Genomic DNA, 57,671 nt, shown 5'->3' with positions numbered 1-57,671 from the left:
GAAAACACAGGAACTGGCTTGTGCACAAGCAAAGCTGTACTGGGAGCAGACCAACGCCAGCTGTCAGCGGCTTTCCAAGGAATTGGAAGTCCACGTGGATTCTGCGGTGGACTGTGCCAATCTGGAACATGCCATCGAAAAGGACACCCAGCGGCAGCAGAGCGTCCGGCAGCTGCAAAAGCAGATGACGGAACAGCAGAAAGTACAGAAAGAACTGGAACGCCGGAGCCAGCGTGCCCAGCAGGCGGAAACATGGTATTTCAGCGAGGAAAAGCCGGCATACGACCGGACAGAACGGCAGTTTTTCCAGAGCATGGCGGGCAATCTGGCACGGAAGCTGAAGGAGAATGAGCCCTGTCCGGTGTGCGGTTCACGGGAACACTCGCGTCCGGCTCTGTACACGGAGGACACCGTCACAGAAGAACAATTCCAAAAGGCAAAAGAACGGCAGCAGAACGCCTTACAGCAAATGGAAGAGCATAAGAAATCTTTCACCCAGCAGGAGGAACGCTGTAAGATGCTGGAACAGCAGGTGCAGCAGCAGCTGGTGCACTGCGGACTGAACGAAACCGCCGGCTCCGCAGCGGTTCAGCAGCTTGAGGCAGATTTGCAGGCAGCGATCACCCAGAACAACCGGCTTTTGAAAGAACGGAAAGAGCAGCTGTCGGCACAGCAGCAGAAGCAGCAGCAGCTGGCAAAGCAGCAGGCAGAATTGCCCCGGTTACAGGCGGCTTATGAGAGCAGCCACGCCCAGCTGGAACAGCTGACACAGGAACTGGCAGTGAAAACCGCAGAACGGGAACAGTGTCAGGCGGGACTGCCCTATGCATCGCTGTCGTTGGCAAAGAAACAGCTGGAGCAGAAGCAGAGCACCATTCGGCAGCTGGAACAGGCACAGCAGCAGGCAGCACAGAAATGGCAGCAGCAGAAAGAACAGGTTTCTTCGCAGCAGAAACTGGTGCAGCACCTGCGGGAAACAGTCAAGGACAAGCCGGCGTATGATCTGCAAACCGCAGAACAGACGCTGGAACAGAAACGCAGCGAAAAAGAACGCACTGAAAAACGCTGCCGGCAGTCCAGTCAGCAGGCACAGCAGTGCAAGACCATTGCCGGAGAGGTACAGAAACGGTATCGCTCTTGGGAAAGCGAAGCCAGACAGGGGAATACCTTGGAAAAGCTGTACCAGATGATGACCGGTACGCTGAAAAAAGGCGAACGCATTTCGTTTGAACGCTATGTGCAGACCTATTATTTCAATCGGGTGCTGCAGTTCGCCAACCAGAAGCTCTACCAGCTTTCCAACGGCAGATACCAGTTCCGGCGGCGGCAGGAAGAAACGGCACACAACATTTCTTCGGGGCTGAATCTGGACGTGCTGGATCAATACACCGGCAAGTCCAGAAGTGTGGAAACGCTTTCCGGCGGCGAAACGTTTCTGGCATCGCTGGCACTGGCACTGGGACTTTCTGACACCGTGCAGCAGCAAAGCGGCGGCATTCAGCTGAACGCCATGTTCATTGACGAGGGCTTCGGCTCCCTGGACAGCACTGCACTGGACAATGCGGTGCAGGTATTGCAGCAGCTGTCAGACCACCAGCGGACGATCGGCATCATTTCCCATGTGTCGGAACTGGCAGAACGGTTCGAGGCACAGCTTCAGGTGGAAAAAAGCGAAAACGGCAGCCATGTGATCTGCCATTACGAATAAAGGCAATACCGTACAACGCCCTTTGCAGACGAGTTCCCCTGTCCGCAGAGGGCGTTTTGCCGTTTTTGCACAATTTTTTGACAAAAATGTTCTGCAAAATTGTTTGTGGCATTTTCATTTCCTGAAAATGCCGCCTTGACAATTTCCGCCAGCTATGGTATACTATTCTAAGTTAGAAAAAGCTAACCATCGGGAAGCACCACATGTGATCCCATGCAGTGCTTCCCGATAATCGTACACGTAGGTTAGCGAAAACTAATTTCCAAACAAAGTTTTTTCAAAAAGAGGACGGTGTGACATGTTTTTAGAGATTCAACAAATCAAGAAACATTTCGGAGAGGGTGAAAGCCGTGTCGATGTGCTCAGGGGCATTGACATCAGCATTGAAAAAGGCGAGATTTGTGTATTGCTGGGGCCTTCCGGTTCCGGAAAATCCACGCTGCTGAACATCATCGGCGGCATTGAAACGCCGGACAGCGGCAAGATCACCATTCACGGGGAAACCATTGGGGAAATGAACGAAAAGAATCTGACGCTGTACCGCCGGAAGCATCTGGGGTATATTTTCCAGATGTACAATCTGATCCCGAACCTGAATATCAAGGAGAATGTGGAAGTCGGTGCGTACCTGAGCGACAATCCGCTGGACGTAGACGACCTGCTGAAAACGCTGGGGCTGTATGAGCACCGCCACAAGCTGCCGAATCAGCTTTCCGGCGGACAGCAGCAGCGGACGGCGATCGGCAGAGCCGTTGTCAAGAATCCGGACATTCTGCTGTGCGACGAGCCGACCGGTGCACTGGACTACCACACTTCCAAGGAGATTCTGAAGCTGCTGGAAGATGTCAGCCGCAAGTACGGCAATACAGTTGTCATGGTTACCCATAACGACGCTCTGCAAAATATGGCAGACCGCGTGGTGAAGCTGCGTGACGGAAAGATCCGTAAGAATTTTGTCAACGAAACCAAAATTCCGGCAGCAGAATTGGAGTGGTGACCGATGACGAAAAAGATGAAAAATCCATTGAACCGACGGCTGCCACGGGAACTGAAAAGCGAATTCGGAAAGTATCTGGTGATCTTTCTGTTTTTTATCATGGTGATTTCTCTGGTTTCCGGTTTTCTGGTAGCAGATACCAGTCTGCATACGGCTTATCTGGACGCTTTCGACAAGTACAATATCGAAGACGGCAACTTTGCGTATGCGGAAGAAGCTTCTGACGATGCCATTGCCGCAATCGAAAAAGACGGCAAGGTCAAGGTCTATGCCAACTTCTACAAAGAAGAAGACACGGACGATTTCGAAAGCACATTCCGTGCGTTCGGAGAACGAAACGACATCGACAAGGTGTGTCTGCTGGACGGCGATATGCCCAAGGCGGACACTGACGTGGCAATTGACCGGCTCTATGCCAAGAACCATGATCTGGAAATTGGCGACAAGTTCGGTGTTGCCGGAAAAGACCTGACCATTTCCGGCATTGTGGCTCTCTCGGATTATTCCACACTGTACCAGAACGCCTCGGATATGATGTTCGATAACGACAAGTTCGGTGTCGGCGTCATGACAGATGCAGGGTTTGCAGCCCTGCGGGAAAACCACCTGCACTATAACTACAGCTGGAGTTATGACACCGCACCGGAGGACGATGCCGAAGCCAAGGACATGGCGGAAGATCTGATGCCGATTCTGGCAGAGAACGGCATGCTGACCAATTTCCTGCCGGAGTATCTCAATCAGGCGATTATTTTTGCCGGCGATGATATGGGCGGCGATATGTCTATGATTCTGGCATTCCTGTATATCGTCATTGTGATTCTGGCATTCGTGTTTTCCATTACCATTTCCAACAACATCACCAAGGAAGCGAATGTCATTGGTACGCTTCGTGCTTCCGGTTATTCCCGCGGAGAAATGGTGCGGCATTATCTGATCATGCCGATGCTGGTGCTGCTGGTTGCCGCAGTTGTGGGAAATGTGCTGGGGTACACATGGCTGGAACAGATATTCGCCAACCAGTACCTCGCAAGCTACGGCTTGACCACTTACGAAGTTCTGCTCAATCCGCAGGCATTTGTGCTGACGACAGTGATCCCGCTGATCCTGCTGTTCATCATCAATTTTGTGATGCTGACTGTCAAGATGCAAATCTCGCCGCTGCAATTCATTCGCCGCGACCTGTCCAAGCGGAAGAAGAAAAAGGCATTCCGCCTGAATACCAAAATTCCGATCATGCGTCGCTTTCAGATGCGTGTGATTTTCCAGAACTTTCCGAACCATGTCATGATCTTTTTCGGCGTATTCTTTGCCAACTTCATCCTCATGTTCGGAATGATCCTACAGCCGATGCTGGTACATTATCAGAATACCATTACCGACAATGTGCTTTCTGCATATCAGTATATTCTGAAAACACCGGCAGAAACAGAAACCGACGGGGCAGAAAAATTCTGCTTCGGCAGTCTGGACACCTTGCCGGAGAAACGCAGCAGTGAAAGCGTTTCCCTGTACGGCGTAAAGCCGGACAGCGACTATGTCAAGCTGCACTCTTCCGGAAAAAAAGTAGATATTTCCACTGCCTATGCAGAAAAGTACGGTGTGGAAAAGGGTGACACCATAACCCTGAAAGACCCCTATGGCAGCGACAAGTACAAGTTTGAGGTCGGCGGCATCTACGATTATCCGTCCACCATTGCCGTCTTTATGGAACAGGATCTGTTCCGTCAGACGTTCGATTACGACAGCGATTACTTTAACGCCTACTTCTCTGACCAGAAGATCAAGGACATTGACGATGCTCTGATTTCCACAGAGATCACAGTAGACGATTTGACAAAGACTTCCCGTCAACTGATTCGCTCTATGGGCAGCATGATGAATCTGTTCTTGGTATTCGGGGCACTGATGTTCGTGCTGATCCTCTATCTGCTGTCGAAGATCATCATCGAAAAGAATGCCCAGTCGATCTCTATGGTCAAAATTCTGGGGTACAACAATCGGGAGATCAACCGCATCTATCTGCACTCCACGACGATCGTGGTAATACTGTGTATTCTCATTACCATACCGATTTCCAGTCTGGTGATGAAAGAAGTCGTAGAAGTGGTATTCTTTGAATACTCCGGCTGGATCACCTATTATATGCCGGCAGTCACTTATGTGGAAGTTGCTGCATCAGGTATTATCTGCTATGCAATCGTTGCGTTCCTGCTGAATCGGAAGGTGAAAAAGATTCCGATGAGTGATGCACTGAAAAATGTGGAATAAACTAGGGCAATACCGCACAAAGAGCGTCTGGCGACTTTGCACGCCATCTGCTTGCAAATTTCCCGTCATATTTCACAAAAATGCTCGTGAATACATCAAGTATTCACTCCGCTTTTTGTTTCATCTGACGAAAAATTTGACGACGCATCTGTCGCACAATCTTTGTGCGGTATTGCCCTAGGAGGAATCTGAAACAAAAAGAAAAAATTTCAGCAGAATCCCTCCACCAGCTTCGCTGGTCCCCCTCCCTTTTCAAGGAAGGCTTATTCCTCACCAACCAAAAAAGCAATACCGCAAGGGAAAATTTCTCCTGCGGTATTGCTTTTTCTTGTGTAGGAAACGCTGAATAAAGCTTGTGCGTAAGATGCGTAGTCAGATTTTTCGGCAGATTGCACAGAAATTCCGCAGGCAGACTTGGTGTCTGGCAAGGGATTTCTGGGCAATATGACGGAAAATCTGCAAGCAGATTGCGTGCAAAGCCGTCAGGCGGGCTTTATTCAGTGCTTCCTGTATTGGAGATCGGAAATCACCGCCGCTGCTGTTTCCGCATGCGGTAGTCAGACGGTGTACAGCCGATTGCTTTGCGGAATGTTTCTGTGAAATAGCTGGAGCCGCTGAACCCGCACTGCATGGCGATTTCCGTCACGCTCAGATCCGGATTGGACAGCAGTTCGATGCTCTTGGAAATGCGGTATTCCGTCAGATAAGCATTGGGTGTCTGGTTCAGGTATTCCTTGAAAATGGAGCAGCAGCTGCTGCGGCAGACGTACCCTGCGGCGGCGATGTCCTGTAATGCGATTTTGCTGCCGTACTTCTGCTGGATAAAGCCTACCATTTTGTGCATGGCTTCCAGCCGCTTGCTGTCGTTGGGTTCCCAGGGTTCGGTGTTGTTCTGTGTCAGATTCCACAGGGCGTGACAGATGCGGTAGATGCAGCTGAACAGCAGCAGCGTGTATCCCTCCTGCTGAACAGATGCACACTGAAACAGTTCGCAGACATCGGTGATAATCGCCTTTTCCGCGGCGATTTCAGGGTGCAGGATCAGATATGGCGGAGCATGGTGGATCACCGCGTCCAGCAGGTCTTTGGTAACGGGATTCGTTGCAAGCGTCGGCGGGAACAGGACACAGTCGTAAACCCAGTTGCTGGATTTTTCCCAGTATCCATAGTGCATCTGTCCGGAATTTACAAAGATCATCTGCCCCGGCAGCAGCCTGCACTGTTCGCCATTGACGCTGTACCACATGGGAGCGTTTTTGACGTAGATGAACTCAAATTCGGTGTGCCAGTGATTGACAATGGAGAGTGAGGGATAGTCCTCCTGTGAAAAATGGGAAGCTTTGATCGGCAGATTCGGAACATTGTATTGGATAATTTCCGATTTGTTGTCTGTCAGTTCCAGTGCACTGTACATGTGGAAGGCTCCTTTCATCTCTTTGCTAAGGAAACACTGAATAAAGCCGTCAGGCGGGCTTTGTGCGGTATTGCCCTAATTCTTCACGCGGCTGCCTGTGCCAGGGCTTCCGGCTCTGCCGCCGGTTCCTGTCGTGTCAGATTCTTTACCCAGTTGTGCTTGCGGTAGTTCTTGAGCACTGCCGGAAGCTTGATGATCTCGTCTACGTTGATCAGAATATAAACGGTCAGTACCGGCAGTTTCAGAACGAACGCCGCAATCAGACCAATGGGAACGGTGACACACCACATGGTGATGCCGTCACAGATAAAGCCGAATTTGGAATCGCCGCCGGCTGCAAAGATGCCGGAGATCACCGTCATGTTGATAGACTTTCCGATGACATAGTAGGAGCAGACCACCAGCATCACACGGAGATAGCCCTTGGCGGTATCTGTCAGAGTGGAGAACAGCGGCGTAAAGGGGATCACACCCAGAATAATCACACCGGCGATCACACCAGCAAAAATAGAAGTCTTGGAAAGCTTTCTGCCGTATTCCTTTGCCTTTTCCAGTTCGCCCTGTCCCAGCAGGCTTCCCACCATAATGCCACTTGCGGTGGCAATGCCAGTGCAGAAGCAGATGACCAGATTCTTGACGATGTTGGCAATGGAGTTTGCGGCTGCGGCATCGCTGCCCATGTGTCCCATAATGACGGAGTACATGGTGAAGCCCAGTCCCCACATCAGTTCGTCACCGAGGATCGGGGCAGTGTATTTCCAGAAGTCCCGCAGCAGCACCTTGTCCGGACGAATCGCCCAGCCCAGCCGGATCTTTACGCTGTCCTTCTTCATCATGACCAGCAGTGCCCATGCCAGTTCAATGACCTTGGCGATAACTGTTGCAATGGCGGCACCGGCGATACCCATTTTCGGGAAAAAGCCGATACCGAAAATAAAGGCTGCATTCAGAATGATATTGATGACCACGGAAACAGAACTGATGACTGCACTCAGAACGGCGTTGCCGCAGTTCTTCAGAATGCACAGGTAGATCTGCGAAACGCTGAGCAGCAGATAGGAAACGCCCACTACCCGCAGATATTCCGCACCGTCTGCGATCAGCACAGGGTCTGATGCAAATGCCCGCATCAGCTGTTCCGGAAAGAACGTTGCACCAATGGTGAACGGCAGGGACAGCAGAACGGAGAATGCCAGTCCAATGCCCAGTGTCTTTTCCACGGCACGCTTGTTGCGGATCCCCCAGTACTGTGCGGCGAAAATGGAAACGCCGGCAGTAATGGCAAACAAGAACAGGGAATATACGAACTGGATCTGTCCGGCGAGGGATACTGCCGAGAGAGCGTCCTGACTGACAAACCCCAGCATAAATGCGTCTGAGGCATTGACCAGTGCCATCATCAGCTGCTGGAGAGAGATCGGGATCATCAGATGCAGCAGTTTTTTCCGGAATTCTGCACGATTGCTTTGTGTCATAATGTCATTCTCCTTTTCTGTAATTTTTTTCAAACAAATCCTGGGCAATACCGTACAAAGTCGCCAGATGCTCTTTGTGCGGTATTGCCTCAGGTGTATTTCCGGAGCAGAGCAACACGTCTTGTTCCGGATTCGTTTGATATTATAAGACAAAGAAAATTCGATTTCTATAACATTCCGCCGAATTATTATAACAATCGTACAAATTCAAGGGATTTGAAAAACGTTTTGCAGAATATGTGGTATCGATTTCAAAATCGTGCATAAATTATACGATTTTGATGTTGCTCCGATCATATCATAAAAATATCTGCTTGTCAAGCTGCCGGAGAAAAAAGAAAAGAATTTTTTACAAGACCAGTATGGCACTTGAACAACGCCAACAGATATGATATAATAAAGGTAATACCGCACAAAGAGCGTCTGGGGACTTTGCACGCCATCTGCTTGCAAATTTCCCGTCATATTTCACAAAAATGCTCGTGAATACATCCAGTATTCACTCCGCTTTTTGTTTCATCTGACGAAAAATTTGACGACGCATCTGTCGCACAATCTTTGTGCGGTATTGCCTAAAAGTATAGGCAATACTGCGAAAGGAGCATTTGCACATGCAGAGAACGATTCCACGGCTGCTGATCAGTGCAGTCGGCAGCGGCACCGGAAAAACTACAGTTACCGCAGCACTGCTGTCTGCCCTCTGTGCCCGCGGCATGCGTGTGCAGAGCCTGAAGTGCGGACCGGACTATATCGACCCCATGTTTCATAGTCATATTACCGGAAGACCGGCATACCATGCCGATCCTTTTTTTCTGTCCCGTTTTGCCATGCGGGAACTGGTTTCCCGTGTTAGTGCAGATGCGGACTGCACGATCTTCGAGGGGGCAATGGGCTATTATGACGGCATCGGCGGCACGGAGCAGGCCAGTGCCTACACCGTTTCGGACTGGCTGGAACTCCCCACGCTGCTGGTGGTAAATCCCCAAGGCATGGGCTGTTCCATAGCGGCAGTGTGCCGCGGATTCCAGACGTTCCGGACACCGAACCCGATCTGCGGCATTTTGCTGAACGGGGTTCGCCGCGGCATGGCTGCCTATTATCGGGAGATTCTGGAACGGGAAACCGGCTTGCCGGTGCTGGGCTGTCTGCCGCAGCTTTCGGAGGTGCAGCTGGAAAGCCGCCACCTTGGGCTGATGACAGCGGGAGAGGTGTCCCGACTGGACGAAAAAGTCCGGCTTCTGGGAAAGACTGCGGAAGAAACCATGCAGCTGGATCAGATTCTGGAACTCGCACGCAAGGCACCGCCGCTGCCGGAAGTGCCGCTGCTGTCAAAGCCGCAGCCGTCATTTCGGCTGGGTATCGCACAGGATCGGGCATTCTGCTTTTACTATGCAGAAAATCTGGAACTGCTGGAGCATTATGGTGCAGAATTGGTGCCGTTTTCGCCGCTGGAAGATGCAGCCCTTCCGGAAAATCTAGACGGCTTGTATTTTGGCGGCGGTTATCCGGAATTGTACCTGCCCCAGCTTAGCGGCAACACGTTGTTTCTGGAATCCCTGCGGCAGGCAGCCGAAACTGGTATCCCGATCTGGGGAGAATGCGGCGGCTTTCTGTACTTGCAGCAGTCTATGGCTGGAAAAGACGGCATACGCTATCCCATGGCGGGACTGCTGTCCGGAGATGCGGCACTGGGAGAACGCCTTTGCCGGTTCGGGTATGTCACGCTGACAGCTCGGCAGGACACCGTGTTCGGAAGGGCAGGAGCATCGATTCCGGCTCACGAGTTCCACTATGCCGACAGCACGGCGAACGGCAACGCATTTCTGGTGCAGCGTCCCAATGGGAAAACGTGGGAGGCAATGCAGTGTCGGGGAAACATCATTGGCGGATTCCCGCACTTGTATTTTCCCGCCAATCCGGAATTTCCCATGCAGTTTGCCGCGGCTTGTCGGGCGTATCGGAAGAAAAGAGGTGGCATATGCTGATTCTGGTAACAGGCGGTGCCGGCAGCGGAAAGTCCCTGCTGGCGGAGCGTATCAGCATGCAGCTGAAACGCATGCCGTTCTGGTATGTGGCAACGATGCAGGTATGGGATCAGGAGTGCCGCGACCGCATCGACCGCCACCGGCGGCAGCGTGCCGGAAAGGGCTTTCAGACAGTGGAAGCCCCTGTGCATCTGGCAGAAGCGGCAGCAGCACTGCCGCCGGACGGAACAGCACTGCTGGAATGTTTGAGTAATCTGGTGGCAAATGAGCAGTTCGGCGGAGATACCGGAGCACCGGTGCAGGCGGTTCTGGACGGGGTGCATGCTCTGTACCGGAATGTGCGGCATCTGGTAATTGTGACCAATGAGGTGTTTTCTGACGGCACGCCGGCTGACCCTGCCATGCAGGCATACCTGCAAAATCTGGGAAACATCAACTGTGCCCTCGGGGCGGAGGCAGACGTTGTGGCAGAATGCTGTGCCGGTCTGCCGGTGATCTGGAAAGGAGAATCGTTATATCATGAAATCATGGCTGGAATCTTTGCTGATCGCACTTTCCATGTATAGTGCGATTCCGGTAAAGTGTTTGAACTGGACTGAGAAAAATCTGCGGAATGCAATGGTGTTTTTCCCGTTGGTGGGGCTGCTCTGCGGGGTAGGGCTGTGGCTGGTCTGGCTGGTCTGCGGCTTGCTGCATGTCAGCAGTGTGCTGTTTGGCGTGCTGGCAGTGGCAAGTGGTGTGCTGATCACCGGCGGCATTCATCTGGACGGCTTCTGTGATACGGCAGATGCTCTCTATTCCCGCCGTCCGCAGGAGGAAAAACTGCGGATTCTGAAAGACCCCAACTGTGGACCTTTTGCGGTGTTCAGCGTAATACTGGTGCTGTTGGTCAGCTTCGGTTCGTATGTGCAGCTGTATCAGACACAGGGGCGGAATGTGGTCTGGCTGCTGGCAGGCGGATTTTTGCTGACACGCTGTCTGAGCGGGATTGCCGTTACGACGCTGCCCGTTGCCCCGACCAGTTCGCTGGTGAAAACATTCGGGGAAAATGCCGGCAAATATGTTCGTGTGCTGCTGCTTATCGAGTACGGCATTACCGGTCTGCTGCTGGTGTGGTTCTGGGGCTGGCTGGCAGTGGTGCTGGTCTGGCTGGGACTGTTCGTCTTTTGGGGCTGTTCTCACATGGCGAAGAAGCAGTTCGGCGGTATCACCGGCGATCTGGCAGGCTTTTTCCTGGTGCTGAGTGAAACCGTGTACCTGTTGGGAGCTGCTCTGCTGGGAGGTGTTCTGGCGTGAAACTGATTCTCGGCGGCTATGCCAACGGCAGAACTGCCTACGCCATGCAGAACTATCAGCTGACGGAATCGGACTGTTTTGATGCGGCGGCAGAACCGCTTGCCCGGTGGAACGGGCAGCGGCTGATCCTGCATGCGGAGCAGCTGGTGAATCCGTGGCTGGAACAGGGAAAGGAACCGTGTACGGAAATTTTGCCATGGCTGGAACGGTGGCAGAATGCAGTGCTCATCACGCAGGAAGTGGGCTGCGGTCTGGTGCCTGTCACCCCGCAGCAGCGGCAGCTGCGGGAAGCCGTGGGACATTTCAACAGATTGTTGGCTGAATGTGCAGAAACGGTGGAACGTGTCTGCTGTGGTCTGGGCATGCAGCTGAAATAGGAGCAGAACCATGTGGATATTGTTGAGTGTTGCGTTGGGATTTTTGCTGGATCTCTGCTTCGGGGATCCGGTCTGGCTGCCGCACCCTGTGGTGCTGATCGGGAAAAGTATTTCGTGGCTGGAAAAATTTCTCCGGCAAAAGTTCCCGCAAACGCCGGCAGGGGAAACAAAGGCAGGCGTGATTCTGGCGGTCTGCATTCCCCTGTGCAGCCTGCTGCTGTCCGGCGGAATCCTGCTGCTGGCGTATCATATTTCGTTCTGGCTCTGGTTTGTGCTGCACACGTTCTGGTCGTATCAGATTCTGGCAGCACGTTGTCTGGAGCAGGAGAGCCGGAAGGTGTACCGGTTTCTGGCGGCTGGCGATTTGTCCGGTGCCAGAACACAGCTTTCCTATCTGGTAGGACGGGAAACGTCACAGCTTTCTGCTGAAGAAGTGACGAAAGCCTGTGTGGAAACGGTTGCGGAAAATACCTCTGACGGCGTGACTGCACCGCTGTTTTACTTGCTGCTGGGCGGCGTGCCGCTGGGGTTTTGCTATAAGGCGATCAATACGCTGGATTCCATGGTGGGCTACCGCAATGCAAAGTACCTCTTTTTCGGCAGGGCATCGGCAAAAACAGACGATGCGGCAAACTGGCTGCCTGCCCGTATCTGCGGTGTGCTGCTGACTGTTTCCGCGTTTCTTCTGGAACTGGACGGAAAGGGAGCATGGCGGATTTTTCGCCGCGACCGAAACAACCACCTTTCCCCGAACTCTGCACAGACAGAGTCCGCGGCGGCGGGGGCACTGGGCATTCAGCTGGGCGGCACCCACGTCTATTTCGGGGAAGTGGTGGAAAAGCCAACGATCGGAAATGTAGACAGACCGGCAGAACCGGAGGACATTCCCCGTACCAATGGCATGATGCTGGCGGCATCGGGGCTGTCACTGCTAGGATTTGGTCTGCTGCGGCTGGTTGTAGTTTTGCTGCTGCGGTAAGTGAAAACCGAGTTTGCCATGTATGCCATCCATGAAAAAGGGTGGAGAGGTTCTCCTGTGAAGTGTACCTTCTAGTGCAGCCGTGTTGAAACCGTCCGGCGAAATTCGCTCGTTCCTCGCTGTCCGCCTGTGGCTTGCCAACGTCGGTTGTTGCCTTTGCCTGTATTGGCAGTGTTGATATTCGGGTGTTTTCTGGTGCAGGCGGTCAACTTTATTAAATACGGCGTTTGCAAGCTTGTATATAGCCTCCCCTATGAAGTGTACTTTCTAGGGCAGCCGTGTCAAAACCGTCCGGCGGAATTCGCTCGTTCCTCGCTGTCCGCCTGTGGCTTGCCAACGCCGGTTGTTGCCCTTGCCTGTATCGGTAATGTTGATATTCAGGTGTTTTCTGGTGCAGGCGGTCAACTTTATTTGATACGGCGTTTGCAAGTTTATCTGTTTATCGTCTTTCATGTACAACCGATTTCACAAAGAGTTACGCTTCTTTTTTTCTTTACTGAAAAGAAAAAAAGAAGCAAAAAAAGAAAAGAGTTCGCGTTTTACTTGTACTGTAAGATTCCAATATCACCCGAAGATCATACAAGAGATTCTCACCAACAAAAATCCCCCGGCGGGGTTGTAGGCGGCTTGTCCGCCGTAACACTACCCTTTTTACAGTTGAAATTGGGGCGTAGGGTCAGCGGCGACTCGCCGCACGCAGGAGGTGTGTTTATGCCGAAACATGGCGGAAATATCTATCAAAATCCGGAATGTTCCGCCGAATGGCTGGACTTTTCGGCAAATATCAACCCGTTCGGCGTGCCGGAAACAGTGCAGCATGCCATTCAGCGTGCTGTCGCTGCGTTGGTGCACTATCCCGATCCCGCCCAGCAGAAACTGCGGCAGGCACTGGCGGAATTCCATGGCAGACTGCCGGCGGAAATCGTCTGCGGTAATGGCGGTGCTGATGTGATCTTTCGCATCGCCCATGCTCTGAAACCGCAGCACGCCCTGCTGCCGGTTCCTGCATTTTCAGAGTACGAAGCGGCACTCCGCGAAGCTGGCTGCCACGTGACACACTGGAATATGCCGTTTCCGTATCAGATCACGCCTGCCCTGCTGGACGAACTGCGGCAGGGAAATTATGACTTTCTGGTGCTGTGTAATCCCAATAACCCCACAGGAACCGGAATCCCGCCGGCACTGCTGGAACAGCTCCTGCATCTTGCCGCAGAAAAGCATATCTTCGTCCTGCTGGACGAGTGCTTCTGCGATATGGCGGAAACAGAGCCGGACATTGTTTCCATGATTCCGCGGCTGTCGGAGTTTCCACATGTGCTGGTGCTGAAATCCCTGACGAAACTGTACGCCCTTGCCGGTCTTCGGCTGGGTTACGGCATCTGTTCCGATCAGAAGGTGACGGCAAAAATCGCACACACCGGACAGCCGTGGTCGGTCAATCTGCTGGCAGAAGCTGCCGGCATCGCGGCACTGTCGGCGGAGGATTATCGAAAAATGTCGCTGGAATTTCTGCAAAATGAGCGTTGGCGGCTGTTTGACGAACTGGGAAAACTGGGGTTCCGTATGTGGAAACCCAGTGCCAATTACGTGTTCTTTCAGGCGGAACAATGTCCGGATCTGGACAGGCAGCTGCTGCCCTACGGAATCTTGCTGCGGCACTGCGATACCTATGACGGACTGGACGCGACTTATTATCGTGCAGCTGTGCGGCTGCCGGAGGAAAATCAATATCTGCTGCACTGTCTGCGGTGCATTCTGGGCGAGGAGGGCTTGCTATGGCAGCAAAATCACTAATGGTACTGGGGACAATGTCGTCTGCCGGAAAAAGTTTTGTCACGGCAGGGCTTTGCCGGATCTTCCGGCAGGACGGCTACCGGACAGCCCCGTTCAAATCCCAGAACATGGCACTCAATTCCTATATCACCGCAGACGGCATGGAAATGGGACGGGCACAGGTGATGCAGGCGGAAGCGGCAGGTATTGCACCAGACGTTCGCATGAACCCGATTTTGCTGAAGCCCACCAGCGACAGCGGCTCGCAGGTGATCGTCAACGGCGAAATCTATGGCACCATGCGTGCACAGGAATATTACACGAAAAAGCAGGAACTGATTCCCCACATTCTGAAAGCCTATCACGCTCTGGCAGCGGAAAACGACATCATCGTACTGGAGGGTGCCGGCAGTCCGGCAGAGATCAATCTCAAGTCAGTGGACATTGTCAATCTGGGCATGGCGGAACTCTCGGATTCTCCGGCGATTCTGGTGGGGGATATTGACCGCGGCGGCGTGTTTGCGTCACTTTATGGTACGATCATGCTGCTGGACGATGCGGAACGCCGCCGGATTCAGGGTATTGTCATCAACAAATTTCGCGGAGATGTGGAAATCCTGAAGTCGGGGCTGACTATGCTGGAGGAACTGACTGGTATTCCCGTGCTGGGCGTGGTGCCGTATCTGCCGTTGGGACTGGACGATGAGGACAGCCTTTCCGAACGGCTTTCCCGACGGGAAGCAGCGGCGGAATCTCTGCTGGACGTGGCGGTTATCCGGTTTCCCCGCATTTCCAACTTTACGGATTTCGAAGCGTTGGAACAGGTGGAGGGCGTGTCGGTGCGGTATGTTTCCCGACGCGGTGAACTGGGCACACCAGACATGATCCTTCTTGCAGGCACCAAGAGCACAATGGCAGATCTCCGCTGGCTGCGGCAAAGCGGACTGGAGGCGGAACTGCTGAAATGCCACGAAAAAGGCGTGTTCCTCATGGGTATCTGCGGCGGTTTTCAGATGCTGGGAAAACGGCTCTGCGATCCGGAACAGGTGGAAGACGGCGGCGAACTCCGCGGCATGGGGTTGCTCGATGTGGAAACCGTTTTCCGACCGGAAAAGCATCGTGCTCAGACTGCCGGAACGGTTTCCTGTTTGTCCGGACAGCTGGAACCGCTTTCCGGCTGTGCTGTGCGGGGCTACGAAATTCACATGGGCGAAACGGTGTACACGGAAACGGCACAGCCTTTTGCCATGCTGACAGACGGCAGAAAGGACGGCTGTGTTTGTGCAGACGGCACAGTTTGCGGCACATATCTGCACGGCATTTTCGACACGCCGGAACTGACGCAGAAGCTGGTGCAGCTGCTGTTGGAGAAAAAGGGCATTTCCGGAACGACAGTGCCGGCGGTGGACTTTGCGGCGAAAAAGGAACAGGAATACGATAAGCTGGCTGATCTGCTGCGGGAGCATCTGGACATGCCGAAAATCTACGACATTCTGAACAGCTGGGGGAAAACGCCATGAAGCAGCTGCGGGAAGGATACACGACCGGTTCCTGTGCGGCGGCGGCAAGTTTCGCCTCAGTGCTGTGGCAGACTTCCGGCAAGTGTCCGGAGTGGGTCGAACTGGAAGTGCCGGCAGGAAAGCTGCTGCATCTGGAAATACAGGCAGAAGAAGCCTATACCTGCGGTGTGCAGAAAGACGGCGGCGACGATCCGGACGAAACCAACGGCTGTCTGGTGACGGCTTCTGTGGAGATTCTTCCCGCTGCCGGAGCCGTGCAGTTTCGTGCCGGAACTGGTGTGGGGACGATCACCCGAAAAGGGCTGAAACTGCCGGTGGGAGAACCGGCAATCAATCCGGTGCCGCGGCAGATGATCGAAAAGGCAGTGCGGTCTGTCATTGGAGAAAAGGGTGCAGTGGTGACGATCTCCGTGCCCAACGGGGAAGTGATCGCAGAAAAAACATTCAACGGACGGCTGGGCATTACCGGCGGAATCTCCATACTGGGCACCACCGGCATCGTCCGCCCCATGAGCGAAGAAGCCATACGGGAAACCCTGTATCTGGAATTGTCCATGTGCCGGCAGGAGTATGGCACCGCCTGTGCCTTTGTGACGGGCTATGCGGGGGAGTCATTTCTGAAGCGGCAGTATCCGCAGGGAAAAGCCATTGTGCTTTGCAGCAATTATCTGGGCTATCTGCTGGACTGTGCAGAAGAACTGGGCTTTACCCATGTGCTGCTGGCAGGCCGGACGGGAAAGCTGGTGAAGCCGGCAGCGGATATTATGTATCTGCACAGTCACACTGCCGGCGGACAGCGGGAAGTGATCTGCACCCATGCGGCACTTGCCGGAGCGTCCCGTGCACAGGTGCAGCAGCTGTATCAGTGTAACACCACACGGGACATGACGGAACTGCTCTGTACCTATCCCCTTGCGGAGCAGGTCTGGCATACCATTGCAGAGAAGGTCTGCGAAAACTGCATGCGGCGTACCCATGGAAAAATACAGGTGGGACTGCTGCTGCTGGACGAAAATGACAGGATTCTGGCGAAGAGCAGCCAGACGGATTCCATCAGAAAGGCGTGGTTGACATGCGGCACAAACTGATTCTTGCCGGAGGCGGCAGCGGCACGGCGGAGTATCTGCTGCCGGCAGCAAAAAAAGCACTGGAAGAAGTGGAACTGGTCATTGCTTCTCCGCGGTTTCTGGAACTGCTCCACGCCAGAAAGACCATGCCTATGGGGCATATTTCCGAACTGCTGGAATCCCTCCCGGCAATGCTGGAACGGGAGAGCATCGGCATTGTGGTTTCCGGCGACCCGCTGCTGTACAGCCTTTGCCGGACGCTCCGGAACCGGTATCCGGAACTGAAAATGCAGGTGATCCCCGGCGTGGGATCGCTGCAGCTGTTGGGGGCGGCGTTTGGGCTGACGATGGAACAGGCGAAGATTTGCAGCATTCACGGCAGGGCGTATCATGCCGGCACCATTGCCTGCACGGTTTCGGAGCATGCGGAAACTTTTTTCTTTTGTTCCCGCACGCAGGGACCGCGGGAGATCGCGGCGGCATTGCTGGCATACGGGCTGTCGGATACGGAAATTTTCGTGGGGGCAGATCTGACCTATCCCACCCAGAAGCTTTGGCACGGCACACCGGCACAGGCGGCAGAACTGGACGATCCGGAACTGTGCGTGGCGGCGGTGCGGAATCCGGCTCCCAAGCCGGTGACCAGACTGGGACTGCTGCCGGACAGTGCATTTCTGCGGAATCGTTCGCCTATGACCAAGGAGGAAGTCCGTGCGGTGATACTGTCCAAGCTGCGGCTGAAACCGGACGCGGTCGTCTGGGATCTGGGGGCAGGAACAGGCAGCGTTTCCATAGAATGTGCCCGCATGTGTCCGTTCGGGGAGGTCTACGCGGTGGAGTATAAGCCGGAGGCACTGGACATTCTGGAACAGAACAAGACACGGTTTCAGACGAAGAATTTGCAGATCATTGCCGGCAGGGCAGAAGAACAGGTGCAGCATTTGCCGGTGCCGGACTGTGTCTTTTTGGGCGGCAGCAGCGGTGCGGCAAAACAGCTGGTTGCCGGTCTGCGGCAGCTGCGGCAGCCGGTACGGCTGGTCGCCAGTGCGGTGACAATGGAAACGCAGGCGGAACTGTTTCCGCTGTTGCAGGAACTGCCGCAGTTCGAAGTGGTGCAGCTGGCAGTCGGCTGCGGAAAAACGGTGGGAAATTATCACGTGCTGGAGGGCAATCATCCGGTGCTGCTGTTCTCGTGCATGACAAAGGAGTAAACCATGAAACAAGGAATTTTTTATGCGGTAGGCGTTGGGGCAGGTGACCCGATGGACATGACTCTGCGGGCAAAGGCAGTGCTGGAACAGGCAGACATCATCGTCACGCCCATTCCCAAAGCCGGCGGCACATCTGCGGCATATGCCATTGCGGCACAGGCGGCAGACCTCTCCCATGCGGAACGGCTGGACATTCTGTTTCCCATGCAGGCACACAACGACTATCGGGAACGGCTTCGTTCCGGTGTATTGCAGCCGGTCTGTGCAGCCCTGGACAGCGGCAGGCAGGTGGCAATGGTGACGCTGGGTGATGTTTCTGTTTACAGCACAGCTTCCTATGTGCGGCAGCTTCTGGCGGAAAAGGGCTATGCCACACAGGTGATCGCCGGTGTGCCGTCCTTTTGTGCCGGTGCGGCAAAGGCACAGCAGAGCCTTTGCGAGAACAGCGAGTCCCTGCAAATTCTGCCGGCAGTGCATTCCCGTGAAGCGGTCGAAACCGCACTGGAACAGTTCGACAATCTGGTGGTGATGAAAGCCGGACGTGCTATGGCGTGGCTCCTGCCGCTGCTGCGGGAACGGGGACTGCTGGAACATACCACCATGCTTCGCGATGTGGGCATGCCGTCGGAATACATCGGCAAGCCGGAACTGGAGCCGTATTCATATTTTACCACACTGCTCATCAAGGGAGGAGATCTGTAAATGGTATATTTTGTAGGTGCCGGTGCCGGTGATCCGGAACTGCTGACAGTCAAAGGCAAGCGGCTGATCGACAACGCCGATACAATTATTTATGCCGGTTCGCTGGTGAATCCCGCGGTGCTGGCAGACCGCAGGCCGGATTGTCAGGTGTACGACAGTGCTGGCATGACACTGGAAGAAGTCCTTGCTGTGATGCAGGAAACAGAAGCACAGGAGAAAACGACTGTCCGTGTCCATACCGGCGATGCTTCCATTTACGGGGCGATTCGGGAACAGCTGGACGCGTTGGACAAGCTGGGGATTCCTCATACAGTGGTGCCGGGAGTCAGTTCGTTTCTGGCTGCGGCTGCGGCAATGCAAAAGGAATACACCCTGCCGGACGTGACACAGACGGTGATCCTCACCCGCATGGAGGGCAGAACACCGGTTCCGGAACGGGAACGGCTGGAAGAACTGGCGAAGCACCGTGCCACCATGATTATTTTTCTTTCGGTGGGACGTATTGCGGAGCTGGCGGAACGGCTGCGGACTGCTTATCCGGCAGCCACACCGGTGGCAGTGGTGTACAAAGCAAGCTGGCCGGAGGAAAAAATCGTGACCGGAACCCTTCTGGACATTGCCGAGAAAGTGCAGGCAGCAGGCATTACTAAGACTGCACTGGTGACTGTGGGCGAATTTCTGGGGGACACCTATGCCCTGTCGAAGCTGTACGATAAAACATTTACCCACGAATTCCGAAAGGGTATCGAAGCATGAAAACGGCGTATTTCTGGCTGACACCGCAGGGGAAACAGCTGGCAGAACAATTGCAGGCACACTTCGGCGGCACGGTGGAACCAAAGGCAGATTTTGCAGAAGCAGTGCGGCGGGCGTTTGCAGACTGTGATGCACTGGTGTTTGTCATGGCGACAGGTATCGTGGTGCGTACCATTGCTCCGCTGGTGCAGTCCAAGGCATCTGATCCGGCAGTGCTGGTGCTGGATCAGCGGGGAAAACATGTCATCAGTCTGCTGTCCGGTCATCTGGGCGGTGCCAATGCCATGGCAGAGCAGGCGGCGGCGTATCTGGGCGGAGAAGCCGTCATCACCACGGCGACTGACGTGGAACACGTGCCGGCGTTCGATCTGTTTGCCAAGGAAAATCATCTGACTATCGAAAATCTGGAAGAACTGAAATATATCAGCGGGGCATTGGTGGCGGGAGAGCCGGTTTCCCTTTGCACAGCGTTTCCGGTGGAAAAGAACGCGTTTCCGGAAACGGTACAGATACAGCCTTTCTCCGAAACGCCCCGGCATGCCTGTGCTGTGGCAATTGCAGATACCACGGAATCTGTCGCGGCACCCCATGTGCTCTATCTGCGGCCGAAAAGTCTGGTGCTGGGGGTGGGGTGCAAAAAGCAGATCCCGCCGGCACATCTGGAACAGTGCTTCCGGACGTTTTTGCAGGAGTACCATCTCAGTCTTTCAGCAGTGGAAAAGCTGGCGACCATTGGGCTGAAGCGGGAAGAGCCGGCGATTCTGGCACTGTGTGAGAAGTACCGCCTGCCGCTGGAGATCGTGGCAGATGCAGATATTCAGGCTTGTGCGTATCCCTTTGCTGCATCGGCATTTGTGCAGCAGGTCACAGGGCTGCCTTCTGTTTCAGAGGCTTCTGCCTATCTGGCATCGGGCTGCGGGGAAGTGCTGACCGGAAAAGTGAAGTACAGCGGTGTCACGTTTGCCGCCTGTCGGAAAACAATCGAGCCGCTGCATTGGAAGGAGCGAGGGCAATGAAACCGAAAATTTATGTTGTCGGGTTTGGACCCGGAGAACGTCCGTATATGACACAGCAGGCAGTGGATGCTATGACACAGGCAGATCTGGTCGTGGGCTATACCACATACGTTCGCCTGCTGGAAAAGCAGTTCCCCGAACTGCAATATTATGCCACCCCCATGCGGAAAGAAACAGACCGCTGCCGTGCTGCAGTGGAAGCGGCACTGACCGGAAAAACAGTAGCTCTGGTTTCCAGCGGCGACAGCGGTATTTACGGCATGGCTGGGGTGCTGCTGGAAATTGCAGCGGAGATGCAGGCAGATGTGGAAGTAACTGCCGTTGCCGGTGTCACGGCTGCCAGTGCGGCGGCGGCAGTACTGGGAGCACCGCTGATGCACGACTTTGCCGTTATCAGCCTGAGCGACTGCATGACACCGCTGGAACAGATCTACCGGCGGGTCGCACTGGCGGCGGAAGCGGATTTTGTCATCTGCCTGTATAATCCTAAATCCCGTTCCCGCACGGCGTATCTGGCAGAAGCGGCAAAGCTGATACAGCAGCACCGCAAGCCGGAAACACCGGTGGGCATTGTCCGGAATGCGGGACGGGAAGGGGAACGGGCCTGGATCACCACGCTGGAAAAGCTGCCGGAAGAACCGGTGGACATGTTCTGTGTGGTGCTGGTGGGCAATTCCCAGACCTATGTGCAGAACGGCAAAATGATCACGCCCCGCGGCTATTGTGTCAGACGGGAGGAATCACGTTGAAGATCGCTGTCATTGCCGGAACCAGCGAAGCTACGGAACTGATCGCGGCACTGTCGGCGGAAGATACTGTCACCGCTTTTGCCGCTACGGCATACGGGAAAGAAATTCTGGAGGGACAGCACTGCACCGTGCATGTAGGACGGCTGGACACGGAAGGGTTCCGGCAGGCTCTCCGCGGTATGCATGCCGTGGTTGATGCGTCCCACCCCTTTGCACAGGAAGTGACAAAAACCGTGCGGCAGGTCTGCACCGAATTGCAGCTGCCTTATTTTCGGCTGGGACGGCAGAAGATGACGTATGCCTATGACAAGCTGGTGCCGGTGGATTCCAAAGAAGCGGCGGCAGCTTATCTCGCCGGAATTTCCGGAAACATTTTGCTGACCACCGGTGGAAACACCCTTTCATTTTATGCGGAAAATGTGCCGGAATTTGCGGTGCGGGGGTGGGCGAGAATTCTGGACACACCGGATTCCCGCCGCCTGACGGAGCCGTTTCAGGCACATTGTATCTACGCCAAGCCGCCTTTTTCGCAGGCGGACACGGAGAAGCTGCTGCGGGAACATCAGATTGCTGTACTGGTTTCCAAGGACAGCGGCAAACGCGGCGGCGTAGCAGAAAAAATTGCAGCAGCAAAGACCATGCAGATTCCGGTGGTGCTGATCACGGCACCGGAGGAATCCGTTCACACCATTGCAGAGGTCGCAGCACAATTGCAGCAGTACCGGAGGAATTTTTATGGAACCGATCTATCAGAAACCCATGGACATTGAAGCGAGAAGCATGGCGATCATCGAGGAACACCTCACCGGCGTAACACTGCCGGAGCCGGAACGGAGCATTCTCAAGCGGGTGATCCACACGACTGCCGATTTCGATTACACGGAAAATCTGTGCTTTTCGGAAAATGCCGTGTCGTCTGCACTGGAAGCCCTGCAAAGGGGAGCACACATTGTGACGGATACCAACATGGCACTTTCCGGCATCAATAAGCGTTCACTCCACGGGCTGGGGTGCGAAGCGTATTGTTTCATGTCCGATGCAGACGTGGCAGAGGAAGCCAGAGTGCGTGGTGTGACGCGGGCAATGGTTTCCATGGAAAAGGCATGCCGGCTGGACGGGGACTTGATTTTTGCAGTGGGAAATGCCCCGACAGCTCTGATACAACTGGACGAACTGATTCGTGCAGGAAAGCTGCTGCCGAAGCTGATCATCGGCGTGCCGGTGGGGTTTGTCAACGTGGTGGAAGCCAAGGAACTGATCATGGCACAGGAGCAGGTGCCATATATTGTGGCAAAGGGGCGAAAGGGCGGCAGCAATGTGGCGGCGGCGATCTGTAATGCGTTGCTGTATCAGCTGTACCGGTAAAAACAGAATTGGAACCGGAGAAATTTTCAGCACAAACACAAAATATAATATATAAGGCAATACCGCACAAAGAGCGTCTGGCGACTTTGCACGCCATCTGCTTGCAAATTTCCCGTCATATTTCACAAAAATGCTCGTGAATACATCAAGTATTCACTCCGCTTTTTGTTTCATCTGACGAAAAATTTGACGACGCATCTGTCGCACAATCTTTGTGCGGTATTGCCATAAAGGAGATCTCTGATGCATAATCCAATACAAGACCTTACCAAAAAGGAATGGCTCCTCTGGCTGGGATCGCTGTTGATCGTCATTCTTTCCAATCTGGTATCCGGCAGTGTGGACGTTCTGACACTGGTTGCCGTCTGTGTGGGCATTACTTCGCTGATCTTTGCCGCAAAGGGAAACGTCTGGGCACAGATTCTGATGATCGTGTTCAGCATTCTGTACGGTATCATTTCGTGGCGGTTCCGCTACTGGGGTGAGATGATTACTTATCTGGGCATGACCATGCCCATGGCGGTCTGGTCTACGATCACGTGGATCCGGAACCCGTCAAAAAACGGAAACGAAGTGGAGATCCAGAAGCTGAACCGGAAACATATCGCGGGGCTTTCTGTTTTCAGCGTGGCGGTAACTGCGGCGTTCTGCTACATTTTGCACGTGCTGGATACGCCGAATATCGTGTTCAGTACCATTTCCGTTACCACCAGTTTTCTGGCGGCATCGCTGACCATGCTGCGTTCCTCTTATTATGCGTTGGGGTATGCCATGAACGATATTGTGCTGATCGTGCTGTGGGTGCTGGCATCGCTGAAAAATCCGGCGTATATCCCGGTGGCAGTGAACTTTGCGATTTTCTTTCTGAATGACCTGTACGGGTTTGTCAGCTGGAAAAAGCGGGAAGCAGTGCAGGGGTAGTTTCTCTTTCTCATGGAATAATTCTAAAAAAGGCAGCGGGAATTCTTTCCCACTGCCTTTCGTGTTTTTCTATTTTTCATGGTGCTGTTTTTGCAGCTGCAAAAAATCTTCCGCCAGCTGTTGTGCGGCGGCGTAAGAATCCAGGTGGTAGCATCTTGCCCGAAACTGTGCTGCCCCATAGAGTCCGGTCATGTACCACGCCGCATGCTTTCGGGCATCGCGAATGGCGATCTCCGGCGGCTTCTGGGGATTGCATTCCAGAATCAGCCGCACATGCCGGAGCATGGTTTCCATGCGTTCTTCCAGCGTAGGCGGCACTGCCGGTTCGCCGGACATTGCCGCCTGAATCTCCCGAAACAGAAACGGATTCCCATAGGTGCCCCGTCCTGCCATGACCAGATCACAGCCGGTCTGCTCATACAGTGCAAGGCAGTCCGCCGCAGTCTGCACATCGCCGTTGCCGATGACGGGAATGGACACTGCCTGCTTGACTTCCCGAATGGCGTTCCAGTCGGCTTTGCCGCTGTACAGCTGGGATTTGGTTCTGCCGTGTACGGTAATTGCGGCGGCACCGGCAGCTTCCATTGCCTGTGCAAAGGGGACGGCGTTGATGCTGTTCTCGTCCCAGCCCAGCCGGAACTTGACTGTGACCGGTACGCTGCTCTCCCGCACGGCAGCCCGCACGATCTCCTGTGCCAGCGGAATGTTCCGCATCAGGGCACTTCCTGCACCGGTGGCAACTACCTTATGTACCGGACAGCCCATGTTGATGTCGATCCAGTCCGGTTCGTACTGCTGCACCAGTGCGGCGGCTTTTCCTACGAATTCCGGCTCGCTGCCGAACAGCTGCAAGCCCATGGGGCGTTCCGGCTCGGTAATGGTGCAGAGTTCTGCGGAGCCTTTGTCCCCGTAGCACAGCCCCTTGACAGAAACCATTTCGCTGACGGTGGCAGCTGCCCCGAAGCTGCGGCAGAGCAGCCGGTAGGCACGGTCGGCAACGCCTGCCATTGGTGCCAGAATTGCCGTGCGGGGCAGGGCGGTCTTTCCGAGGGTGAATGCGGTTTGTATTGTCTGCATGAGGGTTCTCCTTATGATAATGTTTGATACTTTGTGCGGTGTTGCCCTATATTATAACATAGTTTTGGCGGAATGTAAACGGGGATTTTGAAAATCTCGAAAATGTCTGCACAGTGCCTGAACTGCCGCCGGTAATTCTGTTGGATACCTGCCATATTTTGTCCACGTGTCGAAAACAGATGATTCTGTTTCGTGAACGTATTTTGAAAATTAGTGGCTTTTTGCAGAAACTGCTTGACATGACATGCGAATTTGGGTATAATAAAAGTGTTGGAGAATTTTGCAAGAAGTTCCCCAAAAAAAGCATGCAATGAGATTGCTGCAAATTATCAGGAGGTAGTACCAATGGCATTGACTAACAACAAGAATGTGCTGCAGTGGGTTGACGAAATGGTCGCTCTGACAAAGCCGGCTAAGGTCGTATGGATCGACGGCTCTAAAGAACAGCTGGATGCACTGACAGAAGAAGTAACTTCTCTGCCGGAAGGCAACCATGACAAGATGTACAAGCTGAATCCGGACAAGCTGCCGGGCTGTCTGTATCATCGCACACTCCCGAACGACGTTGCTCGTGTAGAGGATCGTACCTTTATCTGCTCTAAGACAAAGGAAGGTGCAGGTCCGACCAACAACTGGATGGATCCGGAAGAAATGAAGGCAAAGCTCATTCCGCTGTATGACGGCGTAATGAAGGGCAGAACCATGTACGTGATCCCGTATTCTATGGGTCCGATCGGTTCTCCGCTGGCAAAGGTTGGCGTTGAGCTGACTGACTCCATCTATGTTGTTCTGAACATGAACATCATGACTCGTATGGGTGCAGATGCATTTAAGAATCTGGGTGACACCTCCAACGACTTCGTTCGTGGTCTGCACTCCAAGGCAGATGTTGATCCGGAAAAGCGTTATATCGTACAGTTCCCGGAAGAAAACACGATCTGGTCCATCAACTCCGCTTACGGCGGCAACGTTCTGCTGGGCAAGAAGTGCTTCGCTCTGCGTATCGCTTCCTTCCAGGGCAAGAACGAAGGCTGGATGGCTGAACACATGCTGATCCTGGGCGTTCAGAAGCCGAACGGCGAAACCAAGTATATCACTGCTGCTTTCCCGTCTGCTTGCGGTAAGACCAATCTGGCTATGCTGATCCCGCCGGAGGGTTATAAGAAGAATGGCTATAAGGTATTCACAGTCGGCGACGACATCGCCTGGATGAAGCCGGGCAAGGACGGCAGACTGTATGCAATCAATCCGGAGAATGGTTTCTTCGGTGTTGCTCCGGGTACCAATGACCACTCCAACCCGAACGCTCTGGCTTGCACCAAGTCTGACACGATCTTCACCAACGTTGCTCTGAACAATGCAGACAACACTGTTTGGTGGGAAAAGCTGGATAAGAATCCGCCGGTTGACGCAACTGAGTGGACTGGCAAGAAGGTAAATGGTCCGGAATTCATCGCTGAAGGCGGCAAGCTGGCTCACCCGAACTCCAGATTCACCTCTCCGGCAAAGAACTGCCCGTGCCTCTCTCCGGAATTCAACAATCCGGAAGGTGTACCGATCTCCGCAATCATCTTCGGCGGTCGTCGTGCATCTACCACTCCGCTGGTATATCAGTCCTTCGACTGGACACACGGCACCTATATGGGTTCTGCTGTTTCTTCTGAAACAACCGCAGCTGCTACCGGTGCAGTCGGCGTTCTGCGTCACGACCCGATGGCTATGAAGCCGTTCATCGGTTACAACGTAGGTGACTACTGGGCACACTGGCTGGAAATGGGCGAAAAGCTGGGCGACAAGGCTCCGAAGATCTTCAACGTAAACTGGTTCAAGACCGACGATGAAGGCAACTTCCTGTGGCCGGGCTTCGGCGACAACATGCGTGTTCTGGACTGGATCATCAAGCGTTGCGAAGGCACTGTAGACGCTGTTGAAACTCCGATCGGCTATGAGCCGAAGGCTGAGGACATCAACGTTGACGGTCTGGTTTACGAGGGCAAGCAGTTCACTTCCGATGACATCGCAGACCTGCTGAAGCTGGATATGGATAAGTGGGAATCTGAGATCACCGAGATGCGTAGATACTATGATGAAGACATCAAGGCTAAGGGCGGCAACATTCCGGCTGCTCTGTATGAACAGCTGGATAAGCTGGAAGACCGCATCAAGAAGGCTGCAAAGTAAGGAACATTTTTTCTGGCATAAAAAATAATTGCGTGATTGCATAAAAAGAGGACGTTTCCGTTTCGGCGGAAGCGTCCTTTTTGATTTCAGAGCATGTTCTTGTGCGGGTTGACCTGTACGGAAAAGTGCATCTGCCCTGCGGCAGTTTTCCAGTCGCTCTGTTCCATATCCTTGTAGCACTGGCTCCAAAGGCACGGCTCCACATCGAACACGTCTGCGTGGTGCTCGGAAACGGTTTCCCGAAATGCCGCCTGACACAGCTTTGTGATTTCCTGTGATGCCGCTTCAAAATCCCCATCGCCCTCTAGGAAAATGGCGGCGGTGACGTGGAATCCGTCCGGCAGTTTTTCCGCGGAAAGCTGTGTTTTGGCAGACGAAACAGCGTAGCTGCCGCTTTCTGTGGAGAACTGTTCCGGATAGTTGTCCCCGCGGAGCCAGCAGAGTCCGGAAACCGCATCTGGAGAAAGGGCAGCGGAGAGGTTCGTTTTGGTTGCGATGGCGGCGGAAAATCCGTCCTCTGTCATCAGGGGAACCAGTGCCGTGCCGGAAGCTGTGTCCCATTCCCGCAGAATGGTGAACAGATCGGTTTCCGGAAGCTGTCCGGCGTGTTCCGCCTGCCGCAGCTGTTCTACGGTTTTGATGGTGTCCTCCTGTGCAAGGGTGATGCCGTCGGCGGAACATGCCACCTTGCAGGCGGGGGACAGGCGGTACTGCTGCATCAGATCGTCCAGCTGTTCTCCAAATGCGGGATCTTCATAGGCGATCAGTTCCAGATGCCCCAGAAAAAGTGTTTTTCCTACCGGAACGGCGGCGTTGGCAACTGCCTGAGAAACGGAACTGCCCTTGCCGTAGGCAATCGCTTTTGATTCGTGAAAGTCGTGCAGCAGTACCGTCGGCGTGTCAGGAGATCGCAGTTCGATCGCCTGTAGATATGCCCTGTCCCGCACTTGGGTGGCGGCACAGCCGGTGCAGAGCAGCAGGACTGCCGCAGTCAATCCAGCCGGAAATGCAATGGTATATTTCATAGGAAACAGTTCCTCCTTTCGGGCGTTGCCAGCAGCAGAACCGGATCAGAACTCCCAGATACCGGAAACAGAAATTTTTGAAGCTGCCCCCGCAATGCCCAGCATAGACAGCAGACAGAGGGTACTGGTGTAACGCAGCTTCGGAAAGCACAGCCTTAACAGATGTGCCGCCAGCACGGCGAACAGCGTGATTCGCAGCACGCAGAGCATGACGAATACCAAGATATAAAGGGCATCAGCACGCTGGGTGCTCAGGGGCTGGGAAACGGAAACAATGGCGAAAAACGGGTGGCTGGCTTTTGCCATGCGGCTGCCCAGCACTGCCATGCCCAGCACGGAAAGATAGCTGCCCAGCAGGAACTTTCCCACCCATACCGGCACAATGCTGCGGTAGGTTTTCTTCTCGGAAAAGTCCAGCAGCAGAAACAGCAGCGGCAGTTCGTCTGCGGTGGTCATGCTGCGGAAAAAGCCTTTCCAAATGGTATCGTTGGGGGAGAGTGCCAGATTCTGCGGTTCTGCCTGTGGAATGGCACCAATACACATGATCGCCAGCGTAATCAGCAGGATTCCCAGAATCATGGTGCTGCTGCGGGCAATGGTCTGGATCCCCAGCGATACGGTGTACAGACATACCAGTGCAATCAGTGCCGCCGCCAGAAACTTTTCCGAAAAGGGCAGGGAAATTTCCTGTGAGGTCTGCTGTAACTGGACAAAGGAAGTTCCGCCGCGAAACAGCAGATAGACAATAAAGCACAGGGGCAGAATGCGGTGCCTGCGTGCACATTCGCCAAAACAGAACCCTGTCCGATAGAGCAGCAGTATGGGAATACAGAGCAGCAGCTGTACCGCGGTGGCAATGGCAGCCCCGAAAATGCCCTCAATGGTGAACGGCTCGGTGCGGCAGAGCAGGGGAAAGGCGGCACTGCCCAGCAGAACCGCAAAGATCTGGTTGGAACGGAGTTTATTCATGGTATTCCTCCACGGTGAAACTGCCGGACTGCATCTTGCGGAAGCTGACCCGCGTCAGGGTATCCCGAAAGCCCTTTTTGTACAGCGGGGCAATGGGTGCTGTGATCGGGAAGCCGAAGCTTTCGCCGGCACAGAGATTGAACAGCACGGCTGCTCCCAGCAGACTGATGCCGAACAGCCCCCAGAATCCTGCAATCAGCAGAAACGCCAGCCGCAGCAGGGTGATGCTCTGTGCCAGATCAGGCACGACGAAGCCGGCAATGACGGCAATGGCGGTGACGGTGAGCATGGGGGTGCTGATCAGTCCGGAGGCAACTGCCGCGTCCCCGATAATCAGTCCGGCGACAATGCTCACGGCACCGCCTACGGCTTTGGGCAGCCGCAGACCGGCTTCCCGTATGATCTCGTAGACCAGCAGCACACCGATTGCTTCGGCAGTCAGGGAAATGGGGGCGTTTTCCTCGGCATCTGCCAGAATCAGCAGCAGGGTGCGGTTCAGCAGTTCGGGGTGGTGCAGGGCAATCGCCACATACAACGCCGGCAGCAGCACTGCCACCAGAAAGGCGGCGTACTTGATCCAGCGAACCAGCGTGGCATAGGCAGGACGATAGCAGTAGTCGTCCATAGTCTGGAAGCTTTCGCAGAACAGCTTGGGAATCACCAGTGCGAAAGGCGTGCCGTCAATTAGCAGCCCGACGCGTCCCTCCAGCAGCTTGGCACAGAGCACGTCCGGTCGCTGGGTAGTGCCCACAGTGTCGAACAGACAGCCGCGGCGGTTCTCCAGAAAGGGCTGGAGGTAGCCGGAGGAGAGTATGGACTCCAGTTCCATTTCGTCCAGCCGTGCCTTGATCTGTGCGATTAGGGATTGGGGCACGCGGTCTGCCATGTAGCAAAGGCAAAGGTCTGTCTGGCTTTTGGAACCTTTGACAAACAGTTCCAGTTTCAGCTGCGGGGTTTTCATGCGACGGCGAAGCAGGGACATATTCACGCGGACAACTTCAATGAAGCCGTCCTTTGCTCCCATGACGTTGTCCTCGCCGGAGGGCTCGCTGACGGAACGCTTGTCGTAGCCCTGTATCCCGAATACCAGGGCAGAATCGGCTCCGTCCAGCACCAGCACGGCAAAGCCGGAGTTCAGAAACCGGAACAGGTCAGCATAGGTGCTTGCCTCTGCACGGTCGATAGAATACAGCTGGTGATTCCGGATAAAGGCGAAAACATTTGCCGCAGTAGGGCATTCCAGCCGGATCGCGGTAATGGGCTTGAGGATCAGTTCCGTCATAGTGGACGTAGACAGCATGCCCTCACAGCAGAGCAGGGCGGCAGGCAGCCCGCTGAGAACAAATTCGTTGACCAGCAGGTCTGACGAACCCTCTGCAATGGTGCGGATCTTGCTGAGGTTGACAGAAAGCTGCGGCGAAATGGTCTGTTGTAATAAAATCTCTGTGTGGTTTTGTTGCATAGGGCAACCTCCCGAATGGATTCACGGCAGGACTGCCGTTCTGTTTTCAGTATGCCGCTTTCTCGAAAAAAGATGCAAAATGGATTGCTTTTTTTCCGGAGATGTGCTATAATAAAGTGGATATTTTGTCGAAGAAAGGACGCTTTTATGAAACAACACATTTGGATATACGGGAAAAGGCTGGCGGCAGTACTCACTGGTATCGCCTGCCTTTGTGCGGCGGCTGGCTGCTCCAAGACCAACGAGATCAACGACAGTGCGGCAGTTCCGGCAAACGCACCGGTTTCGGACAGCTCCGCAGACAGCGGTGAAACGCCGTCCGACGACAGCACCGCAGATTCCACCGCAGAAGCCGGCGGCGACACTTCCATTCACGTGGTCGCGGTGGGGGACAATCTGGTACAGCAGTGCGTGTATCAGAGTGCACAGGCACACTCCAACGACGGGACAAGCTATAATTTCGATTATTGCTATGACAATATCAAGCCGCTAATCAACGGTGACCTGAATATCATCAATCAGGAAACGCTGATCTGCGGCGACGGCTTCGAGGTGTCCGGCTCCAATTTCAACTTCAATTCGCCGGTGGAACTGGGGGATGCCGTGGTGGGCATGGGCTTCAATGTCATCACCATGTGCAACAACCACCTGCTGGACAAGGGTGAAAGCGGACTGAACGGCTGCCTGAACTACTGGGATCAGAAGATGCAGCAGTATCCGGACATTCTGGCATGCGGAGTCTATCGGGACTATGTGGACATGCAGCAGCATATCCGCACCAAGGAATTCAACGGAAAAACAGTGGCATTTCTTAGCTACACCGAGAATACCAATGGCTATTCGCTGCCGGACAACTCTGAACTGGAGATCGTGTACACCTCACAGGAGGACATTATCCAGCAGCAGATCGCCGCAGCCAAGGAAATTGCGGACGTGGTAGTGGTGACCTGTCACTGGGGCGTGGAGGATACCTACAACGTTACCGACGGCGTAAAGGCACTGGCACAGAAAATCATTGACTGGGGCGGCGATGTGATTATCGGCACCCATCCGCATGTGGCACAGACAATGGAATATCTGACCCGTCCGGACGGTACGCAGGGCTTTGTGTTCTATTCGCTGGGAAATTTCATTTCTGCCCAGACGGACAACATGAACCTGATCGGGGAACTGGCAGACTTCAACATTGTGGCGAAAGAGGACGGCTCTGTGACCATTGAAGATGTCAAGGTTTCGCCGGTGATCACCCAGTTTGACGACGGGCGGGAATCCAATCTGCGGCTGTATCCTTACAGCATGTATACGGATGAACTGGCTGCCCAGCATGGACTGCCCTATTGTTCGTCCAGTACAGGTCCGTCCTATCAGGTGTGGAGCATGGAGAAGATTCGGGAACTGTTTGACACCTCTGTGCCGGAGCAGTTCCGGAATTACAATTGATAGGGAGAGAGAAAATCTTATGAGAATCATGTGGAAAGGCAAATTTGACGGCAACGAGGAGAGTTTGCCTCACGGAGAGCACAAACCCAATGCGGTGAAATTCAAGGAAATTGACGACATCAAAAAATTGGGGTTGGTTTTGAATTTGCTTTCTGTGCCGCTTATGATCGTGACGTATGCCATTGTGCTGCTCCGCGGCGGTTTTGATGTGATACTGGAACACTTTTGGATATACTGGGCGGGAATTCTGGCGGCAATTGCCTGCCTGATTCCCCATGAGTTTATCCACGCTGTGTGCTTCCGGAAAGAGGCGTATATCTACACCAATCTGAAAAACGGTATGCTGTTTGTGGTTGCACCGGAGGATATGAGCAAGAGCCATTTTATTGTGATGAGCCTGATGCCGAACCTGATATTCGGATTTGTGCCGTTCCTGCTGTACCTGATTTTTCCGCAGCTGGGATTTCTGGGTATACTGGGAGCGACTTCCATTCCGATGGGCATCGGGGACTATTACAATATCATCAATGCCCTGACACAGATGCCCAAGGGAGCGAGAACGTATCTCCATGGCTTTCACTCCTACTGGTATCTGCCGGAAGAGCATGCAGAGCAGGCGGAATAATATGTACGGGACGGTGGAAACATCGTCCCGTTTTTTGTGTGCCGTAATCAGCCGAAATATGCCGTGGGATCTACATACACGCCGCTTTTCTGCACTTCCAGATGCAGGTGCGGCTCCAGGGCACTCTCCAAGTCCGGACTGGCACCGGTCACACCGATTTTCTGTCCGGTCTGTACCGTGTCACCCTCCCGCACTTCCAGCGAGCCGTCCAGACCGCAGTACCGGCTGGTCACACCGTTGTCGTGGTCAATGGTCACGGTATAGCCCCACAGGGCATCGCTGCACACTTTGCTGACAGTACCGGTATCTATGGCGAAAACGTCTGCACCGGCGGCACAGCTGAGGTCTACGCCGTTGTGTGTCTGCCATGTACCGGTGGTTTCGGACTTGATGAGTTCGCCGTCACTGAACGGGTTCAGGATCGCAAAGTCTGCCAGCGGCGGGGTCAGCTGGTGTACCGGTGCTTCTTCCGGCGGAGCTGTTTCCGGAACTGTTTCTGCTGCGGTGGCTGCTGTTTCTGTTGCCGGTGCAGTGGTGGCTGCCGGCGGGGCAGTGGTTTCTGCGGGCTTCGCCACGTCAGTCTGCACGCCGATAACAGGGGCTTCGTATGGTTCGGTTTCAGATTCGGCTTCGGTCAGTTCCATCTGTTCGTTCAGGGAATTGAGGTTCTGCTCCAGTGTCTGACTGGTCTGGCGGTACGCAAAGACACAGGCGGCACCGATCATCAGCAGGCTCAGGAAAAGGGCTGTGTAAAATCCGCGGAATCTGGATTTCTGTTTTGTCTGGGTTTTCATCAAAACCACCTCCAGTGCTAGTTTGCACCGGAGGAATTTTTTTATGCAGACAACAGAAAAAATGGGAAAAGTTGCTTTACAGGTTTGGGCAATACCGCACAAAGAGCGTCTGGCAACTTTGCACGCCATCTGCTTGCAAATTTCCCGTCATATTTCACAAAAATGCTCGTGAATACATCAAGTATTCACTCCGCTTTTTGTTTCATCTGACGAAAAATTTGACGACGCATCTGTCGCACAATCTTTGTGCGGTATTGCCTTTGTTTTTCCTGCGAATAACAGAAATGTATCAAACATCGGCTTGCAATTGCTGGGAAAATAGGGTATAATAGAAAAGCACTGCACAGAAATGTGCGAATCTGTTAGGGCAATACCGCACAAAGAGCGTCTGGCGACTTTGCACGCCATCTGCTTGCAAATTTCCCGTCATATTTCACAAAAATGCTCGTGAATACATCAAGTATTCACTCCGCTTTTTGTTTCATCTGACGAAAAATTTGACGACGCATCTGTCGCACAATCTTTGTGCGGTATTGCCTTAGAAATAAGGAGAGATTCTATGAAACCAAAAAAGGCGGGCAGTGTCAGACGGCTGCTGCCCTATATGAAAGGGTATTGGAAAGAGTGCATTCTCGGACCGATATTCAAGCTGCTGGAGGCGATCTTTGAACTGATCGTGCCGCTGGTAACTGCGAAAATGATCGACGTGGGTATCGCCAATCGGGATACCGGATACATCTGGAAAATGGGCGGGGCAATGTTCCTGCTGGCGGCGTGCGGACTGGCATTCGCTTTGATTTGCCAGTATTACGCTTCCAAGTGTGCCTACGGCTTCGGCACGGCACTGCGGCGGGCACTGTACCGCCATGTGAACACCCTTTCGCACAGTGCGGTAGACCGTATCGGTACGGCTTCGCTGATCACCCGAATCACCAGCGATTCCAATACGGTGCAAAGCGGTCTGAACATGGTGATTCGTTTAGCGACCCGCTGCCCGTTCCTGATTATCGGTGCGGCAATTATGGCAATGCGGATCGACCTCAAGCTGTCCATCATTTTCCTGATCGCCATTCCGATCATCGGCGTGCTGCTGTACAGCGTGACCTGCTGGACGATTCCCCGCTACGGTGAGAATCAGGGCAAACTGGACAACATTGCACGGCATACCCGTGAAAATCTGGACGGTGTCCGTGTTATTCGGGCGTTCTCCAGACAGGACGAGGAAATCGAATCCTACCGGAATGACTGCGATGTGTTCGCCAAGCGTTCCATTGCCGTGGGCAGAGTGGGTGCGATTCTGAATCCGGCTTCTTTCTTCATTATGAATATGGGCATTGTGGCAGTGCTGTGGTTCGGCGGCATTCGCGTGGACACCGGTCATCTGACACAGGGTGAACTGACTGCATTTGTCAACTACATGACACAGATCGCCCTGTCTATGGTACGTATGGCGGAACTGCTGATCTCCTTTAATAAGGCAGCGGCTTCTGCCAAGCGAATTTCCGACGTGCTGGCAGAGGAGCCGGAGATCACAGACGGCGAAAAGCCTCTGACGGTACAGGAACAGGCTCCGGTGCTGGCATTCGATCACGTGACATTTGCCTATCCGGACGGTGGTGAGGCTGCCATTCATGACATCAGCTTTAGCCTGCGGGCAGGAGAAACGCTGGGCATTATCGGCGGTACCGGCAGCGGTAAGAGTACCATTGCCAACCTGATCCCGCGGTTCTACGACACCACTGAGGGAACGGTGCGAATCTACGGCGAAGATGTCCGCAGCTACACACTGGATTCCCTCCGGCAGGTGATCGGCGTGGTGCCGCAGAAGGCATCTCTGGTCAGCGGTACGATCGCGGAAAACCTTCGCTGGGGAGATGCGGCGGCAGATGACGCAGAACTGGAACATGCCTGCAAAATTGCACAGGCGTGGGAATTCGTCAGCCAGACCTCCAGGGGACTGGAAACGAAGGTGACACAGGGCGGACGCAGCCTGTCCGGCGGACAGAAGCAGCGTCTGACCATTGCCCGTGCACTGGTAGGACACCCGAAGCTGCTGATTTTGGACGACAGTATGAGTGCACTGGACTATGCCACCGACTTGGAACTGCGGCGGCAGCTGGCGGCGGAAATGGGCGATGTGACAAAGATCATGATCTCCCAGCGTGCCACTTCCATTCAGCATGCTGACCACATTCTGGTCATGGACGACGGAAAGTGTGTGGGCTATGGCACACATGACGAATTGCTGGTACAATGTCCGGTCTATGCGGATATTTACCACACACAGATGCAGTGAGGAGGGAAAGTTTATGCTGACAGTCATTCGGCGAATTTTATCGTATACCAAGCCGTGCCGCAAGGAACTGCTGGGAATGCTGCTCTTTGCGTTGATCGGCACAGGACTTTCCCTGTTTGTGCCGATCCTCATTGGTAAGGCAGTGGACTGCGTGGTTGCTGTACACGAGGTAGACTTTCCACAGCTGTGGAAAATCATCATCGTTCTGGCACTGACCATTGCTGTCAGTGCCCTGTTCCAGTGGCTCATGTCCCTCTGTACCAACCGTCTGGCGGCACACACCATTCGCGACCTGCGGTGCGACCTGTTCAGCCACTTGCAGCATGTCCCGCTGCGGTACATCGACGGACAGGCGAGAGGGGATCTGATCGGCAGAGCCGTTTCGGATATGGAGATCATTTCTGACGGTTTTCTACAGGCGTTCACCCAGTTTGTCACTGGTATTTTCACCATTCTGGGTACGCTGATCTTTATGCTGACGATCAACATTCGCATTACCATTCTGGTAGTCATTCTCACGCCGATCTCCCTGCTGGTTGCGGCGAAAATTACACAGATGTCCCGTTCCTCCTATCTGAAATCCTCCGATGCCCGCGGAGCACTGGGCGGTCTGGTGGAGGAGATGATCGGCTCCCAGAAAGTAGTCAAGGCGTTTACCTATGAAAAGCGTGCGGAAGAACGGTTTGACGTATACAATACCGAATTGCAGCAGACCGGAGCAAAGGCAACATTTTTCGGTTCAATCACCAATCCGGTGACACGTTTTGTCAACGCTCTGATCTATGCCGCTGTGGGTGTCTGCGGAGCACTGGCAGCTACAGGCAATGTGCCGCTGATCGGTGTGATCACCGTTGGTCAGCTGGCAAGCTTCCTCACCTATGCCAACCAGTACACCAAGCCATTCAACGAGATCAGCGGCGTGGTGGCAGAACTGCAAAACGCCGTTGCTTCCGCAAAGCGTGTGTTTGCAGTCATTGACGAACCGGCGGAGTCGGACGACAGCCATCTGCCGGAACTGCAAAACTGCAACGGCACCATGCAGCTTTCCCATGTGAAATTTTCCTATGTGCCAGACCGTCCGCTGATTACGGATTTCAATCTGGACGTACACTGCGGACAGCGAATCGCCATTGTAGGGCCTACCGGCTGCGGCAAGACTACACTGATCAATCTGCTGCTGCGGTTCTATGACGTAGACGGCGGCGAAATTTCCGTGGCAGGGCAGAACATTGCCGGTGTCACACGGGACAGCCTGCGTGCCTGCTACGGTATGGTATTACAGGAAACGTGGCTGTTCACGGGAAGTATTGCGGAAAATATCGCCTACAGCCGACCGGACGCGACACGGGAAGAAATCGTGGCTGCGGCGAAAGCTGCCTATGCAGACGGCTTTATCCGCCGGCTGCCCAAGGGATATGACACGGTGCTGACAGAGGACGGCAGCGGCTTGTCACAGGGACAGAAGCAGCTGCTCTGCATTGCCCGCATCATGCTGACAGACCCGCCGTTCCTGATTCTGGACGAAGCCACCAGCAGCATTGACCTGCGGACGGAGCAGCGGATCCAGAAGGCATTTGAAAAGCTGATGGCAGGCAAGACCAGCTTTATCATTGCTCACCGTCTTTCCACGATCAAAAGTGCAGACTGGATTCTGGTGATGAATCAGGGAAATGTGCTGGAACAGGGAACGCACGATTCGCTGATGGCACAGAAGGGCTTCTATGCAAACCTGTATCAGAGTCAGTTCGCAGACAGCGAAACTGAAACTACAGAATAGCAGCGTAAATTGCCCTATGAATAACCAAATGCCCCCGACTTTCTTTTTTGGAAAAGTCGGGGGCATTTGGTTTGGGTAGTGTTGCCCCTTGGATATTGCTGCGTATTCAGGCGTGTCTGGTTTCCTGTTGCTCCAGATGGTGGAAGAAATCCGCCTCTGCCTGATTGCAGGCTTTGCCGTTTTCACTGTACAAGTTCAGGTGGAATACGTGGCTGTCTGACGGTACGCCCTCGCCGTATTCCGCAAAGGTGAACGGTATCCCGCATGCTTCCAGCCGCTGCCGCATCGGCGTTGTGCGGGGACGCAGTCCGTCGTTGACACTTGCCATGAGATACGAGGGCGGAAAGCTGCTGTTCATATAGGTGAGAACTTGTTCAAACAGCTTCTGCTGTTCCGGAGCGGCTTCCTGTGTGTAAATGTTTTTGTGTATATTTTCCAGTGACATGTCATAGATGCCGCAGTTCAGAGCAGTGCCGTCCGGCAGCTGGTCATAGGTGGCAAAGTCCAGCCGTTCCCGATAGGCGGCGTTTCCTGCCAGAATGCAGTACTGGCTGACCAGCTGGGCACCGGCGGAATCGCCTACCAGAAACCAGTGGGGGTTGGACGTGTATTGCTTCCGGTGTGCCAGTGTCCAGCGAATCGCCTGACACACATCGGCAATGGCAGCCGGATAGGGGTGCTCCGGAGCAAGACGATAGTTGCAGTTTACCACCACGAAACCCAGTTCCGCCATGTGCATGCAGTAGAACCGGTACAGTTCCTTGTCCCCGTAGAACCAGCCGCCGCCGTGAATGCTGATCAGCACCGGCAGATTTTCGCCGTTTTGCACCGGACGGTATACGTCCAGCAAGTGCTCCGTGATGCCGTCACCGGCGTAGTCCAGATCGCAGAATTTTTCTATGCCCTGCGGCTCCTGCAAGCCGCTGTCCCGCTTGGCATCATTTGCCGCCCAAGCAATGCGGCTTTCCTGTATTTCCTTTGGAATGTTCATTGGTTTTCCTCCCATATCTGTATGGTTTTCAGAATGTCCTGATAGACCAGTTCTTTTTGCGGCTCGTTGAGAATCTCGTGCCGCATCGCCGGAAACAGTCTGGCGGTCACGTTTTGGTATCCCACACTGCGGAGCAGTTCCGCTGCCTGCTGGAATTTCTGGTCGCTGTCGCGGCAGGGATCCTCTGCACCGGAGAGAAACCGGATCGGCAGTTCCGGCTGTGTCACCCGCCAGTCCTCTGTGCTGTAGACTGTCCGCAGCAGATAGAGCAATGCTTCGTAGCCGTTCAGGGAAAAGTTGAAGCTGCAAAGCGGATCTGCGTTGTATGCATCTACCACGGCGGGGTCACTACAGATCCATGCGTTAGGTCTGTCTTCTTCCCGAAACGGTTTCTGGAATCCGCCGAACAGTGCTTCTGCCAGAATCGGGCTGTGATACTGTGCACCCTTTTTCCTGGCGAGCAGTGCCCGCACCCGTTCGCCCAGCCCCATGCCAAAAACGGCACTGGGAGAGCCGCAGACGAACACACCGTCCGGCACATCGGGATACCGTTTCAGATAGCACCGCACCACCAGCGAACCCATGCTGTGCCCGAACAGATACAACGGCAGTTCCGGATACTGTTCCCGTATCCAACGTGTCACCTGATAGAGGTCGGAAACGATCGCCGTGCCGCCGTCCGGATAAAAGTACCCCAGATCTTCCGGCTGGCGGACGCTTTCACCGTGTCCGCGGTGGTCGTGAATGATGCAGAGATAGCCGTGGTCTGCTATTTCCTGTAGGAACGGCAGGTAGCGTTCCTTGTGCTCGCACATGCCGTGTGCCACCTGTAGAATGCCCCGACAGGGTTCCTGCTCCGGACGAACCACCAGCCCATGCAGCAGCAGGCGGTCATGGTGGGATTCCAACACAAATGTTTCTGTCATATGCTGTCCTTTCTGTGTGTGGTTTTGGTTTGCTTATCATATAGTATACCAAAAAAGTTGGCGGTTGTCTATATGCAGGTATTTCGCATTGTATCACAATTGTAAATTCTAAGTCAAAAAGGTTTTGAAAATGAAAAAGGAGCGATTGGAGTCGCTCCTTTCTTTTCGTAAATAATCAGTATGAAAATATGAAATCTAAGTTACTGGATATGTTTGCTTTAAATATGCTGTCAGCATTTCCGGAATGTACTGGTAGTGATGTGTGTGATATAATTGATAGGTGACATTTGCATTATGAGATTCCAGCCGCTGATTCAGCTTTTCCAAACCTTCTAGTGTAGTATCATGACCGTTATAGTATTCGCTGTAGTCAGAGTCTTCCAACGTTCCGCCACACAGAAAAACCTTTTTATCAAGTGTATCATTCCTGTCAAAATAGCCGTAATCATTGCTGTAGTCTTCGGGATCAACACCTAGTTCTTCATGATACAAATTCCAAAATGCCGGACTTCCAATAATGTAATTCCCAAACGGCTGATTTTCATATAAATCAGACTGAAATAATGCTTCATGTGTAAAAACGCCGCCGTTGGAATGTCCATACAGTGTTGAATTCGTATAATCAATAGAATAATTTTCTCCAAGATACGGCATTAGATTATCCGTGATAAAGTCAAGCAGCATACTGCCTTTTTGAATAAAATAGGTGATGCGGTTGTCGTTGTCAGTGCCGTCAATGTTGTAATCATATCCCAGACTGACAAGTATAACAGGAGCTGCTTCACCATTTTCCATGACGCTTCTCAGTTCTGTACAATTTCCAAATCGCCATACACCGTCTGTCAGAAAAAATACGGGATATGTTTTGCTGTTATCATAGTCCGGCGGTAGAGTGACATGCACCAAAAAATCAACATCTAATTCCTCATCATAAATGTTGATTTCGTCAATAGAATCCTTGATTTTCTCTACTGCATCGCGGTCATATTCCCATACGTTTCGATAATCTGCATTTTGATTGCTGGCATACAGGGACTGATCTGTTGCATCAATGCTTCCCGCCGGAAGCACCTCATATTCTCCGGTTTGCAATGCCTCATTGGCAATCCTCATACGAAGTATGTCATTCTCAATTTCCGCATCAGAATAATCATACTGCTTTTCGTCTTCCCTAATCCAATCCAGATATTCTTCAAAATTAGCAAAGGACTTATTTTCTTGTGCACCATCATTGCTGAGTGCAAAGTCAATTGTGCCGCCGTCATAATTGGGATCACTGTTTGGAACGGGATATAACAGCAAAACATCATCTACAAGAATATATTTTAAAGGTAATTGCTCACTGCCATTTATCAATTGCTCCAATTTTTGACATTCTTCTTCTGTCATATTGCTGCGATTATTCTCAAGAGTTTCGCGAAGTTCATCTGCTGCATAATACTCAACACAAACTTTATGTTCTGATGTTACAGCAGATTCTGTTTGTGCTTCAGAAGCGTCATCAAGAAGTGTAAGTTCATGTTTGCTCACAGATTTCAGTTCAGTTGGTGTCATCTGATTGGTGAGTTGTATCTTTTCAGAATCTTGTAGATTCTCTGCTGCGGATTCATGATTGCCAGTTGTACTTGTATTGCTTTTGCAGGCAGTTGATGATACAAGCATGACAAATGACAAAAGAACGACTGCAATTCTTTTCATAATAGGAAAATTCCTTTTCATTTTACTAATTTTGATATGAAAATCGAAACTTATCAAAATCTCTTATACATTATACCATACTCATATCTGAAAAGTCAATAGAATATAGGAAAAATTATATGTTTTCTTTTGAATTTTGGGAAAGTTCCACTTTTTCAATGCCTTGCACAAATCGACAAAACGTGCTATAATGAAAACAAGAACTGAAAGGAAATACTGAAAAGAAAGAGGGAACTCCCATGCTTCAAGAAATGTTACAGCAGATCTCATCACTGGATTCCGCGGCTATGGAAACAGCACGACAGCACTGGGACGCGATTGCCAAGCCCCTGCACAGTCTGGGGCGGCTGGAAGATCTGGTGGTACAGCTGGCAGGCATTACCGGTACGGCGAACCTGCCGCCGCGAAAAAAGGCAGTCCTGATCTTCTGTGCAGACAACGGTGTTGTGGCAGAGGGCGTGACGCAGACCACACAGGCAGTCACTGCCGCCGTTACCCGCAATTTTACCATGGGCATCGCTTCAGTCAACGCCCTGTCCCGTGTCTGCGGGGCAGATGTTTTTCCCGTGGACATCGGCGTGGCGGAGGAACTGCACTGCGACGGCATAATTTCCAGAAAGATCGCCGCCGGCACCCGCAACTTTGCCCATGAGCCGGCTATGACGCGGGAGCAGGCAGAACGTGCCATTCTCACCGGCATTGCACTGGTGGGAGAAAAGGTCGCCGCCGGCTACAACCTGATCATCACCGGCGAGATGGGTATTGGCAACACCACCACTTCCAGTGCGGTCTTTTCCGTTTTGCAGCAGCTGCCGCCGGAGCAGGTCACCGGACGAGGTGCCGGTCTGTCCGGTGCGGGACTGCGGCACAAGGTGGAAGTCATTGCGAAAGCCATTGCCCTGCACCAGCCCGACAGGAACGATGTGCTCGATGTGCTTTCCAAGGTCGGCGGGCTGGACATCTGCGGTATGGCTGGGGCATTTCTGGGCGGTGCAGTCTACCATGTGCCGGTGCTGATCGACGGCTTTATTTCCGCGGTGGCGGCGAATTGTGCCGTGCGGCTGGTTCCTCTCTGCCGGCAGTATCTGTTCGCCTCTCACTGTTCCAGAGAGCCTGCCGGAAAGCTGGCACTGGAGGCACTGGGGCTGCGTGCCTATCTGGACTGCGACATGTGTCTGGGAGAGGGCACCGGCGGCGTGATCGGTGCCAAACTGTTCGACTTTGCACTGGCAGCATATGGCGAGATTGCCGGCTTCGATGCCGTGGGAATCGCTCCCTATGAAAAATTACAATAGGCAATACCGCACAAAGAGCGTCTAGCGACTTTGCACGCCATCTGCTTGCAAATTTTCCGTCATATTTCACAAAAATGCTCGTGAATACATCAAGTATTCACTCCGCTTTTTGTTTCATCTGACGAAAAATTTGACGACGCATCTGCCGCACAATCTTTGTGCGGTATTGCCAATAACGGCAGCACCGCATAAATCATTCCGGAAAAGGAGAGATGTACATGAAATATCAGACTACCAACCTACAGCCCACCAAGCGTTATCCTACCTATCAATTCCACGCCAGAACGGCACAGAAAAAACTGCCTGCGGAACAGGTTTTCTGCATCTGTGTGCTGGAAACCCTGCATTGGCTCCGTTCCCGCCTGAAAAAATTCAGCAGCCTGCCAGAGGACATTTGCACACCGGAGCCGGCACAATATGAAGCCTTTTCCATGCAGCAGCTGCACTCGTTTCACTCCTCGGTGGGGGCGGCTGTTGATGTGATCTATCTGGAAAACCGCGGGCTGTGGTCGTTTCAGATCACCGAGCCGGACATTGGTGCCAATCTGGGTACTCCGCAGGAACGCCCTGCGGTCAGCGGCAGAATTTTTGAAACCGAGATCTCTTTCCTGCTCTGCAAGGACGATGTGGAAGTGGGTGTCCGCACCATTTGTTCTGAACCGTCAGACAGCACGGCTCCCTGTGAAGTGTTCCGTCCTATGATCATTCCGGCACTGGCACAGAATCCCCATGTGGGATTTCTCAAAAACGGTTTTCTGCTGAACGGAAAAGCCATGGAGATTCGGAAGAAAAGCGACATTGCCTACTTTGATGCTCTCTGTCACGCAGCAGATTTCGACATGCCCCTGGTCGTTGTGGCGGACAGCGGTACAGTGCAGAAAAAGCTGGATCTGGAGCAGCTGGACGTTTCAGCTGTGCCGAAACTACAGTCCTTTTCCGCAGAGCTTTCTGCCCATAACGACATGCTGCACTTTTATGACCGCAATGTGCAGATGAATGAAGCGGAATCGACTGTGACCAAAAACCTACAGCAGCCGCTGAACCGCCGTGTCAAGCGGCATGTCAGCAGCAAGATGAAACTCAAACCGGAAGCAGCTTCGCCGGCAAAGGCGGAAACGACGGAAAAACTGCCGGTATTTCCGTTTGAGAAACTGGCGGAAAAGCTGCTGGGGTTCGGGGTGGTCTGTTTCGTGGAGCACCGCTGTCTGGAAGAATTTTCCCGCAAGTATAAGCTTGCGTTGCAGGAGGGGGACATGCTGATCCTTCGGCACGGCAGTACGGCGGAACGCTATTCCTATGCCCAGTACGCCAGGGACATGGACGGCTTTTCTCGCCAGCGGAAGCAGGAACTGCGGCAGATGCTCAAACGCGGAGCCTTTACATTTGGCAGGATCCTGTTTCATTCAGATGCACGGCTGGCAGTATTGCAGGACAGCCAGCAGGAAACCCTTTCGCTGGAGGAACGCTGCCGCATCTTACAGCAGGAAAACGACGAGCTGAAAAACCAGCTGAAAGATTTTACCCAGCAGAACACGGATATGCGTATGAATGGGGAACAGCTGCGAATCTATCAGAAGCAGCTGGCAGAAAAAGAAGCGGAACTGGAACGGCGGAATGCGGCGTATCGGGTTCTGGAACAGGAATACGATTCGAAAAAAAATTCCTATCAGCAGTCTACGGAGATCGTGCAGTTCTATCGGGAAAAGGCAGACATTGCCGCGACATTCCCCACAGACAAGGAAGCCATTCCAGAGTGGGCGGAAAAGCATTTCTCGGACAGCCTGATCTTTACCCAGCGTGCCAGAAACAGTCTGCGGAAATTCAGCAGCAAGCTGGATCTGGCAGTGATCTGTGACGGTATCCTCTATCTGAGTGCCTATGGAAAGTTCCGGCAGGGGAACCTGAGCGAGGAACTGCTGGAACTGTATGGTCAGCGATATTGCTGGGACGTGTCCCGCTGCGGGGCGGAAACCCTGCGGGTGCATCGGGAAGATTATCTGGCACAGGTGGACGACCGGAAGTATCTGCTGGACATGCACATCAAGTACGGCATCAAGGCAAAGGGACTGGCACGTCTGTATTTCTGCTGGAACGAGGAACTGCAAAAAATTGTGCTGGGGTATCTCCCCAGCCACCTGCCCACGCTGAAAAATCCCACGTAACTGCATGCTCCTGCGGCGGCGGGAAAGCTGTGCCTTGACAATCTCCTGAAAAACCGTTATAATATACCATGGAGTAATTTCGGAACAGAGCCGGCTCGGCTCAAATGGAAGGAAGATCATAGAATGGAACATATCCGCAATTTTTGCATCATTGCTCATATTGACCACGGCAAGTCCACACTGGCAGACCGGATTCTGGAACAGACCTATACCGTTGCCAAGCGGGACATGGAAGAACAGATCCTGGACAACATGGATATTGAACGGGAACGGGGAATCACCATTAAGGCACGTGCAGTCCGTCTGAATTATCGTGCCAAGGACGGGGAAACCTATGTGTTCAACCTGATCGACACCCCCGGTCACGTGGACTTCAACTATGAGGTTTCCCGCAGCCTTGCCGCCTGTGAGGGTGCGATTCTGGTAGTCGATGCTTCACAGGGCATCGAAGCCCAGACACTGGCAAATACTTATCTGGCAATCGAACACGATCTGGAAGTAGTGCCGGTTATCAACAAGATCGACCTGCCTGCTGCAGATCCTGACCGTGTCTGCGAGGAGATCGAAAATGTGATCGGGATTCCCGCAGAAGATGCCCCGCGGATCTCCGCAAAGGCAGGCATCAACATCGAAGCCGTCATGGAAAAAATTGTGACGGACATTCCGGCACCCAAGGGCGATCCGGATGCTCCGCTGCAGGCTCTGATCTTCGACAGCTATTATGATGCCTATAAGGGCGTTGTCATCTATATCCGCGTCAAAGAGGGTACCGTCAAGGTCGGGGATACCATTAAGCTGATGGCGACCGGTGCGGAATTCACCATTGTGGAAGCCGGCTATATGACAACGAACACGCTGGTCAACGATGGTGTGCTTCGTGCAGGCGAAGTTGGCTACCTCTCCGCTTCGATCAAGAGCATCGGCGATACCCGCGTAGGTGATACCGTCACCCATGCAGACCGCCCCTGTGCAGAACCGCTGCCCGGTTACCGCAAGGTCAACCCCATGGTCTTTTCCGGTATCTATCCGGCAGACGGTGCACGCTACGGCGACCTGCGGGACGCACTGGAAAAGTTACAGCTGAATGACGCGTCCCTTTCCTTTGAGCCGGAAACTTCCATTGCACTGGGCTTCGGATTCCGCTGCGGCTTTCTGGGACTGCTGCACATGGAGATTATTCAGGAGCGTCTGGAACGGGAGTATAATCTGGATCTGATCACCACTGCTCCCTCTGTTATCTATCGTGTCACCCTGACCAGCGGGGAAGTACAGTACATTGACAACCCCACCAACTATCCGGATCCGGCAGTAATCGCCAAAGCGGAAGAACCGATGGTCAAGGCGGAGATCCTGACACCGGCGGACTTTGTGGGCAATGTCATGGAACTCTGCCAGAACCGCCGCGGCGTGTTTGTCAATATGCAGTATCTGGACGACACCCGCGTGTCCCTGCACTATGTGCTGCCGCTGAATGAAATTGTGTACGACTTCTTTGATGTGCTGAAATCCCGCACCCGCGGCTATGCATCTTTTGATTATGAAGTCAGCGACTATATGGAATCCAAGCTGGTGAAACTGGACGTACTGCTGAACGGCGAAATTGTCGATGCTCTGTCGTTTATCATTCACACCGACAAGGCATACGAACGGGCAAGAAAAATCGTGGAGAAGCTGAAAGAGAACATTCCGCGGCAGCTGTTTGAGGTGCCGGTACAGGCGGCGATCGGCGGCAAGGTCATTGCCAGAGAAACCATCAAGGCCATGCGGAAAGACGTGCTTGCCAAGTGCTACGGCGGCGACATTACCCGTAAGAAAAAGCTACTGGAGAAGCAGAAAGAGGGTAAAAAGAGAATGCGGCAGCTGGGCTCGGTAGAAGTTCCGCAGGAAGCATTTATGAGCGTGCTGAAGCTGGACAGTGATGACTAAGCACGCGGCGAATTTGTAGAAATAGAACAGGCTGTTGTACCGGTGCAAGAGGTACAACAGCCTGTTTTTGTTTTTGCTTGGAATGTGTAGTGGGCAATGCCTACATCGCCCCGCGTCAGCCGCGAAGTGCAGCTTGTTTGCATGCTGTAAATAAGCCTCCCCTGAAAGGGGTGACTCCCCACGGGGTGGGGAGATGCCCGCAGGGCAGAGGGGACCGCTCAGTACGAGGGGAACCGCCGTTAGGCGGTGGAGGGGTTCCTACATGAAGTGCAGCTTCTAGTGCAGCCGAACTGAAACCGTCCGGCGGAATTCGCTCGTTGCACTCGCTGTCCGCCTGGGGCTTGCCAACGCCGGTGGTTGCCCTTGCCTGTATTTGCAGTGTTGGTTCTTTGAGATGTTGCTTGTGCAGGCGGGTAACCTTATTTTGTACGGCGTTTGCAAGTTTATCCGTTTATCATCTTTCATGTACAACCGATTTCACAAGGAGTTACGCTTCTTTTTTTCTTTACTGAAAAGAAAAAAAGAAGCAAAAAAAGAAAAGAGTTCACGTTTCACCTGTACTATGCGGCAATGCATCACCCGAAGATTACACAAGAAACTTTCCTTCATAGATTCTTATCAACAAAAATTCCCCGGCGGGGCATACAGGCGGCTGCTGCCGCCGTAACACTACCCTTTTCACAGTTGAAATTGGGGCGTAAGGTCAGTGGCGACCCGCCACTTCTTTACTGAAAAGAATAAAAGAAGCAAAAAAAGAAAAGAGTTCGCATTTTACTTGTACTGTAAGATTTCAGTATCACCCGAAGATTACACGAAAATCAGTCCTTTTTCTTCTGTTCCAGATTCTGATAAGGCAAAGGCTTGGAGAAATAGTACCCCTGTGTATACTGGATATTGGTAGATTCTACCGTCTGCTGTTCGCCGCTGTTTTCCACGTGCTCTGCGATCAGTTCCGCATCAATGCCCTTGGCAATGTCAGAGATTGCCTGCAAACAAAGCTGCTTCATCGGATCCTTATCGCAGTTGATAATGAGGTCGCCGTCGATCTTGATAAAGTCCGGATTGACGCGGAGAATCGCCGTGAAGTTGGAGAAGCCTGCTCCGAAATCGTCAATGGCAATTTTCACGCCGAACTTGCGGATCTCGTTCAGGAAGTTCACCATTTCGTTGAAATCGCGGATTTTCTCCGATTCCAGAATTTCAAAGGTAATGCGTCCGCATGCCTCCTGCGGCAAATTGCTCAACAGTTCATACAGCATGGAACGGCTGGCTTCGGAACTGATGTCATAGGCGGACAGGTTCAGGAACACACTTTCTGTGCGGTCGCGGAACAGTTCCAGTACCTTTCTGATCATCAGCTGGGAAAGCTGTAGGTACAGGTGATAGTCCTTGGCGATTTCCAGAAACTGCCCCGGAGCATAGATGTTATGATCCTTGTCGGACAGCCGCATCAGGGCTTCATACTTGGTGATCTCCTGTGTGCGGTTGTCACGAATGGGCTGGAAGTAGGGGACAATGCGGTCATACAAAATGGCATCGCTGATGATGTTGGTCATACGCAGCTTTTCGTCCATTTGCTTCATGGTTTCGGCATTATCCTTGTTGTACAGATAAAAGCGGGCATTGTGGTCTGCCGTGGCAGACATGCAAAGCTGTATCTTTTCCAGCAGATCGGTTTCGCCGATGACGACATAAAAGGCGTTGACTGCTGTGATGTTCAATTCCTTGCAGAAGTAATAGCCGCATTCATGGAACGCCATTTCTGCCTGTTCCAGAAATTTATCGTCCGGATATTCCGGCTCGGCGGTGAAGAAAAACGACCATTTATCGTTGCAGTAAAAGAAAAGCTCCGTGTCATGCAGCGTACGGATCACCTGCTGAATATTTTCCCGCATCAGCTGGTTCCATACCTTGGAACCACGGCGACCGGAGATCAGGATCCCCTTTTCAATGGAGATCATGCAGATCTTGTTGTATCGATGTTTTTTGTCGTCGAACTTGAATTTCACGAGATTTTCCAGCTCCGTTTCCTTATCTAAAAATGTATTGCTGCGAAGCAGGATCTCCTGCTGCATGATCTGTCGGGAAGCAGAGGAAATCGTTGTTTGCTGCTGTGCATGTTCCAGATATTGATCGATGTTGTGCCAGTCGGCATCCAGTCCCTGTAAATCGTCCAGCAGGGTCTGGTCAATGGGCAGATAGTCGTGTTCCGATTCTGTCATACCGAACAGCGTATCAGCTCCCACATAGACTTGATTGTGTTCTTCTGCCGCGGCGATCTCTCCGTGCAGAAATGCTCCGCAAATGCGGCTGCTGCGAAGTGCCCGCAGTTCCCATGCAGTGCAGTTTGTCATGGCAGAGTAGTGCAGCGTTCCCGGATAGGCAAGGATCGTCTGACAGGGCGTGGTGTTCAGTTCTGCACAGCACTCCCGCAGCTCTGCCACAGCAGTCAGAGGGCTGAGATATGCCATACGGAAGCGTGTGCCTGCCGGCAGCCAGTTGGAATAGGTCTGTATGCGGTTTTGCGGTTCACTATAGCTCAAAAACTGGCTTTGTGTACCCACCTGCTGTAATGCCAGCGGAAACCGCATCAGCAGTTCCGAACAGATCGGACAGGGCTTAGTGTGGCAGATCTCCTCCAGCTTCTGCTGAAACCATTGAGATGCCGGCTGGTGATCTACTTCCAGAATACTGTCCTGCTCGGTTTTGGTAATGGTATATGTTTCGCCGAATGCTTCCTGCCCCTGAACTACACCGCTCCATGTGCGTAGCGTGGTGCCGCACAGAACGGCAAACACGGCGTTGTGAGGATAAACCCCGCTTTCATCAAAGGAAAACGCACCGAATGTGTTGGCACTGATCATGCCGCCGGCAGCGGGAATGTGCTGCCGCAGCTGTTCCAGATGTTGCAGGAACGGCTGCATGTGCATGTACTGATCTGTGAAAAATGCAAACAGGGCACGGCTGTCTGCGGGGAAGTTCTCTGCGGCTTCTTCCGCCAGCTCCTCCGGTGTTTTGCCGTCCAGGGAAAGCCGGAAAATTTCCGGACGTGTCCGGCGGAATCGGGTGATGTGCAGCAGGCACTGGTCCGTATAGATGCTGCCGTGATGAATGACGGCGGCTGCACTGGTGCCGAGAACTGCGGCATCGGGAAGAACTTCTTTCACGTGCTGTGCGATCGCGACGGCACTGGCGGGACTGTGACAACAGGTATGTATCAGAACCAGCCATGAACAATCCGGCGGAGCTGTGCGGCATTGTTCCTTCAGAAAATTTTTGAGATCTGCCTGATCGCGGTAGAGCAGGGCAGAAGAAACGATTTCTTTTTCATGCATAAAATGTCACCACCTTTTTGTCGGATCAGCGGCGGGCTTTTCGTCGCTGCACTTTGTCCTCATACATGCGGTCGTCGGCAATTTTGATCATCTGATCCAGATCAATCTCGTCTTCCAGTTTCTGAAAGCAGAAGCCGATACTGGATTCCACCAGATAGTGTTTGCGGGAGATCTGATTATACTGCCGCAGATACTCACGGAATCTCTCACGGAAGCTTTCGAAATAGTTGTCGTCCATGTCTGCAATGACACCGGCAACGGTGAATTCGTCCCCGCCAAAACGAGAGCAGACTTCTCCCTGAATGGCACTGGTCATCAATGCTTTGCCCACTGTGCTGATGGCGTTGTCGCCCTCGGTGTGTCCGTAGGTATCGTTGATGTGCTTCAGTCCGTCCAGATCGGCAGAAATGATGATCACGCTCATGTCCTTTCCCTTGCTCTCCGTCAGCTGTTGCCGGAACTGGCGGTAGAAACCGCGGCGGTTCAGAAGTCCGGTCATATGGTCGTGCACATACAGCTTTTCCAGTTCGCTGTTGACGCTTTTCAGCTGCATATTGATGGATTTGGTGTGCATCTGGGAATGGAAGATCCCCAGTGCAGAACCCATGGCATTCATGAAGCTGTTGATCTTTTCGTAGGAATCATAGGAGATGTCCGTCTGGAATGCACAGTAGCCCATAGTGAGATCCAGAAAATGCAGGGCACTGAAGATCACAGGATCTTCCCGTTCCAGCAGCCTGTTCAGATCTGGGATCAGTGTGTTTCGGGAGGTCACACAGGGCTCCTCGGGATTCCAGAAGTACCGCTGGCAGAGGACGTTGACATTTTCACTGAATGCCTGTTTTTTCTGTTTTCCCTCGCCGAATTCCGGAGCACAGAACAGGTCGTCATTCAGGGCAAAGACTATGGTGTGGAAGATGAATTTATCCAGAATGATCTCCGGCAGTTCCGACAGTGAGGCCATGCTGGTGACAGCGGACTGTACCTGACATGTCAGCTCCTGCCGTTCGTTGGAAAGCTTCAGCTGATCCAGCACGTTCTGCAAAATGGTATTGACATTGACCGAGCCGACTGCCTCACAGCCGCAGGACTGGGAGAACCGCACGTAAAAATCCACAACGGTGGAAGGTTCTACAGGCTGTCCCAGCCACAGCTTTTCTACTGCTTCGATGACCAGCCGTCCCATAGTGTCATAGTCCTGCGTGCAGGTGGTGAGGTGCGGCACGTGATAGCTTGCCTGTGAGATACCGTCAAATCCGGTGATGATGCAGTCCTCTGGTATTCGATAGCCGAGGTTTTGCAGAAACTGACTGGCTGTAATCGCCATGGTGTCGTTGGCACAGATAATTGCATCAGGGATCGGCAGTTTATCTTCTACAAACCACTTTTCCATGGCTTCTATTGCAGGCTTTTCCCAGAAATCCCCGTATGCAATACGGCAGTTCTCCTGCGACAGCCCGTATTCTTGCAGGACTTTCTGAAATGCGGCGATCCGTTCATTGGAAAAATTATTTTCTGCAAATCCGGCAAGCATGAACAGCGTTCTGGCGTGGTGGACTTCCACCACATGGCGGCAGAGTTTTTCAAACGAGTTGGCATAGTCGAACCGGAAATTGATGCAGCCCTCCAGAGCCTTATCGATCGTCAGTACTGGGATCTGCCGGCTGCGGCAGTTCTCCAGAATGTCGTTCAGAATGGAATCTCTGTAAATGGTATCCGGAAAGAGGATCATTGCGTCCAGCAGATCATAGGGGATCAGCTGATATACAGTCATCTCGCCGAAGTCTGTCGGGGTCGGCGGCAGAAAAAAGTCGGATTTTGTATTGAATATAAAAAGGCGGTATCCTTTTGCAGAAGCATGTTGATTGAATGCTTTGATACATTGCAGTCTGTATTCTTCCTGTACGCGGGAAAGACATATACCAATGATGCGTGCCTCTTTTTGCATGGGCAGAGCCTTCTTTCTGTAAATAGTAAAATTGTTAAAATGAAGCATGAAATCGCTTTCGGAATCTGTTGGAAATGCACAAGGAATGCATAATATCATTATAACATACTTTTTGCATTTTGTGAAGTGCCTTTTTTGCACAAATTTCCGAAGTGAAAAATGTGGATTCTGTTTGAAGGGCTGAAATATGCCTTCGTCCTTCTATGGCAGCCCTGCATAAAGTACGTCCTTTACAAAAACAAAACATAGCATTTTCCTATGTAAATATCCTGTGAAAATCTTGACAAACTCCATTTGTTATGCTATACTAGAATAAGTTTATCTATTTTTGCAAATGCAAGTATAAATCACATATTTTTTAGCGAAGATGAGAAATTGTGGCGTGAAGTACACTGTCCCGAAAGGAATTGAGATTATGAAAATACGTGAGATTCAAGAGGAGATCCTGCGGCTGAAAAAAGAACGCGACTTTTGTATTCTGGCACACAGCTATCAGACCAGTGATATTCTGGAAATTGCTGACTTTACCGGAGATTCCTATGCTCTGAGCGTGAAGGCAAAGGATACACCGCAGAAGAACGTGCTCATGTGCGGCGTGCGGTTCATGGCGGAAACTGTGAAGATCCTTTCTCCTGAAAAAAACGTATACCTGTCCAACCCCACGGCAGGCTGTCCTATGGCAGAACAGATGGATAAAGAGATGATCCGTGCGGTGAAGATGCAGTATCCGGACTATACCGTTGTGGCATACATCAACACCACCGCGGAACTGAAAACCATTTGCGATGTCTGTGTGACTTCTTCTTCTGCGGTCAAGATCGTTTCGCAGCTGAGCAATGACAAGATTCTCTTTATTCCGGACTGCAATCTGGGTTCCTTTGTCCAGCAGCAGCTGCCGGAAAAGAAGATCAAGCTGTTGCAGGGCGGCTGCCCGATCCATGCGGCACTGACGGCAAAGGACGTGCGTCGGGCAAAGGAAGCACACCCCCATGCGTTGATGCTGGTGCATCCGGAGTGCCGTCCGGTAGTCTGTGAGCAGGCGGACTATATCGGTTCGACTTCCGGCATCGTGAATTATGCCATGCAGTCGGACGCAAAGGAATTCATTATCGGCACAGAGATCAGCATTGCAGAAACGCTGCAAAATGCTTGTCCGGAAAAGCGGTTCTATCCGCTGGCAAAGAAGCTGATCTGTGAGAATATGAAGTCCACCACGCTGATGGACATTTACCACATTCTGAAAGACGGCGAGGGCACGGAGATCCAGCTGAACAGCAAGACCATTGCCAAGGCACGCTGCTGCATTGACCGCATGATCGCACTGGGAGGCTGAGCATGAAAGCGTTACCGAAAGACCTCCGGTATCTGCTGTTTGATCTGGACGGCACACTGACCGACTCCGCAGAGGGGATTCTCCGCTGTGTGCAGTACGCACTGGAACAATGCGGTACACCGGAGCCGGATGCGGAAAAGCTGCGGCCGTTTATCGGACCGCCGCTGCTGGATTCCTTTCAGGAGTTCTGCGGCATGCCGCCGGCACGTGCTGCCTTTGCGGTGGAGCAGTACCGGAAACGGTTCTCCACTGTAGGGCTGCTGGAAAATGCGGTGTATGACGGGATTCCGGAGCTGCTGGAACAGCTGCGGGAACACGGCTATGTGCTGGCAGTGGCGACTTCCAAGCCGGAGGTCTATACGCTCCGGATCCTGGAGCATTTTGACCTGTTTAAGTACTTTACGGCTGTGGCCGGCTGTGACATTCATCGGGCGGGCGAAACCAAGGCGGACATGATTCGTCTGGCACTGCGTCGGCTGGGACTGCCGGAGCAGGAGCCGCCGCAGACGGTGATGATCGGCGACCGGAAGCACGATGTCCTCGGAGCAAAGGAATGCCGCGTGCCCTGCATCGGGGTGCGGTACGGCTACGCGGAAGCCGGTGAACTGGAACAATATGGTGCAGACTGGGTGACCGACAGCGTGGAAACACTGGGAAAACTGCTGTTGTGAGAACTGCACTGCACGGAATGAAAGCACTGCAAAATGCGGTGCTTTTTTTGCGTGTTTGTAAAAAAATAAACAGACACACCGGACATTCCGGAAATACAGATTGACAGCAGAATTGGAATATGCTACAATAAAAAGAGATATTTTAGGCAACACCGCACAAGGCTTTTCTGTCGCTTTTTTGCGGGGTTGTTTTTGCAATGGGGAAAAATGAAAACAGGGACAGTTCACAGGTTCTGTAGGCTGAGCTGTCCGAGGAATTTTCGGCGGAGGAAAAGGATATGATCAATGGATACAAGGTGGCTGCACTTTGTGTGTCAGAAATACAAAACGAAAATACACAGAGCATGATAGCCCCGCTGTATCAGTCGCTTTTGGAAAAGAACTGGCGGTGCCTGCTGTTCAATACGACAACAGATCTGTTTCGGGATACGGCATTTGACCGCGGGGAAGCCAGCATCTTTCAGCTGATGGATTTTTCGGTGATCGATGTGGTTTTGATCTATACCCAGTGTCTGAAATGCCGTGCGATCGTGGAGGACATTCTGACGGCGGCACAGAAACACCGGAAACCGGTATTTCTGATAGAACCGACAGAACGCTATTCCGGCGGGATCCGCATTTCGTTTGATGAAGCTGATGCATTCCGGTATCTGGTGAAGCACCTGATCGAACAGCACCACGTCACCAAGTTCGCCTGCATTGCCGGCTTTAAGGGCAATCCCGCTTCGGAAATACGGGAAATGATTTTTCGGGACGTGCTGAAAGAGCACGGCGTTCCGTTTGACGAAAAGTGGTTCGGCTATGGGAATTTCTACAGCATTCCCACACAGGAAGTCATGGAACGCTTTCTTGCTGATCCGGAGGGTCTGCCGCAGGCGATCGTCTGCATCAACGACTCCATGGCGATCACCGTGTGTGAAATTCTGGAGGAACGGGGCATTCGTGTGCCGGAAGATGTGATTGTGACCGGATTCGACGGCATTGTGCAGGAACAGTATAATTTCCCGCGGCTGACGACCTGTCGCAGAAACCTGAACCGATTCGGCAGTTTTCTCTCCAAGCTGATAGAACGTGCCAATGCAGGAGAAGAAATGAAGCGGGAATATGTTTTTCCGTACACGCTGGACGTTTCCGAATCCTGCGGCTGCCGGAAAATCTCCATGAAGGCAGTCGGTCTTGCCGTGAATTCGATCTATTCCCGCATGAACAACAGTGCCCAGTACGACCGTTCCATGACCAATATGCTGACAAAGCTGACATTTGAACAGGATGTGGAAAAAGTCAATGAGATTCTCCGGTACTATATTCGTTCGGATACTTATCTCTGTGTGAATGCAGATTTTTTCCACGGGAATCAGAACGGGCATACTTATGAAACTGAACCGTTTACAGAAGAAGTGACATCACTCCGTTTTTTTTACGGGGAGGAAAACACCGAAGTCAAGGAGATTCCGCAGCGGCAGCTGGTGCCGGACTGGAACTACATTACCGAAAGAACAGACCCTGTGGTCATTTATGCCGTGCACAATCAGCAGATGGTGTATGGCTATCTGGTGGTGTTTGCCAATTCATTTGATTACGTGGTGCAGAGAATGCATCAGTTCGTGCTGACACTGGACAGCTGTGCGGGGATGTTTGTGCAGCAGGAATCTCTGCGGAACTCTAACCGGCGGCTCCAGGAGATCCAGAACAAGATCATCGTCAGCTTCGCCGATATGGTGGAATCCCGAGATGATTTCACTGGTCAGCATGTCAAGCGAACCAGCGAATATCTGCGTATTTTGGTGAAATATCTGGCGGAAATGCCGGAGTATGCAAAAATACTGACACCGGAGATGCAGGACCGCATGTGCAAGGCGGCACCGCTGCACGACATCGGAAAGATCAAGATTTCGGACGTGGTACTGAATAAACCGGGCAGACTGACAGAAGATGAATTTGAAGTCATTAAGACCCATACTCTTTCCGGCGGGGAGATCATTGAGAAAACGCTGACCGATATTGAAAGTGACTCGTACCTGAAAGTGGCACAGGAAATGGCATTGTACCACCACGAGAAATGGGACGGCAGCGGCTATCCGTATCATCTTTCCGGCGAGGAGATCCCTCTCTGTGCCAGAATCATGGCGGTGGTCGATGTGTTTGATGCCCTGACCAGCAAGCGTGTTTATAAGGAAGCGTTTCCGGTGGAAAAGGCGTTCCGGATTCTGGAGGAATCCAGCGGGACACACTTTGATCCGAAAATTGTGGGAACGTTTTTGGCACATAAAGAAGAAGTTCGCCAAGTTTTGACCAAGTATCAGGATAGACATATATGAATGCATTTTCCAGAACAGAATTACTTTTCGGCACAGCCGCTATGGAACGGCTGGCACAGGCACGGGTAGCCGTATTCGGCATTGGCGGCGTTGGCGGCTATACCGTGGAGGCTCTGGCACGAAGCGGTGTCGGGGCGTTGGACTTGATCGACAACGATACCGTTTGCACATCGAATCTGAACCGGCAGATCATTGCCACCCGTGCCACCATTGGCATGGCAAAGGTGGACGCTGCTGAAGAACGGATCCGGCTGCTGTATCCGGAATGCCGCGTGACCAAGCATCAGAAATTCTACCTGCCGGAAACCGCAGGGGATTTTGACTTCACCCAGTATGACTATGTGGTGGACGCGATCGATACGGTTTCCGGAAAGCTGGGACTGGTGGAGCAGGCATATGCCGCCGGAACGCCCATTATCAGTGCCATGGGTGCCGGCAATAAGCTGGATCCCACGGCGTTTGAAGTGGCAGACATTATGCAGACTTCTGTCTGTCCGCTGGCGAGAGTGATGCGGCGGGAACTGAAAAAGCGGGGGATTCCCAAGCTGAAAGTGGTCTATTCCAAGGAACTGCCGGCAGCGTTGCAGCGGACGGAATGGACAGAGAAAGGCAAACCGGTTCCGGGAAGCTGTGCCTTTGTGCCGTCGGTGGCGGGGCTGATCCTTGCCGGAGAAGTCATCAAAGACCTGACGGGCTTGCAGGCACACTTTTAAGGCAATACCGCACAAAGATTGTGCGACAGATGCGTCGTCAAATTTTTCGTCAGATGAAACAAAAAGCGGAGTGAATACTGGATGTATTCACGAGCATTTTGGTGAAATATGACGAGAAATTTGCAAGCAGATGGCGTGCAAAGTCGCTAGATGCTCTTTGTGCGGTATTGCCTTTAGGCAACAGAGAAAGGAGCATCATGCTGACATCACAGGAACAGGAACGTTATGCCCGCCAGATCATGATGCCGGAACTGGGCGAAGCTGGTCAGGAAACTCTGAAACGCAGCCGTGTGCTGGTGATCGGAGCAGGCGGACTGGGCAGTCCGGCGGTGTATTATCTTGCCGCAGCCGGTGTGGGAACCATTGGCATTGCGGACGGCGATACCGTGGAGCTGTCCAATCTCCAGCGGCAAATCCTACACAAGGAATCCCGTCTGGGGCAGAACAAAGCCGTTTCCGCCGCGAAATCTCTCCACGGACTGAACGCACAGGTGCATGTGCAGACGTACTCTCAGTTTATGGACGAGGCACACCTGCGGCAGGTGCTGCCGGATTATGACATTGTCATTGATGCGACCGACCAGCTGGAGAACAAATTTCTGATCAACGATGTCTGTGTTTCCGCAGAAAAGCCCTTTGTGCACGGCGGCATCACAGGCTTTTCCGGACAGGTGATGACATATGTGCCGGAAAAGGGGCCGTGTTACCGCTGCATTTTCGGAGAGGTTCCGGAGGACAATGCACCGGCACCCATTCCGGTAATTGGTGTCACTGCCGGCATCATCGGCACCATACAGGCTGCGGAGGCAATTCGGTATCTGCTGGGAATTCCGTCGCTTCTGACGGGAAAGCTGCTGGTGCTGGACGGACTGCGAATGCAGTTCCGCACGGTGCCGTTTCCCCACGTATCGGAGCACTGTCCGCTGCATACCAGAAAAGGAGTAACTGACTTATGATGAATCCCAAAATGATTTTGCAACTGAAAACCATGCTGACGAAATTTCGGCAGAACCACCCGAAAGTGCCTCTGTTTTTCTCCGCTGCTTCCAAGGCGATCAACGAGGGCAGCGTGATCGAGATCAGTCTGACTACCGCCGAGGGCAGAGAACTCTGCACCAACATGCGTG

General features: G+C 52.9%; 46 protein-coding genes (2 of these 46 running past the window's edge). 34 read left to right on the top strand and 12 right to left on the bottom strand.

Annotated elements, in window-relative coordinates; genetic code table 11:
• From DXB92_RS04695 to DXB92_RS04685, 3 genes are all read left to right on the top strand, one after another.
• Positions 1 to 1,708 carry the 3' portion of an SMC family ATPase gene (locus tag DXB92_RS04695; RefSeq protein ID WP_117732760.1) on the top strand. It extends 1,082 nt beyond the left edge of the window, so 1,708 of the gene's 2,790 nt are visible here — the last part of the coding sequence; the start codon falls outside the window, past its left edge; its stop codon occupies positions 1,706 to 1,708.
• Between the two features lie 298 nt (positions 1,709 to 2,006).
• A complete protein-coding gene (locus tag DXB92_RS04690; protein WP_021681191.1) occupies positions 2,007 to 2,705 on the top strand; it encodes an ABC transporter ATP-binding protein in 699 nt (232 codons plus the stop codon).
• A 3-nt stretch (positions 2,706 to 2,708) separates the two neighbouring features.
• Positions 2,709 to 4,976: an FtsX-like permease family protein gene (locus tag DXB92_RS04685; protein ID WP_341473031.1), complete on the top strand. Its 2,268-nt coding sequence runs from the start codon at positions 2,709 to 2,711 to the stop codon at positions 4,974 to 4,976.
• 526 nt (positions 4,977 to 5,502) lie between these two features.
• On the opposite strand, the gene DXB92_RS04680 is transcribed toward DXB92_RS04685, so the two are convergent.
• Together DXB92_RS04680 and DXB92_RS04675 are read right to left on the bottom strand one after the other, a co-directional pair.
• A complete protein-coding gene (locus tag DXB92_RS04680) occupies positions 5,503 to 6,390 on the bottom strand; it encodes an AraC family transcriptional regulator (protein ID WP_040646857.1) in 888 nt (295 codons plus the stop codon).
• An 83-nt stretch (positions 6,391 to 6,473) separates the two neighbouring features.
• Positions 6,474 to 7,865, bottom strand: a complete 1,392-nt coding sequence (locus DXB92_RS04675) for an MATE family efflux transporter (protein ID WP_021681194.1) — start codon at positions 7,863 to 7,865, stop codon at positions 6,474 to 6,476.
• A gap of 611 nt (positions 7,866 to 8,476) precedes the next feature.
• Here DXB92_RS04675 and DXB92_RS04670 point away from each other — a divergent pair.
• The 16 genes from DXB92_RS04670 (at position 8,477) to pnuC (ending at position 23,582) form a co-directional block, all read left to right on the top strand.
• Positions 8,477 to 9,850: a cobyrinate a,c-diamide synthase gene (locus DXB92_RS04670; RefSeq protein WP_117732758.1), complete on the top strand. Its 1,374-nt coding sequence runs from the start codon at positions 8,477 to 8,479 to the stop codon at positions 9,848 to 9,850.
• Positions 9,844 to 10,416, top strand: coding sequence for a bifunctional adenosylcobinamide kinase/adenosylcobinamide-phosphate guanylyltransferase (locus DXB92_RS04665; protein ID WP_021681198.1), 573 nt, complete (start codon positions 9,844 to 9,846; stop codon positions 10,414 to 10,416). Before DXB92_RS04670 ends, DXB92_RS04665 begins: the two co-directional genes overlap by 7 nt.
• Entirely contained in the window at positions 10,370 to 11,146 is a 777-nt protein-coding gene (locus DXB92_RS04660; protein WP_040646861.1) for an adenosylcobinamide-GDP ribazoletransferase, read from the top strand. Before DXB92_RS04665 ends, DXB92_RS04660 begins: the two co-directional genes overlap by 47 nt.
• Positions 11,143 to 11,523 carry a bifunctional adenosylcobinamide kinase/adenosylcobinamide-phosphate guanylyltransferase gene (locus DXB92_RS04655; RefSeq protein ID WP_021681200.1) on the top strand — a complete coding sequence of 127 codons (381 nt, stop codon included), beginning with the start codon at positions 11,143 to 11,145 and terminating at the stop codon, positions 11,521 to 11,523. Before DXB92_RS04660 ends, DXB92_RS04655 begins: the two co-directional genes overlap by 4 nt.
• A 10-nt stretch (positions 11,524 to 11,533) precedes the next feature.
• Entirely contained in the window at positions 11,534 to 12,502 is a 969-nt protein-coding gene (gene cbiB, locus DXB92_RS04650; RefSeq protein ID WP_117732756.1) for an adenosylcobinamide-phosphate synthase CbiB, read from the top strand.
• Positions 12,503 to 13,213: 711 nt separating this feature from the next.
• Positions 13,214 to 14,296: a threonine-phosphate decarboxylase gene (locus DXB92_RS04645; protein ID WP_117732754.1), complete on the top strand. Its 1,083-nt coding sequence runs from the start codon at positions 13,214 to 13,216 to the stop codon at positions 14,294 to 14,296.
• Positions 14,278 to 15,795, top strand: a complete 1,518-nt coding sequence (locus DXB92_RS04640; protein ID WP_117732752.1) for a cobyric acid synthase — start codon at positions 14,278 to 14,280, stop codon at positions 15,793 to 15,795. Before DXB92_RS04645 ends, DXB92_RS04640 begins: the two co-directional genes overlap by 19 nt.
• Positions 15,792 to 16,883 (top strand): cobalt-precorrin-5B (C(1))-methyltransferase CbiD, encoded by a 1,092-nt coding sequence (gene cbiD, locus DXB92_RS04635; protein ID WP_117732750.1) that lies wholly within the window; start codon positions 15,792 to 15,794, stop codon positions 16,881 to 16,883. Before DXB92_RS04640 ends, cbiD begins: the two co-directional genes overlap by 4 nt.
• Positions 16,868 to 18,073 (top strand): precorrin-6y C5,15-methyltransferase (decarboxylating) subunit CbiE, encoded by a 1,206-nt coding sequence (cbiE, locus tag DXB92_RS04630; protein ID WP_117732748.1) that lies wholly within the window; start codon positions 16,868 to 16,870, stop codon positions 18,071 to 18,073. Before cbiD ends, cbiE begins: the two co-directional genes overlap by 16 nt.
• Before the next feature lie 3 nt (positions 18,074 to 18,076).
• Positions 18,077 to 18,775 carry a precorrin-2 C(20)-methyltransferase gene (cobI, locus tag DXB92_RS04625; protein WP_117732746.1) on the top strand — a complete coding sequence of 233 codons (699 nt, stop codon included), beginning with the start codon at positions 18,077 to 18,079 and terminating at the stop codon, positions 18,773 to 18,775.
• On the top strand, positions 18,776 to 19,531 hold the full coding sequence (cobM, locus tag DXB92_RS04620) for a precorrin-4 C(11)-methyltransferase (RefSeq protein ID WP_117732744.1): 756 nt from the start codon (positions 18,776 to 18,778) through the stop codon (positions 19,529 to 19,531).
• The gene (locus DXB92_RS04615; protein WP_117732742.1) at positions 19,528 to 20,547 is read left to right on the top strand and encodes a cobalt-precorrin 5A hydrolase; all 1,020 of its coding nucleotides are present in this window, start codon (positions 19,528 to 19,530) and stop codon (positions 20,545 to 20,547) included. The genes cobM and DXB92_RS04615 overlap by 4 nt, the downstream gene beginning before the upstream one ends.
• A complete protein-coding gene (gene cobJ / locus DXB92_RS04610) occupies positions 20,544 to 21,296 on the top strand; it encodes a precorrin-3B C(17)-methyltransferase (protein WP_117732740.1) in 753 nt (250 codons plus the stop codon). The genes DXB92_RS04615 and cobJ overlap by 4 nt, the downstream gene beginning before the upstream one ends.
• Positions 21,293 to 22,066, top strand: coding sequence for a precorrin-6A reductase (gene cobK / locus DXB92_RS04605; protein ID WP_181976903.1), 774 nt, complete (start codon positions 21,293 to 21,295; stop codon positions 22,064 to 22,066). The genes cobJ and cobK overlap by 4 nt, the downstream gene beginning before the upstream one ends.
• Entirely contained in the window at positions 22,032 to 22,661 is a 630-nt protein-coding gene (locus tag DXB92_RS04600; RefSeq protein WP_040646867.1) for a precorrin-8X methylmutase, read from the top strand. Before cobK ends, DXB92_RS04600 begins: the two co-directional genes overlap by 35 nt.
• Positions 22,662 to 22,904: 243 nt before the next feature.
• Complete coding sequence (gene pnuC / locus DXB92_RS04595) at positions 22,905 to 23,582, top strand: nicotinamide riboside transporter PnuC (RefSeq protein ID WP_117732736.1); 678 nt, start codon at positions 22,905 to 22,907, stop codon at positions 23,580 to 23,582.
• 69 nt (positions 23,583 to 23,651) lie between these two features.
• Here pnuC and dusB read toward each other — a convergent pair whose 3' ends face one another.
• Positions 23,652 to 24,659, bottom strand: coding sequence for a tRNA dihydrouridine synthase DusB (gene dusB / locus DXB92_RS04590; protein WP_117732734.1), 1,008 nt, complete (start codon positions 24,657 to 24,659; stop codon positions 23,652 to 23,654).
• 315 nt (positions 24,660 to 24,974) lie between these two features.
• Between dusB and DXB92_RS04585 the strand changes: the two genes are divergently transcribed.
• The gene (locus DXB92_RS04585) at positions 24,975 to 26,840 is read left to right on the top strand and encodes a phosphoenolpyruvate carboxykinase (GTP) (RefSeq protein ID WP_276713125.1); all 1,866 of its coding nucleotides are present in this window, start codon (positions 24,975 to 24,977) and stop codon (positions 26,838 to 26,840) included.
• A gap of 86 nt (positions 26,841 to 26,926) precedes the next feature.
• Here DXB92_RS04585 and DXB92_RS04580 read toward each other — a convergent pair whose 3' ends face one another.
• The 3 genes from DXB92_RS04580 to DXB92_RS04570 are packed head-to-tail and all read right to left on the bottom strand — an operon-like array spanning position 26,927 to position 30,296.
• Positions 26,927 to 27,865: a Ger(x)C family spore germination C-terminal domain-containing protein gene (locus DXB92_RS04580; RefSeq protein ID WP_117732732.1), complete on the bottom strand. Its 939-nt coding sequence runs from the start codon at positions 27,863 to 27,865 to the stop codon at positions 26,927 to 26,929.
• 45 nt (positions 27,866 to 27,910) lie between these two features.
• Positions 27,911 to 28,834 carry a GerAB/ArcD/ProY family transporter gene (locus DXB92_RS04575; RefSeq protein WP_021681220.1) on the bottom strand — a complete coding sequence of 308 codons (924 nt, stop codon included), beginning with the start codon at positions 28,832 to 28,834 and terminating at the stop codon, positions 27,911 to 27,913.
• Positions 28,827 to 30,296: a spore germination protein gene (locus DXB92_RS04570; protein WP_021681221.1), complete on the bottom strand. Its 1,470-nt coding sequence runs from the start codon at positions 30,294 to 30,296 to the stop codon at positions 28,827 to 28,829. Before DXB92_RS04570 ends, DXB92_RS04575 begins: the two co-directional genes overlap by 8 nt.
• Before the next feature lie 147 nt (positions 30,297 to 30,443).
• Between DXB92_RS04570 and DXB92_RS04565 the strand changes: the two genes are divergently transcribed.
• Both DXB92_RS04565 and DXB92_RS04560 read left to right on the top strand, forming a co-directional pair.
• Positions 30,444 to 31,736 carry a CapA family protein gene (locus DXB92_RS04565; protein WP_181976902.1) on the top strand — a complete coding sequence of 431 codons (1,293 nt, stop codon included), beginning with the start codon at positions 30,444 to 30,446 and terminating at the stop codon, positions 31,734 to 31,736.
• A gap of 19 nt (positions 31,737 to 31,755) precedes the next feature.
• Positions 31,756 to 32,361, top strand: a complete 606-nt coding sequence (locus tag DXB92_RS04560; protein WP_117732728.1) for a DUF3267 domain-containing protein — start codon at positions 31,756 to 31,758, stop codon at positions 32,359 to 32,361.
• 47 nt (positions 32,362 to 32,408) lie between these two features.
• Here the strand turns inward: DXB92_RS04560 and DXB92_RS04555 are convergent, their stop codons facing one another.
• A complete protein-coding gene (locus DXB92_RS04555; protein ID WP_181976901.1) occupies positions 32,409 to 33,155 on the bottom strand; it encodes a M23 family metallopeptidase in 747 nt (248 codons plus the stop codon).
• A 43-nt stretch (positions 33,156 to 33,198) separates the two neighbouring features.
• Between DXB92_RS04555 and DXB92_RS14270 the strand changes: the two genes are divergently transcribed.
• The 3 genes from DXB92_RS14270 to DXB92_RS04545 all read left to right on the top strand — a co-directional run bounded on the left by DXB92_RS14270 (position 33,199) and on the right by DXB92_RS04545 (position 37,228).
• Entirely contained in the window at positions 33,199 to 33,327 is a 129-nt protein-coding gene (locus tag DXB92_RS14270) for a hypothetical protein (RefSeq protein ID WP_276713118.1), read from the top strand.
• Positions 33,328 to 33,714: 387 nt separating this feature from the next.
• Positions 33,715 to 35,451 (top strand): ABC transporter ATP-binding protein, encoded by a 1,737-nt coding sequence (locus tag DXB92_RS04550; RefSeq protein WP_242986604.1) that lies wholly within the window; start codon positions 33,715 to 33,717, stop codon positions 35,449 to 35,451.
• A gap of 13 nt (positions 35,452 to 35,464) precedes the next feature.
• Entirely contained in the window at positions 35,465 to 37,228 is a 1,764-nt protein-coding gene (locus tag DXB92_RS04545; RefSeq protein ID WP_117732724.1) for an ABC transporter ATP-binding protein, read from the top strand.
• A 106-nt stretch (positions 37,229 to 37,334) separates the two neighbouring features.
• On the opposite strand, the gene DXB92_RS04540 is transcribed toward DXB92_RS04545, so the two are convergent.
• From DXB92_RS04540 to DXB92_RS04530, 3 genes are all read right to left on the bottom strand, one after another.
• A complete protein-coding gene (locus tag DXB92_RS04540; RefSeq protein WP_181976900.1) occupies positions 37,335 to 38,219 on the bottom strand; it encodes an alpha/beta hydrolase in 885 nt (294 codons plus the stop codon).
• Positions 38,216 to 39,145 (bottom strand): alpha/beta fold hydrolase, encoded by a 930-nt coding sequence (locus DXB92_RS04535; protein WP_117732720.1) that lies wholly within the window; start codon positions 39,143 to 39,145, stop codon positions 38,216 to 38,218. The genes DXB92_RS04540 and DXB92_RS04535 overlap by 4 nt, the downstream gene beginning before the upstream one ends.
• Before the next feature lie 195 nt (positions 39,146 to 39,340).
• The gene (locus tag DXB92_RS04530; RefSeq protein WP_040646870.1) at positions 39,341 to 40,843 is read right to left on the bottom strand and encodes an alpha/beta hydrolase-fold protein; all 1,503 of its coding nucleotides are present in this window, start codon (positions 40,841 to 40,843) and stop codon (positions 39,341 to 39,343) included.
• 239 nt (positions 40,844 to 41,082) lie between these two features.
• Between DXB92_RS04530 and cobT the strand changes: the two genes are divergently transcribed.
• From cobT to lepA, 3 genes are all read left to right on the top strand, one after another.
• Positions 41,083 to 42,138, top strand: coding sequence for a nicotinate-nucleotide--dimethylbenzimidazole phosphoribosyltransferase (gene cobT / locus DXB92_RS04525; protein WP_117732718.1), 1,056 nt, complete (start codon positions 41,083 to 41,085; stop codon positions 42,136 to 42,138).
• 218 nt (positions 42,139 to 42,356) lie between these two features.
• A complete protein-coding gene (locus DXB92_RS04520; protein ID WP_040646871.1) occupies positions 42,357 to 44,300 on the top strand; it encodes a hypothetical protein in 1,944 nt (647 codons plus the stop codon).
• A 123-nt stretch (positions 44,301 to 44,423) separates the two neighbouring features.
• Positions 44,424 to 46,226, top strand: a complete 1,803-nt coding sequence (gene lepA, locus DXB92_RS04515) for a translation elongation factor 4 (RefSeq protein WP_021681234.1) — start codon at positions 44,424 to 44,426, stop codon at positions 46,224 to 46,226.
• A gap of 818 nt (positions 46,227 to 47,044) precedes the next feature.
• Here lepA and DXB92_RS04510 read toward each other — a convergent pair.
• Positions 47,045 to 49,561 carry an EAL domain-containing protein gene (locus DXB92_RS04510; protein ID WP_117732716.1) on the bottom strand — a complete coding sequence of 839 codons (2,517 nt, stop codon included), beginning with the start codon at positions 49,559 to 49,561 and terminating at the stop codon, positions 47,045 to 47,047.
• Positions 49,562 to 49,586: 25 nt separating this feature from the next.
• Positions 49,587 to 51,509, bottom strand: a complete 1,923-nt coding sequence (locus tag DXB92_RS04505; protein WP_181976899.1) for a GGDEF domain-containing protein — start codon at positions 51,507 to 51,509, stop codon at positions 49,587 to 49,589.
• 415 nt (positions 51,510 to 51,924) lie between these two features.
• On the opposite strand from DXB92_RS04505, the gene nadA reads away from it, so the two are divergent.
• The 6 genes from nadA to DXB92_RS04475 all read left to right on the top strand — a co-directional run.
• Positions 51,925 to 52,842 carry a quinolinate synthase NadA gene (gene nadA, locus DXB92_RS04500; RefSeq protein WP_117732713.1) on the top strand — a complete coding sequence of 306 codons (918 nt, stop codon included), beginning with the start codon at positions 51,925 to 51,927 and terminating at the stop codon, positions 52,840 to 52,842.
• 2 nt (positions 52,843 to 52,844) lie between these two features.
• Positions 52,845 to 53,513, top strand: coding sequence for an HAD hydrolase-like protein (locus DXB92_RS04495; protein ID WP_117732711.1), 669 nt, complete (start codon positions 52,845 to 52,847; stop codon positions 53,511 to 53,513).
• A gap of 278 nt (positions 53,514 to 53,791) precedes the next feature.
• Positions 53,792 to 55,831 (top strand): HD domain-containing phosphohydrolase, encoded by a 2,040-nt coding sequence (locus DXB92_RS04490; protein ID WP_117732709.1) that lies wholly within the window; start codon positions 53,792 to 53,794, stop codon positions 55,829 to 55,831.
• On the top strand, positions 55,828 to 56,544 hold the full coding sequence (locus DXB92_RS04485; RefSeq protein ID WP_021683062.1) for a tRNA threonylcarbamoyladenosine dehydratase: 717 nt from the start codon (positions 55,828 to 55,830) through the stop codon (positions 56,542 to 56,544). Before DXB92_RS04490 ends, DXB92_RS04485 begins: the two co-directional genes overlap by 4 nt.
• A gap of 197 nt (positions 56,545 to 56,741) precedes the next feature.
• On the top strand, positions 56,742 to 57,500 hold the full coding sequence (locus DXB92_RS04480; protein WP_117732707.1) for a HesA/MoeB/ThiF family protein: 759 nt from the start codon (positions 56,742 to 56,744) through the stop codon (positions 57,498 to 57,500).
• Positions 57,497 to 57,671 carry the 5' portion of a hypothetical protein gene (locus DXB92_RS04475; protein ID WP_021683059.1) on the top strand. It continues 56 nt past the right edge of the window, so the window shows 175 of its 231 coding nt (coding positions 1-175); its start codon is at positions 57,497 to 57,499; its stop codon lies beyond the right edge, outside the window. Before DXB92_RS04480 ends, DXB92_RS04475 begins: the two co-directional genes overlap by 4 nt.

The sequence above is a fragment of the Ruminococcus sp. OM06-36AC genome (assembly GCF_003438725.1).
GTDB lineage: Bacteria > Bacillota > Clostridia > Oscillospirales > Ruminococcaceae > Ruminococcus_C > Ruminococcus_C callidus.
This window is presented reverse-complemented; position numbering and strand designations above follow the sequence as displayed.

Excerpts from the sequence above, each read along its gene's own strand:
- DXB92_RS04690 (WP_021681191.1), top strand. The coding sequence starts at position 2,007 with ATGTTTTTAGAGATTCAACAAATCAAGAAACATTTCGGAGAGGGTGAA.
- DXB92_RS04685 (WP_341473031.1), top strand. The coding sequence starts at position 2,709 with ATGACGAAAAAGATGAAAAATCCATTGAACCGACGGCTGCCACGGGAA.
- DXB92_RS04680 (WP_040646857.1), bottom strand. The coding sequence starts at position 6,390 with ATGTACAGTGCACTGGAACTGACAGACAACAAATCGGAAATTATCCAA.
- DXB92_RS04675 (WP_021681194.1), bottom strand. The coding sequence starts at position 7,865 with ATGACACAAAGCAATCGTGCAGAATTCCGGAAAAAACTGCTGCATCTG.
- DXB92_RS04670 (WP_117732758.1), top strand. The coding sequence starts at position 8,477 with ATGCAGAGAACGATTCCACGGCTGCTGATCAGTGCAGTCGGCAGCGGC.
- DXB92_RS04665 (WP_021681198.1), top strand. The coding sequence starts at position 9,844 with ATGCTGATTCTGGTAACAGGCGGTGCCGGCAGCGGAAAGTCCCTGCTG.
- DXB92_RS04660 (WP_040646861.1), top strand. The coding sequence starts at position 10,370 with ATGAAATCATGGCTGGAATCTTTGCTGATCGCACTTTCCATGTATAGT.
- cbiB (WP_117732756.1), top strand. The coding sequence starts at position 11,534 with ATGTGGATATTGTTGAGTGTTGCGTTGGGATTTTTGCTGGATCTCTGC.
- DXB92_RS04645 (WP_117732754.1), top strand. The coding sequence starts at position 13,214 with ATGCCGAAACATGGCGGAAATATCTATCAAAATCCGGAATGTTCCGCC.
- DXB92_RS04640 (WP_117732752.1), top strand. The coding sequence starts at position 14,278 with ATGGCAGCAAAATCACTAATGGTACTGGGGACAATGTCGTCTGCCGGA.
- cbiD (WP_117732750.1), top strand. The coding sequence starts at position 15,792 with ATGAAGCAGCTGCGGGAAGGATACACGACCGGTTCCTGTGCGGCGGCG.
- cbiE (WP_117732748.1), top strand. The coding sequence starts at position 16,868 with ATGCGGCACAAACTGATTCTTGCCGGAGGCGGCAGCGGCACGGCGGAG.
- cobI (WP_117732746.1), top strand. The coding sequence starts at position 18,077 with ATGAAACAAGGAATTTTTTATGCGGTAGGCGTTGGGGCAGGTGACCCG.
- cobM (WP_117732744.1), top strand. The coding sequence starts at position 18,776 with ATGGTATATTTTGTAGGTGCCGGTGCCGGTGATCCGGAACTGCTGACA.
- DXB92_RS04615 (WP_117732742.1), top strand. The coding sequence starts at position 19,528 with ATGAAAACGGCGTATTTCTGGCTGACACCGCAGGGGAAACAGCTGGCA.
- cobJ (WP_117732740.1), top strand. The coding sequence starts at position 20,544 with ATGAAACCGAAAATTTATGTTGTCGGGTTTGGACCCGGAGAACGTCCG.
- DXB92_RS04600 (WP_040646867.1), top strand. The coding sequence starts at position 22,032 with ATGGAACCGATCTATCAGAAACCCATGGACATTGAAGCGAGAAGCATG.
- pnuC (WP_117732736.1), top strand. The coding sequence starts at position 22,905 with ATGCATAATCCAATACAAGACCTTACCAAAAAGGAATGGCTCCTCTGG.
- dusB (WP_117732734.1), bottom strand. The coding sequence starts at position 24,659 with ATGCAGACAATACAAACCGCATTCACCCTCGGAAAGACCGCCCTGCCC.
- DXB92_RS04580 (WP_117732732.1), bottom strand. The coding sequence starts at position 27,865 with ATGAAATATACCATTGCATTTCCGGCTGGATTGACTGCGGCAGTCCTG.
- DXB92_RS04575 (WP_021681220.1), bottom strand. The coding sequence starts at position 28,834 with ATGAATAAACTCCGTTCCAACCAGATCTTTGCGGTTCTGCTGGGCAGT.
- DXB92_RS04570 (WP_021681221.1), bottom strand. The coding sequence starts at position 30,296 with ATGCAACAAAACCACACAGAGATTTTATTACAACAGACCATTTCGCCG.
- DXB92_RS04565 (WP_181976902.1), top strand. The coding sequence starts at position 30,444 with ATGAAACAACACATTTGGATATACGGGAAAAGGCTGGCGGCAGTACTC.
- DXB92_RS04560 (WP_117732728.1), top strand. The coding sequence starts at position 31,756 with ATGAGAATCATGTGGAAAGGCAAATTTGACGGCAACGAGGAGAGTTTG.
- DXB92_RS04555 (WP_181976901.1), bottom strand. The coding sequence starts at position 33,155 with ATGAAAACCCAGACAAAACAGAAATCCAGATTCCGCGGATTTTACACA.
- DXB92_RS14270 (WP_276713118.1), top strand. The coding sequence starts at position 33,199 with ATGCAGACAACAGAAAAAATGGGAAAAGTTGCTTTACAGGTTTGGGCA.
- DXB92_RS04550 (WP_242986604.1), top strand. The coding sequence starts at position 33,715 with ATGAAACCAAAAAAGGCGGGCAGTGTCAGACGGCTGCTGCCCTATATG.
- DXB92_RS04545 (WP_117732724.1), top strand. The coding sequence starts at position 35,465 with ATGCTGACAGTCATTCGGCGAATTTTATCGTATACCAAGCCGTGCCGC.
- DXB92_RS04540 (WP_181976900.1), bottom strand. The coding sequence starts at position 38,219 with ATGAACATTCCAAAGGAAATACAGGAAAGCCGCATTGCTTGGGCGGCA.
- DXB92_RS04535 (WP_117732720.1), bottom strand. The coding sequence starts at position 39,145 with ATGACAGAAACATTTGTGTTGGAATCCCACCATGACCGCCTGCTGCTG.
- DXB92_RS04530 (WP_040646870.1), bottom strand. The coding sequence starts at position 40,843 with ATGAAAAGAATTGCAGTCGTTCTTTTGTCATTTGTCATGCTTGTATCA.
- cobT (WP_117732718.1), top strand. The coding sequence starts at position 41,083 with ATGCTTCAAGAAATGTTACAGCAGATCTCATCACTGGATTCCGCGGCT.
- DXB92_RS04520 (WP_040646871.1), top strand. The coding sequence starts at position 42,357 with ATGAAATATCAGACTACCAACCTACAGCCCACCAAGCGTTATCCTACC.
- lepA (WP_021681234.1), top strand. The coding sequence starts at position 44,424 with ATGGAACATATCCGCAATTTTTGCATCATTGCTCATATTGACCACGGC.
- DXB92_RS04510 (WP_117732716.1), bottom strand. The coding sequence starts at position 49,561 with ATGCATGAAAAAGAAATCGTTTCTTCTGCCCTGCTCTACCGCGATCAG.
- DXB92_RS04505 (WP_181976899.1), bottom strand. The coding sequence starts at position 51,509 with ATGCAAAAAGAGGCACGCATCATTGGTATATGTCTTTCCCGCGTACAG.
- nadA (WP_117732713.1), top strand. The coding sequence starts at position 51,925 with ATGAAAATACGTGAGATTCAAGAGGAGATCCTGCGGCTGAAAAAAGAA.
- DXB92_RS04495 (WP_117732711.1), top strand. The coding sequence starts at position 52,845 with ATGAAAGCGTTACCGAAAGACCTCCGGTATCTGCTGTTTGATCTGGAC.
- DXB92_RS04490 (WP_117732709.1), top strand. The coding sequence starts at position 53,792 with ATGATCAATGGATACAAGGTGGCTGCACTTTGTGTGTCAGAAATACAA.
- DXB92_RS04485 (WP_021683062.1), top strand. The coding sequence starts at position 55,828 with ATGAATGCATTTTCCAGAACAGAATTACTTTTCGGCACAGCCGCTATG.
- DXB92_RS04480 (WP_117732707.1), top strand. The coding sequence starts at position 56,742 with ATGCTGACATCACAGGAACAGGAACGTTATGCCCGCCAGATCATGATG.